The sequence below is a fragment of the Gloeocapsa sp. DLM2.Bin57 genome, from assembly GCA_007693955.1.
GTDB lineage: Bacteria > Cyanobacteriota > Cyanobacteriia > Cyanobacteriales > Gloeocapsaceae > Gloeocapsa.
Genome location: RECR01000055.1, coordinates 1 through 57,671, shown reverse-complemented (window position 1 = coordinate 57,671; position 57,671 = coordinate 1). Strand labels below are relative to the sequence as shown.

The 57,671-nt window shown below is 37.7% G+C and carries 52 protein-coding genes and 4 pseudogenes (1 of these 56 running past the window's edge); 23 read left to right on the top strand and 33 right to left on the bottom strand.

Annotated elements, in window-relative coordinates:
• The 5 genes in view from EA365_05450 to EA365_05430 are tightly spaced (at most 56 nt apart) and all read right to left on the bottom strand, a layout consistent with a single transcriptional unit that may run on beyond the window.
• Positions 1-1,262 carry the 5' portion of a hypothetical protein gene (locus tag EA365_05450; protein ID TVQ46448.1) on the bottom strand. It extends 463 nt beyond the left edge of the window, so 1,262 of the gene's 1,725 nt are visible here — the first part of the coding sequence; it begins with the start codon at positions 1,260-1,262; its stop codon lies off the left edge, out of view.
• 56 nt (positions 1,263-1,318) lie between these two features.
• Positions 1,319-2,725, bottom strand: a complete 1,407-nt coding sequence (locus EA365_05445) for a phosphoglucosamine mutase (GenBank protein ID TVQ46447.1) — start codon at positions 2,723-2,725, stop codon at positions 1,319-1,321.
• An 18-nt stretch (positions 2,726-2,743) separates the two neighbouring features.
• Positions 2,744-3,604, bottom strand: coding sequence for a cyanoexosortase B (gene crtB / locus EA365_05440; GenBank protein ID TVQ46446.1), 861 nt, complete (start codon positions 3,602-3,604; stop codon positions 2,744-2,746).
• Positions 3,594-4,727 (bottom strand): DegT/DnrJ/EryC1/StrS aminotransferase family protein, encoded by a 1,134-nt coding sequence (locus tag EA365_05435; protein TVQ46445.1) that lies wholly within the window; start codon positions 4,725-4,727, stop codon positions 3,594-3,596. The genes crtB and EA365_05435 overlap by 11 nt, the downstream gene beginning before the upstream one ends.
• Positions 4,724-5,590 carry an ABC transporter permease gene (locus EA365_05430; GenBank protein ID TVQ46444.1) on the bottom strand — a complete coding sequence of 289 codons (867 nt, stop codon included), beginning with the start codon at positions 5,588-5,590 and terminating at the stop codon, positions 4,724-4,726. The genes EA365_05435 and EA365_05430 overlap by 4 nt, the downstream gene beginning before the upstream one ends.
• Here EA365_05430 and dnaB point away from each other — a divergent pair.
• The 8 genes from dnaB (at position 5,573) to EA365_05390 (ending at position 11,886) form a co-directional block, all read left to right on the top strand.
• Complete coding sequence (dnaB, locus tag EA365_05425; GenBank protein TVQ46443.1) at positions 5,573-6,907, top strand: replicative DNA helicase; 1,335 nt, start codon at positions 5,573-5,575, stop codon at positions 6,905-6,907. The two genes, EA365_05430 and dnaB, sit on opposite strands and share 18 nt — an antisense overlap.
• A 304-nt stretch (positions 6,908-7,211) precedes the next feature.
• Entirely contained in the window at positions 7,212-8,351 is a 1,140-nt protein-coding gene (locus EA365_05420) for a hypothetical protein (GenBank protein TVQ46442.1), read from the top strand.
• 5 nt (positions 8,352-8,356) lie between these two features.
• On the top strand, positions 8,357-9,349 hold the full coding sequence (locus EA365_05415; protein ID TVQ46441.1) for a hypothetical protein: 993 nt from the start codon (positions 8,357-8,359) through the stop codon (positions 9,347-9,349).
• A 515-nt stretch (positions 9,350-9,864) separates the two neighbouring features.
• Entirely contained in the window at positions 9,865-10,200 is a 336-nt protein-coding gene (locus EA365_05410) for a hypothetical protein (GenBank protein TVQ46440.1), read from the top strand.
• Positions 10,201-10,283: 83 nt separating this feature from the next.
• Entirely contained in the window at positions 10,284-10,613 is a 330-nt protein-coding gene (locus EA365_05405; protein ID TVQ46439.1) for a hypothetical protein, read from the top strand.
• Positions 10,614-10,681: 68 nt separating this feature from the next.
• Entirely contained in the window at positions 10,682-11,044 is a 363-nt protein-coding gene (locus tag EA365_05400) for a hypothetical protein (GenBank protein ID TVQ46438.1), read from the top strand.
• 65 nt (positions 11,045-11,109) lie between these two features.
• On the top strand, positions 11,110-11,412 hold the full coding sequence (locus EA365_05395; protein TVQ46437.1) for a hypothetical protein: 303 nt from the start codon (positions 11,110-11,112) through the stop codon (positions 11,410-11,412).
• A 9-nt stretch (positions 11,413-11,421) separates the two neighbouring features.
• On the top strand, positions 11,422-11,886 hold the full coding sequence (locus EA365_05390; GenBank protein TVQ46436.1) for a hypothetical protein: 465 nt from the start codon (positions 11,422-11,424) through the stop codon (positions 11,884-11,886).
• A gap of 153 nt (positions 11,887-12,039) precedes the next feature.
• Here EA365_05390 and EA365_05385 read toward each other — a convergent pair whose 3' ends face one another.
• The 14 genes and pseudogenes from EA365_05385 to EA365_05320 form a co-directional block, all read right to left on the bottom strand.
• Positions 12,040-12,489, bottom strand: coding sequence for a hypothetical protein (locus EA365_05385; protein ID TVQ46435.1), 450 nt, complete (start codon positions 12,487-12,489; stop codon positions 12,040-12,042).
• Between the two features lie 50 nt (positions 12,490-12,539).
• On the bottom strand, positions 12,540-13,574 hold the full coding sequence (locus EA365_05380) for a pentapeptide repeat-containing protein (GenBank protein ID TVQ46434.1): 1,035 nt from the start codon (positions 13,572-13,574) through the stop codon (positions 12,540-12,542).
• Between the two features lie 15 nt (positions 13,575-13,589).
• A complete protein-coding gene (gene ureC, locus EA365_05375; protein ID TVQ46433.1) occupies positions 13,590-15,281 on the bottom strand; it encodes an urease subunit alpha in 1,692 nt (563 codons plus the stop codon).
• A 2-nt stretch (positions 15,282-15,283) separates the two neighbouring features.
• The gene (locus EA365_05370) at positions 15,284-15,598 is read right to left on the bottom strand and encodes an urease subunit beta (GenBank protein ID TVQ46455.1); all 315 of its coding nucleotides are present in this window, start codon (positions 15,596-15,598) and stop codon (positions 15,284-15,286) included.
• A gap of 33 nt (positions 15,599-15,631) precedes the next feature.
• Positions 15,632-15,885 (bottom strand): annotated as a pseudogene (locus tag EA365_05365) (Txe/YoeB family addiction module toxin).
• A 14-nt stretch (positions 15,886-15,899) separates the two neighbouring features.
• Positions 15,900-16,137 (bottom strand): annotated as a pseudogene (locus EA365_05360) (prevent-host-death protein).
• Between the two features lie 44 nt (positions 16,138-16,181).
• Positions 16,182-16,484 (bottom strand): urease subunit gamma, encoded by a 303-nt coding sequence (gene ureA, locus EA365_05355; protein TVQ46432.1) that lies wholly within the window; start codon positions 16,482-16,484, stop codon positions 16,182-16,184.
• Between the two features lie 10 nt (positions 16,485-16,494).
• Positions 16,495-17,301 carry an urease accessory protein UreD gene (locus EA365_05350; GenBank protein TVQ46431.1) on the bottom strand — a complete coding sequence of 269 codons (807 nt, stop codon included), beginning with the start codon at positions 17,299-17,301 and terminating at the stop codon, positions 16,495-16,497.
• A 12-nt stretch (positions 17,302-17,313) separates the two neighbouring features.
• Positions 17,314-17,904 carry a sulfite oxidase-like oxidoreductase gene (locus EA365_05345; protein TVQ46430.1) on the bottom strand — a complete coding sequence of 197 codons (591 nt, stop codon included), beginning with the start codon at positions 17,902-17,904 and terminating at the stop codon, positions 17,314-17,316.
• Positions 17,905-17,908: 4 nt separating this feature from the next.
• Positions 17,909-19,393, bottom strand: a complete 1,485-nt coding sequence (locus EA365_05340) for a glutamate synthase subunit beta (GenBank protein TVQ46429.1) — start codon at positions 19,391-19,393, stop codon at positions 17,909-17,911.
• A 165-nt stretch (positions 19,394-19,558) separates the two neighbouring features.
• Positions 19,559-24,139, bottom strand: a complete 4,581-nt coding sequence (locus EA365_05335) for a glutamate synthase large subunit (protein ID TVQ46428.1) — start codon at positions 24,137-24,139, stop codon at positions 19,559-19,561.
• A 329-nt stretch (positions 24,140-24,468) separates the two neighbouring features.
• Entirely contained in the window at positions 24,469-24,915 is a 447-nt protein-coding gene (locus tag EA365_05330) for an NUDIX hydrolase (protein ID TVQ46427.1), read from the bottom strand.
• A gap of 3 nt (positions 24,916-24,918) precedes the next feature.
• Positions 24,919-26,304 carry an argininosuccinate lyase gene (argH, locus tag EA365_05325; GenBank protein ID TVQ46426.1) on the bottom strand — a complete coding sequence of 462 codons (1,386 nt, stop codon included), beginning with the start codon at positions 26,302-26,304 and terminating at the stop codon, positions 24,919-24,921.
• A 5-nt stretch (positions 26,305-26,309) separates the two neighbouring features.
• Complete coding sequence (locus EA365_05320) at positions 26,310-26,489, bottom strand: hypothetical protein (protein TVQ46425.1); 180 nt, start codon at positions 26,487-26,489, stop codon at positions 26,310-26,312.
• A 142-nt stretch (positions 26,490-26,631) separates the two neighbouring features.
• On the opposite strand from EA365_05320, the gene EA365_05315 reads away from it, so the two are divergent.
• Positions 26,632-28,323: an AarF/ABC1/UbiB kinase family protein gene (locus EA365_05315; GenBank protein ID TVQ46424.1), complete on the top strand. Its 1,692-nt coding sequence runs from the start codon at positions 26,632-26,634 to the stop codon at positions 28,321-28,323.
• A 109-nt stretch (positions 28,324-28,432) separates the two neighbouring features.
• On the opposite strand, the pseudogene EA365_05310 reads toward EA365_05315, so the two are convergent.
• The 3 genes and pseudogenes from EA365_05310 to miaA form a co-directional block, all read right to left on the bottom strand.
• Positions 28,433-28,641 (bottom strand): annotated as a pseudogene (locus tag EA365_05310) (DUF86 domain-containing protein).
• Positions 28,628-28,924, bottom strand: a pseudogene (locus tag EA365_05305) (DNA polymerase subunit beta). The pseudogenes EA365_05310 and EA365_05305 overlap by 14 nt, the downstream one beginning before the upstream one ends.
• Positions 28,925-28,959: 35 nt before the next feature.
• Complete coding sequence (gene miaA, locus EA365_05300) at positions 28,960-29,859, bottom strand: tRNA (adenosine(37)-N6)-dimethylallyltransferase MiaA (protein TVQ46423.1); 900 nt, start codon at positions 29,857-29,859, stop codon at positions 28,960-28,962.
• 138 nt (positions 29,860-29,997) lie between these two features.
• Between miaA and gyrB the strand changes: the two genes are divergently transcribed.
• Positions 29,998-31,923, top strand: a complete 1,926-nt coding sequence (gene gyrB / locus EA365_05295) for a DNA topoisomerase (ATP-hydrolyzing) subunit B (protein ID TVQ46422.1) — start codon at positions 29,998-30,000, stop codon at positions 31,921-31,923.
• Here gyrB and EA365_05290 read toward each other — a convergent pair.
• The 4 genes from EA365_05290 to EA365_05275 all read right to left on the bottom strand — a co-directional run bounded on the left by EA365_05290 (position 31,920) and on the right by EA365_05275 (position 34,388).
• Positions 31,920-32,303, bottom strand: a complete 384-nt coding sequence (locus EA365_05290) for a cytochrome c (protein TVQ46421.1) — start codon at positions 32,301-32,303, stop codon at positions 31,920-31,922. The two genes, gyrB and EA365_05290, sit on opposite strands and share 4 nt — an antisense overlap.
• A gap of 81 nt (positions 32,304-32,384) precedes the next feature.
• A complete protein-coding gene (locus EA365_05285) occupies positions 32,385-33,452 on the bottom strand; it encodes an alpha/beta hydrolase (protein TVQ46420.1) in 1,068 nt (355 codons plus the stop codon).
• On the bottom strand, positions 33,452-34,048 hold the full coding sequence (locus tag EA365_05280) for an ImmA/IrrE family metallo-endopeptidase (GenBank protein TVQ46419.1): 597 nt from the start codon (positions 34,046-34,048) through the stop codon (positions 33,452-33,454). The genes EA365_05285 and EA365_05280 overlap by 1 nt, the downstream gene beginning before the upstream one ends.
• Position 34,049: 1 nt before the next feature.
• The gene (locus EA365_05275; protein TVQ46418.1) at positions 34,050-34,388 is read right to left on the bottom strand and encodes an XRE family transcriptional regulator; all 339 of its coding nucleotides are present in this window, start codon (positions 34,386-34,388) and stop codon (positions 34,050-34,052) included.
• Positions 34,389-34,488: 100 nt separating this feature from the next.
• Between EA365_05275 and EA365_05270 the strand changes: the two genes are divergently transcribed.
• Together EA365_05270 and EA365_05265 are read left to right on the top strand one after the other, a co-directional pair.
• Entirely contained in the window at positions 34,489-35,466 is a 978-nt protein-coding gene (locus EA365_05270; protein TVQ46417.1) for a hypothetical protein, read from the top strand.
• A gap of 18 nt (positions 35,467-35,484) precedes the next feature.
• Positions 35,485-36,534 carry a hypothetical protein gene (locus tag EA365_05265; GenBank protein TVQ46416.1) on the top strand — a complete coding sequence of 350 codons (1,050 nt, stop codon included), beginning with the start codon at positions 35,485-35,487 and terminating at the stop codon, positions 36,532-36,534.
• 102 nt (positions 36,535-36,636) lie between these two features.
• On the opposite strand, the gene EA365_05260 is transcribed toward EA365_05265, so the two are convergent.
• Both EA365_05260 and EA365_05255 read right to left on the bottom strand, forming a co-directional pair.
• On the bottom strand, positions 36,637-40,314 hold the full coding sequence (locus EA365_05260) for a helicase (protein ID TVQ46415.1): 3,678 nt from the start codon (positions 40,312-40,314) through the stop codon (positions 36,637-36,639).
• Positions 40,301-43,306 (bottom strand): hypothetical protein, encoded by a 3,006-nt coding sequence (locus EA365_05255; GenBank protein ID TVQ46414.1) that lies wholly within the window; start codon positions 43,304-43,306, stop codon positions 40,301-40,303. The genes EA365_05260 and EA365_05255 overlap by 14 nt, the downstream gene beginning before the upstream one ends.
• 39 nt (positions 43,307-43,345) lie before the next feature.
• On the opposite strand from EA365_05255, the gene EA365_05250 reads away from it, so the two are divergent.
• Positions 43,346-44,149, top strand: a complete 804-nt coding sequence (locus EA365_05250; protein ID TVQ46413.1) for a transglutaminase family protein — start codon at positions 43,346-43,348, stop codon at positions 44,147-44,149.
• Here the strand turns inward: EA365_05250 and EA365_05245 are convergent.
• A complete protein-coding gene (locus EA365_05245) occupies positions 44,136-44,723 on the bottom strand; it encodes a fibrillin (protein ID TVQ46412.1) in 588 nt (195 codons plus the stop codon). The two genes, EA365_05250 and EA365_05245, sit on opposite strands and share 14 nt — an antisense overlap.
• A 37-nt stretch (positions 44,724-44,760) precedes the next feature.
• Between EA365_05245 and crcB (EA365_05240) the strand changes: the two genes are divergently transcribed.
• The gene (gene crcB, locus EA365_05240) at positions 44,761-45,147 is read left to right on the top strand and encodes a fluoride efflux transporter CrcB (protein TVQ46454.1); all 387 of its coding nucleotides are present in this window, start codon (positions 44,761-44,763) and stop codon (positions 45,145-45,147) included.
• Here the strand turns inward: crcB (EA365_05240) and crcB (EA365_05235) are convergent.
• Entirely contained in the window at positions 45,127-45,507 is a 381-nt protein-coding gene (crcB, locus tag EA365_05235) for a fluoride efflux transporter CrcB (protein ID TVQ46411.1), read from the bottom strand. The two genes, crcB (EA365_05240) and crcB (EA365_05235), sit on opposite strands and share 21 nt — an antisense overlap.
• A complete protein-coding gene (locus tag EA365_05230) occupies positions 45,504-46,694 on the bottom strand; it encodes an FAD-dependent oxidoreductase (GenBank protein ID TVQ46410.1) in 1,191 nt (396 codons plus the stop codon). The genes crcB (EA365_05235) and EA365_05230 overlap by 4 nt, the downstream gene beginning before the upstream one ends.
• 321 nt (positions 46,695-47,015) lie before the next feature.
• Between EA365_05230 and EA365_05225 the strand changes: the two genes are divergently transcribed.
• Entirely contained in the window at positions 47,016-48,605 is a 1,590-nt protein-coding gene (locus EA365_05225) for a transcriptional regulator (protein ID TVQ46409.1), read from the top strand.
• 106 nt (positions 48,606-48,711) lie between these two features.
• On the opposite strand, the gene EA365_05220 is transcribed toward EA365_05225, so the two are convergent.
• Positions 48,712-49,011 carry a DUF4351 domain-containing protein gene (locus EA365_05220; GenBank protein TVQ46408.1) on the bottom strand — a complete coding sequence of 100 codons (300 nt, stop codon included), beginning with the start codon at positions 49,009-49,011 and terminating at the stop codon, positions 48,712-48,714.
• 80 nt (positions 49,012-49,091) lie between these two features.
• Here EA365_05220 and EA365_05215 point away from each other — a divergent pair, with 80 nt between their 5' ends.
• The 4 genes from EA365_05215 (at position 49,092) to EA365_05200 (ending at position 53,182) form a co-directional block, all read left to right on the top strand.
• Positions 49,092-49,241: a PEP-CTERM sorting domain-containing protein gene (locus tag EA365_05215; protein ID TVQ46453.1), complete on the top strand. Its 150-nt coding sequence runs from the start codon at positions 49,092-49,094 to the stop codon at positions 49,239-49,241.
• A gap of 586 nt (positions 49,242-49,827) precedes the next feature.
• Positions 49,828-51,687, top strand: coding sequence for a biosynthetic-type acetolactate synthase large subunit (gene ilvB / locus EA365_05210; GenBank protein ID TVQ46407.1), 1,860 nt, complete (start codon positions 49,828-49,830; stop codon positions 51,685-51,687).
• 90 nt (positions 51,688-51,777) lie between these two features.
• Positions 51,778-52,512: a DUF4079 domain-containing protein gene (locus EA365_05205; GenBank protein TVQ46406.1), complete on the top strand. Its 735-nt coding sequence runs from the start codon at positions 51,778-51,780 to the stop codon at positions 52,510-52,512.
• Complete coding sequence (locus tag EA365_05200) at positions 52,505-53,182, top strand: uracil-DNA glycosylase (protein TVQ46405.1); 678 nt, start codon at positions 52,505-52,507, stop codon at positions 53,180-53,182. The genes EA365_05205 and EA365_05200 overlap by 8 nt, the downstream gene beginning before the upstream one ends.
• Here EA365_05200 and EA365_05195 read toward each other — a convergent pair whose 3' ends face one another.
• On the bottom strand, positions 53,183-53,713 hold the full coding sequence (locus tag EA365_05195; protein ID TVQ46404.1) for a translation initiation factor IF-3: 531 nt from the start codon (positions 53,711-53,713) through the stop codon (positions 53,183-53,185).
• 133 nt (positions 53,714-53,846) lie between these two features.
• Here EA365_05195 and EA365_05190 point away from each other — a divergent pair, with 133 nt between their 5' ends.
• Genes EA365_05190 through EA365_05175 form a run of 4 tightly spaced genes read left to right on the top strand, consistent with a single transcriptional unit; the run spans position 53,847 to position 57,490 of the window.
• A complete protein-coding gene (locus EA365_05190) occupies positions 53,847-54,740 on the top strand; it encodes an alpha/beta fold hydrolase (GenBank protein ID TVQ46403.1) in 894 nt (297 codons plus the stop codon).
• 26 nt (positions 54,741-54,766) lie between these two features.
• Positions 54,767-55,282 carry an acetolactate synthase small subunit gene (gene ilvN / locus EA365_05185; GenBank protein ID TVQ46402.1) on the top strand — a complete coding sequence of 172 codons (516 nt, stop codon included), beginning with the start codon at positions 54,767-54,769 and terminating at the stop codon, positions 55,280-55,282.
• 41 nt (positions 55,283-55,323) lie between these two features.
• On the top strand, positions 55,324-56,943 hold the full coding sequence (locus EA365_05180; protein TVQ46401.1) for a metallophosphoesterase: 1,620 nt from the start codon (positions 55,324-55,326) through the stop codon (positions 56,941-56,943).
• The gene (locus EA365_05175; GenBank protein ID TVQ46400.1) at positions 56,921-57,490 is read left to right on the top strand and encodes a GNAT family N-acetyltransferase; all 570 of its coding nucleotides are present in this window, start codon (positions 56,921-56,923) and stop codon (positions 57,488-57,490) included. The genes EA365_05180 and EA365_05175 overlap by 23 nt, the downstream gene beginning before the upstream one ends.
• The last annotated feature ends 181 nt before the right edge of the window (positions 57,491-57,671 follow it).

Sequence of the window (57,671 nt, the reverse complement as noted above, 5' to 3'; positions counted from 1 at the left end):
TAGGGTGGAGCAGCATTCCAACGATCCACAAAACTATCTACCCTTTGTTGAAAAATCTCAGGATTACTAGTAGCTACAATGAATAATAATACAGTGAATCCTAACCCGATAGGTAGAAAAGCTCTGAGTTTAAAAATTTGTCCCGTTAAAATCAACATTACCAGAAAAAAGACAGGAACTAAAACTAGAGCAATTCTTTGACCAGAAATTATTGCATTTATAAATACTAGAGTCATTCCTCCTAACCCTGCTATGCGCCATTTCCAGGAAGGATCGCTAAAAGTTGTAGCAAAAGTAATACCCGCGTTAGCGATTAAAAACCATCCCCAGTGCCACGGTGATACAAATGTACCGGGTAATCGTATTACAGCATGGTTCGGATTAAAAGCTACTGCTCCTCCAACAAAACACCTCGCCTCTAATTGGGGTTTATAGATATCTACCGCTGTCATAAAACGAGTACCATCACAAGCACCTGAAGCTAATAAACGGTATTGATATAATCCTAATAAACAACAAATAATCGTTAAGACTAATAAAAGACGTCCTAAAAAAATGAGGTCTTTTTTCGTCTCAATTAAATGATAAGCACAAAAGATTAAAGGAATATACCCCAATAAAACTTTTAAACCCAAAAGTCCTTGTAAAGAGGTTAAACCTTGCTTACAGGGAGTAGCAATCACTAGACCTGTTCGAGGATTTAAAATATAAGCACCAGTTGCATCTCGTAAAAATCTATCTTCTTCACCTAAAGAATCACAATAGGGTAAAAATTCACTAGGCAAGTTTACAAATAAATAAGTCATTGCACAAAAAAAGAGCAACAATATCAATGTTACCCTTAGTTTAGGCTCAATAAATATGAGTTTATTCTTGCTTCTGCACTCTTGGATTAACCCAATTAATGCACCTAGATAAAAAATATCTTTAGCTAATTGAAAAGCAATATTACCACCACCAATACTATAAGTTATAGTTCCCGAAAATGGCATATAGATTAAAAACATCCATAAACCTGTCCGAGGATATTTATAGGAGCAAATAAATACTACTAAAGCTAAAGGAATACTTAACCCTATTTTGGGATTAATTAATAAACTTAAAGGAACACCAACAGCGAGAATAAATACTAAACTAGATATAATAATTAAAAAAGCATTTCTAAATTGTTCTCTTTGGCGTCTTTTTTGTGCCAAAGTTTCTTTGACAGAACTTCCTTCTGCTTTTGAGAGAGATTTTGATTTGCGTTTGACACCTGTCATCTTAAAAATTAGTTTTTTAGAGTGGGTAAACCTTTTATAGTTTACCCTAAATTTTGTTAAGCAACGCCTAACTCTTGTTGGACTACTGAAACTAAATGATTAGTCCAGTAACTAGCTATATCAGTGTTAGACGCTTCTACCATAACACGAATAACAGGTTCAGTTCCCGAAGCTCTAATTAATACTCTTCCCTCTTTTCCCATGGATGTTTCAGCTAGAGCGATCGCAGTCGTAATTTTTGAGCAATTTTGCCATTGACTGAGAGTTTCACGGTTATTTACCCGCACATTGCGTAAAAACTGAGGATAACTAGGGAAGCTGTCTTGTCTTAAATCTCGTAAACAAGTTCCCCAATTATCAATCAAAGCGCTCAAGTGTAAAGCTGTTTGTAACCCATCACCCGAGAAACTATGATGATGACAGAGAATATGTCCTGATTGCTCTCCACCCAACATAGCACCTGATTCCCACATTTGTGCTTGCACGTATTGATCTCCTACTGCGGTACGAATCATTTTACCCCCACAGTTACGCCAAGCCATCTCAAACCCCAGGTTAGCCATTACTGTAGCTACTATAAGGTTATCGGGTAATTTTTGTTGTTGCTGTAGATGTTTACCCCAAAAATAGAGGATATGATCACCATCGACGATATTTCCCAAAGAATCAATAGCGATGACTCTATCTGCGTCTCCATCAAAAGCAAAACCTAAATCTGCTTGATATTCTTTTACCGCTTCTCTAAGAGGATTAAGATGGGTAGAGCCACAGTTAACATTAATGCGATCGCCATTTGCTTGAGCATTGATACAGATTACCTCTGCACCTAAATTACGAAAAGCTTGAGGTGCTAACTCTACTGCAGCTCCCCAAGCTAAATCTAAGACTATGCGTAAACCACTAAAACTACTTTGGGGTGGTAATGAAGCTAAGACACTTTCTAAATAGTTTTGTACTAAATTATGACGAGATGCTTGTAAGGTAGTTATATCTTGCTTTACTATCTTATCTGAATGTAAACCTTTTTCTATCTCTTGAGTGAAGGTTTTGGCTAATTTCAGACCATTTCTATTAAAAATTTTGATACCATTATCTTCGGGAGGATTATGACTCGCTGACACCATTATTCCCCCGATCGCTTCAGTTTTATGAGTTAAATATGATACACAAGGAGTCGGACATAATCCTAAATGCCAAACTTCCCCACCAGCTGCATTAATTCCCGAAGCGATCGCACTTGCTAACATATCGCTAGAATTGCGCGAATCTTGTCCAATAATTACCACACCTTGTCTCTGTGTTTGTTGTTGCAATACTTGAGCTGTCCAAAAACCTATTGCTCGCGCTAAAGAAGGAGTCAATAACTCTCCAACTTTACCACGAATACCATCAGTACCAAATAAAGGAGTACTTAAACTCTGGGTTAAATTTAACATTAGACAATTTCTCCTCACACACCACATCTAAACTTTGGCTAAATCTTAACTTATTTCTAGTCTTTCTATCCCTTTAAGTAATAAAAAAATCAACACCAAGGTTAAACCAGAATAAATATCACCCCACCAACCCTCGTGTAATAAATCAAACAAGTCTTGTTGTTGGATACCAGAAAACATCGCTAACAGGGTATTGCGCACTATATTACCGATAAGATTAATCAGCACTGTTCCTGTTAACAGTAAGATAGTTATAGTTTTTGAGCTTAATTTATTTCTCCAGTACAGTAACAGCAAAGCTGCATAGATACTAGTAAATAACATTTTCAAACCCGCGCAATAGGGAGCAACTTCAATTATTTGTCCATTTATTGATACATAGATGGTTTGAACCTCAATATCAAAACCAAATAGATATAAAATAAACCCTATAGATATAGCAATAAATCTCTGTAAAGGAAAGGTATAAGGAGTCAATAAATAGGGAATAAAATTAGGTGTTCCCAACCACAATAACACCAGAGGGAAAGCTTGTAACCTTAATCCTGGTACACCTTTTAACCAGAGACAGATACCCGTCAACATCAAAGCAAAAGAAAAAGATACAAAATCTGGTACACCAGTACTATAAGACCAAGCAGCAATCAGTAAACAAACTCCACCCCAAGGGTTAATAGTATCAGGGAGTTGTTGCCATTGTTTACGCTTTTGCCAGACAATATAAGTAGCTAGGGGAAATCCTAGTAAAGCATGACTAAAATATTCGTGTTCAATTCCAATAGTTTTATTTAACCAACCATCAACCCAATGGAATAATATAGGTACGTATAAAACAGCGATTAAGCCTAGAATTAGATAGTTAATTAGACTAGTATTGAGTACTAAGGATTTAGATTTAACTTCCATGTTTATTAATAAAATCAGCTAAACGATCGCCAACTAGTTGAACTTGACTATCAGTTAAATTAGGGTACATTGGTAAAGAGAGGATTTTCTCTGCTAAAGCTTCTGTAACAGGAAAATCCCCATAACCATAACCTAAATGTTGATAACCTGGTTGTAAATGACAAGGTATAGGGTAATGTATCCCTGTTTGAATTCCTTGACTAGTTAGATAATGTTGTAACTCATTTCGTTTCGACGCGCAAGTAATCACGTAAAGATGATAGACATGACCATTATTACAGTGATTTTGCAAAGGTTGAAGCAAAGGTAAAGATTGTAAATATTGATTATAGAGTTGAGCTAGTTGATAACGAGATTGATTCCAAGCAGATAAATAGGGTAACTTAACACCGAGAATAGCAGCTTGGATAGTATCGAGACGACTATTTTTACCTATCTCACTGTGATAGTACTTTTCTTTTGCTCCATAATTGCGTAAAGTTTTGACACCAGTAGCGATCGCTTCTGAATTAGTTACCAACATTCCTCCATTACCAAAAGCTCCCAGATTTTTGCTAGGATAAAAACTAAAAGCACCAGCTATGCCGATTGTACCTGCTAGATAACCTTCTCTTTGGGCTAAATGAGCTTGAGCTGCATCTTCAAAAATTAGTAAATTATGACTTTGAGCAAAATCTAATAATTCTGATGGTGATACCATTTGACCATAGAGGTGTACTGCTACAATCGCTTTAGTTTGATTAGTAACAACCTTGTCAGCCACTTTCAAGTCAATTAAAGCTGTTTGAGCATCACAATCCACTAAAATAGGGGTTGCTCCTGTTTCTAAGATACCGATAATCGTAGCAATAAAAGTATTAGCAGGTACAATTACCTCATCTCCCTTACCAATACCACTAGCTTTTAAACCAAGAGCGATCGCATCTGTTCCCGATGCTACTCCTACAGCATAATTTACACCACAACTGTGAGCAAAAGCAGTCTCAAACTCCTCTAAAGCAGATCCTAAGACGAAATCACCACGACTAATTACCTGATCAATAGCTGCGGTAATTTCTTGACTTAAGGGTTGATGTTGACTCAATAAATCGACAAAAGGTACTCTAGTTATGGGTAAATTCATTTTTTCGGATCGAATAAATCACGTAAACCATTACCAATCGCATTAATACTTAACACCGTTAGAAATATAGCTAAACCAGGGAAAATAGCCAAATGGGGATAACTAGTTAAATAGTTTTGTGCTTCAAAAAGCATACGTCCCCAAGTTGGTAAATCAGGAGGAAATCCTAACCCTAAAAAACTTAAGGTAGATTCAATGATAATTCCATTACCCATCCCTAGGGTAGAAGCAACCAGAATCACTCCTAAAACATTCGGGAGGAGATGACGCCAAATAATTGCAGGTTGTGACGCTCCCATGGCGATCGCACCTTGGATAAATTCTCTCTCCTTCAGTTTCAGAAAATCTGCTCTTACTAATCGAGCTACGGACATCCAGTTTAATCCTCCAATGACTATAACTACTAAGATAAATATACCCAGATTTGGACCTGCGATCGCTCTCAACTTATCTCGAAATAAATACACAGTTAATAATAATAGGGGTAATTGAGGTAAAGATAAAAACAAATCCACCACCCGCATCAACAATAAATCCACCACACCACCATAAAAACCTGCGATTGCTCCTACTAATGTTCCTACAACCATAGCCACGGTTACTGAAGCTATAGCTACAGTTAGAGAGATTCTCCCACCTATTAATATTCTCGCTAATTGATCTTGACCTAAATCATTAGTCCCAAATAGATGAAATCCACTAGGTGGTAAATTAGCTTGAGTCAAATCAATGCGATCAAAGGGTACAGTATAGAAATAGGGCAATACTATAATACTAGTTACAATTATAAATAACACTAAAACACCAAAACACAACAGAACATCTCTACTGAGACTACGCCAAATATGACCCAAATTAATCATCAATCTCTTCCCCCTCAAAATCTTGACGCTGAAGAATCTATTCTCGGTGGTATTTTATTAGATCCTGATGCTATTGCTATGCTCACCGATACCCTTTCTCCTGAAGCCTTTTATTTATCTGCACATCGTGAGATTTATCGAGCTGCTCTTATTTTACATGAGCAGGGAAAACCTACAGACTTAATCACCGTTACCACCTGGTTAACCGACCAAGGATTATTAACTAAAATTGGGGGAACAGCTAAACTAGCTCAATTAGTCAATCGTACCGTTTCCGCGGTGAATATTGATCGCTACGCTGCTTTAGTTATGGATAAATACCTACGTCGTCAATTGATTGGTACAGGTCATCAGATTGTCGATTTAGGTTATGATACCAGTTTAGAATTAGATAAAGTACTCGATCAATCCCAACAACAAATCTTTAGTCTTACTCAAACTCGTAGTCAAAAAGGTTTAACCCCCCTAGCTGATACTTTAATTACTACCTTTAATACTATAGAAGATTTACATCAACAAACCGCTCTCCCGGGAATTACCACAGGTTTCTACGACTTAGACGCTATGACTAGTGGTTTTGCTCGTTCAGACTTGATTATTCTCGCGGGACGTCCTTCTATGGGTAAAACCGCGTTAGGCTTACAAATCGCCTATGAAATCGCTAAACAACATCAACTACCCGTGGCGATATTTAGTCTAGAAATGTCTCAAGAACAATTAGCCCAAAGACTTCTAGCTTCAGAAGCAGAAATAGAAAGTAATCGCCTACGTTCAGGACGTATAGCTCAAACAGATTTAGAGCCACTTAGTGAAGCAATGGCTAAACTTTCAGAATTACCTGTCTATATAGACGATAATGCTACCTTAACCGTGACTCAAATGCGATCGCAAGTTAGACGACTGCAAAGTGAACAAAGCCAAAAAATCGGTTTAGTCTTATTAGACTATTTACAACTTATGGAAGGAAGCGGTAGTGATAATCGAGTCCAAGAATTATCCCGCATCACCCGTAGTCTCAAAGCTTTAGCTAGAGAAACCAATGTACCAGTGCTCGCACTCTCTCAACTTAGTCGCGGTGTAGAAGCGCGTACCAATAAACGCCCGATGATGTCTGATTTACGTGAAAGCGGTTCAATCGAACAAGACGCAGATTTAGTTATTATGCTCTATCGAGACGAATATTATCACCCCGATACCGTTGACCGTGGTATTGCTGAAGTTATTATTACTAAACATCGTAATGGTCCAACAGGAACGATTAAACTGTTATTTAAAGCCGAATTTACTAAGTTTCTCAGTTTAGCTTCTAGCAAATAAAGTTAAAGATTTTTGTATTTTTTGGTAGAATAAAAACTCCCGAACCTGCGATTCCGAAGAGATCTGCTGCGCTGCACGCCCTAAATTGATCCCTATCCTTAATCTTTCTTTAAAAAATCAGCCAAGAACGTTAATTTAAGTCTAGATTTGGGAATATTCTATAGTAAAAGGTCTAAAATTTTTACAATGAAGATAGACTATAGCAGTACTTCGCGGTGTTTGACATTTTAAAGTTATGAAACCTAGTACTAATCTACTTTGGCATGAATGCCTTGCGCTATAAACCTCCAATCACTAAAAGCTTATGCAATTATCCTCAGAAGCAGTCAATCTACAATCAGTTGCCCAAAAACTACAGGGACATAAGCAATTGCAACGCTTAAAAAAACTAGTTTATTACACCTCTACAGGTAATTGGGAAAATGATGCCAATATCCTCAATGACTTAAGCTTAGAAAAACTTTTAGAGCAATTATACCAGAGTAATTCCTCTTTAGAAGAATTGAGTGAGGCTTTGTATCAATCCGTTGATACTCTCAATCGTCAAACCGTTTACTCAGAATTAGCTAACTTAGTCATTGCTAAAATCGGGGTTATGTATCAAGATTCTGCTGGCTCTACAGAAGTAATCATGATTAAACCATCGGTTAGAGACAATATTTCTGAAGATGTCATCGGTAAAATTGTTATTAAATTCAATAAGCATCCCGAAGTAGCTAGAATCAAAAAATTAATCTTTTACCTAGCTAAAGATCAATGGGAAAACGATGTTAATGTCATAGATAGCTATGGTTTAAAGGAATTAATCCTCAATATACGAGAATCATACCCCAATTTTGGTGATGTAGAACAAGCTTTTAGTGATTTGGTTGCTACTCTGAATCGACAACATATTTATTTAGCCGTTTCTGAAGCTATTACCCAAGAATTAATTAAACTCTATAAATCTGAGGAAGGAGAAACTAGTCTATTTAGTAATAAAACAGGTTTAGTCACTCAAGTTAAACCAAAAGAATCAGAAGACAAAATCACTACTATTCAAGAAAAAACTACAGAAATAATAGCTCGTCAAACAATTCTTCAGGAAAATATAACAGAAACATCCGCAAAAGAAGAGGAAGTAAAAGGTAAAGGTATGGTTACCTATACTCCCTTTGATTGGCGATTAGATATCATGCAATATACTAATCCCTTACGGGTAAAAATACTAATGTTTTGTTTACTATATCATCAATTTCAGAATAATGAAAAAGACTGGTCAAAACTAAAATCATGTACCCTAGAAGACTTATTAACTAAAGTGCTCAATCGTTATGATTCTGTCAATCAGGTAGAAAATAAACTTGAGACTATTTATAAACAATCAACCGAGCCTGAATTATACCAACAAACTGCAGCAGTACTTATTAAATCTTTAATGTCATTTTACGAAAATAAAATCTAACCAACATGGAACCATCAGAATTAATTAGTAAATACAAATCAGGAAAAATAGATTTTAGTGGCGTCAATCTCAGTAGTCTGAATCTAGAAAGCGCTGATTTAATTGGGATTATTCTCAAAGAAGCAGATTTACACAACTCTAATTTAGTTTTTGCTTATTTGAATCGCGCTGATTTTAGTGACGCTAATCTCAGGGAAGTCAATTTCAGCGGTGCTAATCTCAATCAAGCTGATTTGAGCAGATCCAATCTTCAAGGAGCTAATTTACATGGTACAATTCTCCAAAGAGCAATTCTTAAAGAGGCTAATCTTAGTTTAGCTAATCTCCTCGACGCTAACTTAATTATGGCAGATTTGCGCTCAGTAGATTTAAGCGGTGCTAATCTGATTGGAGCTTGTTTACGAGGTGCTAATTTACGTCGAGAAAAACGGAAACAATTTGTAACAATGCGCGGTGCTTCCCTATGTAAAGCTGATTTACAAGGTACAGATATGAATGGTGCAGATTTAGTCAAAGTTAACTTTAGTGGTGCTAATCTCAAAGAAACTAACTTGCAGGATGTAGATTTACGAGAAGCAGATTTAACTGAGGCTAATCTTGAAGGTGCAATATTAACCGAAGCTAACCTCATGGGTGCTAAATTAACAGGTGCTAACCTCATGGGTGCTAAATTTGCTCGTGCTAATGTAACTGAAGCTAATTTAAGCAAAGCTAATCTTGAAGGAGCTATTTTCCCTGATGCTAAGTTAATTCGCACTAATCTAGTGGGTGCTAATCTCAGTTATGCGCGGATGAGTCGGGTTGATTTGAGTCGAGCTGATTTAACGGAAGCCAATTTAACCGAAGCGATGTTGATTGAGGTATTTTGCGCTAGAACTAATTTTACTAGAGCTGATTTTAGTTATGCCAATCTCTTGAGAGCTGAAATAAGTAGCTCTAATATGTTTGAAGTTAATTGGCAAGGAGCAACTTTACCTGATGGTAAGGTACATAGTTAAATCGGAATAGGGAATAGGTTTTCACGCGAGACAAGGTTTTTGAGAATATGGTCAGGCTCTCCTGTATCTATGGTGCTAAGTAAAACAAGAGTGATTATAGAGAACAGGGAACAAAATATCACTTTTCAGTGTCTTTAAATTATCCAAAATATTAATTACACCTAGAGAAATATTTACAGGCAAGTTTTTGCTTGTAAATTTTCCTGTTTAATCTCCTTATTTAGAATCACATTCAAAGATTTTTTTGACTAGCGGGAACAAAAGATATCTTCTCACTGTCTTTAACTGCAACCTAACAATAAAATAGGTTTTTAATAAGGATTAATTATTAGATATAGCGCTACGCGCTCTTGCACTCTTTAGGCTAATACTAGGTTTCATGACTCAAAAATGTCAAACATTCCTGATGCGTACTGCTATCAATTTTTCTAAAATAAAACCTAAATAAAATAGGGAACAAAAAATATTTCCTGAATGTCTTTAATTATAACTAACAACAAAAAGAGGAAAAAACAATGAGAAATATCTTACTTGCTTCTGGTTTAGCTTTAATGACTACTTTTAATTTAGCAGCACCTAATGTGTTAGCACAATCAAGAGATAGCGGTACAGTAATTGATTCAGAAACTGTTTCTATTATTACTGGAAACGGGAACAGAGTTCAACAAAGTGTCAATATTACTAGCACCAGACAACGTTATTTTGATGCTCCAGGAAATGATGGTACAGTCATTCGTAGCTACGTTAATTGCGATATTCTTGGTGATGATAATACCTGCCAACAATACAAAGTTATTCGTACTCAAGAAATTCGCGTAGGCAATTCTAGACCTACCAGATATAGACGCTAAGAAATTACTAGGCAAGTTTTTGCCTAGTCTCTAACTACCTAATCATATTTTAGCAGCAATCATCAACAAAAAGAGGGAAAAAAATGAGAAATATCTTACTTGCTTCTGGTTTAGCTTTAATGACTACTTTTAATTTAGCAGCACCTAATGTGTTAGCACAATCAAGAGATAGCGGTACAGTAATTGATTCAGAAACTGTTTCTATTATTACTGGAAACGGGAACAGAGTTCAACAAAGTGTCAATATTACTAGCACCAGACAACGTTATTTTGATGCTCCAGGAAATGATGGTACAGTTATTCGTAGCTACGTTAATTGCGATATTCTCGGTGATGATAATACCTGCCAACAATACAAAGTTATACGTACTGAGGAAATCAGAAGAGGAGGAAGATCAGTAAGAAGACGTTAATTAAAAAAGAGAGAGAAAATAATGCTATGAAGGCAAAAAAGAGCGGTGGATTTCTAGGAATCCCTCTAATGATAATTAGCATCACTTCTTTATTTATTCCTCCAGCTTTAGCTAAACCTTTATCTCCAGGCAATATTATCATTACTCCTAGTATCTGTGTCAATACCACTGGAGGAACTTGTCGAACTGGTACAATTATTGTTGATGATGGAACGTGTAAAAGAAATGTAGTTGTACAACCTTCTTCTCTAGTAGTTACAGGAAATAGAAGAAGCAATGCTCAATCAACACAAGTTGTGACTATTGGTGATTGTATCCCTGATGGTATTAACTCTACAGCGACGGTGATTGTTAATCCCCAAATTATGGTAACACCAACTCCTCCAACTCGACCAATTCACGTTAACCCAGTAATTCCTAATTTTCCTTAATAACTATTGTAGTAGGTGCTTTTAATAAGTGCCTCTACTTCTATTCAATCATGGAGACAATAATCATGAAAATCATCCGAACAATCATTTTAACTAGTAGTTTAGTTGCTTTAATTTCTGTTAATATTAATAGTGCTTCAGCAGTTGATATCACTTTACAAGGCGATCGCCTCACTAATATCAGAAAAGATAATTTATTCGCTTCCCGACAAAATCGACAATCAAGAAATCATTCTCGCACTTCTATTAAGAGAAAACCCATATTGTTTAATCGTAATAGTGTTGTTTGCTCTCCTAATGCAGATACTATCAGAATTAGAGGATCTCATCGACGGGTAAGACGCAATACTTATTCTAACTGTAAATAGGTTAAAATTATGTTAGGCTATAAATTGCACACATTTAAATCTGTTGCTTTAGTGTCTTTAGGGTTAACCCTTTTGTCTGTCAATACTTTGATGACAAAAATAGGGGATAACCCCTTAATCACTCAAAATAATGTAACAGTGCAAATCCAAGAAGATTATCTTAATATTAGAGTAGTTGACTTAAATCAACCTCAGATTCTGACTATCAGTAAAATAAACAACTTTAATCAAGGTTATCTCAGAGGTGAAATTAAGGTCAATGGTGTCAAAATTCAAGATATCCAGAATAATATAACTAGTGTCAATTTATCTCCTCGATTAAATAGAGGAATGAATCGTATTGAGGTTGGGGGAGAATATCAACCCCTTAATTCTAATGTGAAAATTGACTTTGAGGGGGTTTCCACTTCTATTTCTCAAGTTATTAGCGGTAGTGGTAATATCAGCTATATATTAAGTATAATGGTTGAGTGAGGTAAGTCTGCCAAGTCAGGGGTTAGGGGTTAGGGGTTAGGTTGAACGGTATTAGGTGTTATGCGTTATTATTTCTATATAACATACTCCCCGTCTCCCCGTCTCCTCCCTCTCGGAAGTCTCCCTACTCCCCCCTTACCTCAAACAATAACTTTAGATATCACCCCTAATTTCTTCAACGATACCATCACGCATAACTAACTCTATATTCATTTTATTAACGAGATTATCGCCTTTTTCTACCCTAAAAAAGCTTTCTAATTGAGTTTGTTTAACTTCTGTATTTAACTCACACATTTGCGCTTGCTGCATTTGTTGGAGAATTTGGTTTTTCTTCTGGAGTATTTGATTTCTTTGTTCGTTGATTTGTGCTTGGAGATTTTGAAATTGAGGATTAGTTTGAGGATTAGTAACGGTAGGTAGTTGTTTTTGTAGTTCAACGAGTGCTTGTTTAGCTTTTGCTTCTAATTGTTGTAATTGAGCGTCTAACTGATTAACTTGTAATTGTAGTTGTTGTTGCATTTCCTCTTTCCAGCGAGGAGTTACAATAACGGTAAGAGTAACTGGTCTTCTTAAAACTAATCCTGATTGATTGTCGAACATAATTTAAATCCTGAATAACTCTAGTTATTTTAGCTGAAAGTAGGACAAGGTTAGTTTCGTAATACTGCTCCTTTTTCTTGTAGATACTGCTTAAGTTCTGAACTTAGTCCTAGATTATGTTGAAAAATTGCCCCATCGAGGGTAGCTCCACTAAAATTAGCTTGAGTGAGATTAGTTTCAGAGAGATTAGCGTAACTGAGATCTGCTCCAATAAGGTTAGCTAAAGCGAGACTAGCGCGGTGTAAATCAGCGTGTTGTAGATTAGCATTACCGAAATAAGCGCCACTGAGATCAGCACCTGCGAGATTAGCATAACTCAAGTCTGTTTCGCTTAAATCTGCGTCGGTTAAATCTGCTCCTCGCCAATTGGTTTGACTCAGATTAGCGCTATTAAGTTGTATTCCATTCATATTGGTAGCGAGAAAATTACCTCCTGCTAAATCAACTAAGGGGTTTAAGGTAATCATAGCCATTAACTCGGTAAAATTATCGGTTTGAGCGTTATAGACTTGGTTAATCACATCCTTTAATTGAGTTAGGATTTCTGGAGTGATGGTAGGTAGGTTGAATACTTGAGAAGGATTGGTTTTATTTACAGCATAAATTTGGTCAAAAAGTATCTGTTTATACAGACACAAAGCAAGTTGTCTGTCTAGGACAGCGTGTTTATTAGGACTCAAATCATGACGCCATAAACCCTCGATCGCCTTAAAAGAGATTCCCGCGGGTGTTGGGCTAAAAGTAGCCGTAGTCTGATAATCAGCTGTTGTAGTAGTAAAACTAGCGAGTAGAGATTTTGAGGGTGAAGAGGGTAGAGATTTGACCAACCAGACTAAATCTCCCGTAGATTCTGAAGCGATCAACTCCCAACCTGGTTGAGGTTGACTAATTACCTTGACTATTTGAGCATTATCTAGCCTAAGTCGCAAATTACCACCTTGGAGAGATAATTGTAAACGACCTGTACCCACAGGTTGCCATTGTGGGGTAAATTGAAGACTCAAATAGAGTTCAAATTGGTCGGAAGTAACAGGGATAATCTCTAACTCCATAGAGACGTATTGATGAGGTTGATAATCAGACATAAATATTTACCCTAATCAAAACAGAAAATAGCGCTGAGTCAGAGGTAAACTAACAGCAGGTTCACAGGTTAACAATTCCCCATCGGCGTAAACCGCGTAGGTTTCAGGATCTACTCGAATCTCTGGTAAAGCATCATTAAGTTTCATGTCTGCTTTACTGAGATGACGAGTATTAGCTACAGGGACGACTTGTTTAGCTAAATCTAATTGTCTCGCAATATTGTTATCTATGGCAGCTTGAGCAACAAAAGTTAAACTAGTTGAGGCGATCGCTTTCCCATAACTAGCGAACATAGGGCGCATATGTACAGGTTGGGGAGTAGGAATACTAGCATTAGCATCCCCCATTTGAGACCAGACGATCATTCCACCTTTGATAACTATTTCAGGTTTAACGCCGAAAAAAGCGGGTTTCCAGAGACACAAATCTGCTAACTTACCTACTTCTATTGAACCGACATAGTTAGCGATGCCATGGGTAATGGCTGGATTGATGGTATATTTAGCGATATAGCGTTTAGCGCGCAGGTTATCCTCTAATCCTCCCCTTTGCATCTTCATTTTATGGGCGGTTTGCCAAGTGCGTATAATGGTTTCTCCGACTCTTCCCATGGCTTGGGAGTCTGAAGCGATCATACTAAAAGCACCTAAATCATGCAGAATATCTTCAGCGGCGATAGTTTCTGGACGTATTCTCGATTCGGCGAAAGCTACATCTTCTGGTATGCTACGGTCAAGATGGTGACATACCATTAACATATCCAGGTGTTCTTCGAGGGTATTAACGGTATAGGGACGAGTAGGATTAGTAGAGGATGGTAAAACGTTAGCTTCACCACATACTCTAATGATATCAGGTGCGTGTCCTCCTCCTGCTCCTTCGGTATGGTAGGTGTGAATGACGCGGTTTTGAAAAGCATTGATGGTATTTTCCACAAAACCTGCTTCATTGAGGGTGTCGGTGTGAATAGCTACTTGTAGATCATATTCATCTGCTACCTTTAAACAAGTGTCGATGGTTGCGGGGGTTGTTCCCCAATCTTCGTGTAGTTTTAATCCCATTGCACCTGCGAGGATTTGTTCTACTAATCCGAATGGTTTAGCGCTGTTTCCTTTCCCTAAAAAACCCAGATTAATGGGAAAAGCTTCAGCTGCTTCTAACATTCTGTGGATATGCCACTTTCCAGGAGTACATGTTGTAGCGTTAGTTCCTGTAGCAGGTCCTGTACCTCCTCCTAACATAGTAGTAATTCCCGAGGCGATCGCTGTTTCGATTTGTTGGGGACAAATAAAGTGAATATGACTATCTATCCCCCCTGGAGTTAGAATCATTCCTTCTCCTGCGATCGCTTCTGTCCCAGGTCCGATGATAATATTAACGTTATCTTGGGTATAGGGGTTACCTGCTTTCCCTATTTCTACTATTTTGCCGTTTTTAATCCCGATATCTGCTTTAACTATTCCCCACCAATCCAGTATCAAAGCGTTAGTAATCACTACATCTACCGCACCATTGGCGCGTGTAATCGGTGATTGTCCCATTCCGTCTCTGATTGTTTTTCCGCCACCGAATTTTACTTCTTCGCCGTAGGTTGTGTAATCTTGTTCTACTGTGATCAATAATTCTGTATCCGCAAGACGAACGCGATCGCCTACTGTTGGTCCATAGGTATCTGCGTAGGTTCGACGATCCATTCTATAACTCATTATTATTCCTCTAATAACCCATTTACTAGCCCATTAAACCCATAAATCGCTCTTGTTCCGCCGATTTTTACTAATTCTACTTCTTTTTCGTCTCCTGGTTCAAAGCGTATAGCTGTCCCGGAGGGTATATTTAAGCGCATTCCTTTAGTTGCTTCTCGTTCAAAACTTAACGCTGAATTGACTTCAAAGAAATGGAAGTGTGACCCAACTTGTATAGGGCGATCGCCTGTATTAGCTACCGTTAGTTTAATAGTCGGGCGATTTTGATTGATTTCGATTTCACCTGGAAGGGTAATTATTTCTCCTGGAATCATTATCTTTACCTTATTTGACTTATAGTTCAAGTATATTTAATAATCATATCTACACTGAGCAATTAAAATGGCATTATTTTCTACAGTATAAACAAGCCTATGTTCTTTATTAATTCGGCGTGACCAGAAACCTGACCAATTGTATTTAAGAGGTTCAGGATCACCTATTCCTGTCAAAGGTTACGAGAAATATCTTTAATCAACTCGTTAATTCTTTTGAGAATTTTCTTATCCATATTTTGCCAATACAAGTAATCTTCCCATACAGTTTCAGCAAATATTATTTTCACTCTTGGATTAATTCTTATTCTGTACCTCCACCTGTGCGTAATTCTTCGATCGCTGTATTTAATCTTTCTACATTAGTTTTACTTGATAGTAAATAGAAAGTAGCTTCATCTGCTTTAAAATCATCCAATGTCATCACTACTACGGGTGATCCTTTTTGACGAGTAACCCTCATGGGGTGTTGAATTTTCATTAATTTTAGCCAACAACGGTGCTAATTTTTTTCTAAATTCTGAGTAAGTTACTGTATCCATATAACTATGCCTAGATTCTTGTTGTACCTATCATTGTACAATATTTAGTTAATGGGATTATGTACCGTTACTAACTTTGTACCATCGGGGAAGGTGGCTTCTACTTGAACTTCTAGAATCATTTCTGCTACTCCTTCCATCAGATCATCTTTAGTCAGAATAGTTTTACCATAACTCATCAATTCAGCTACGCTACGTCCTTCCCTTGCTCCTTCTAGTATTGCTGCTGTAATATATGCTACTGACTCAGGGTAGTTTAGTTTAATACCTTTGGCTTTACGTCTTTCGGCGAGTAAAGCTGCGGTAAAGATTAATAGTTTATCTTTTTCTTGGGGGGATAATTGCATGTCAATTGCTCTAAACAGTTGATTTATGTAAACATTTTATTCTATCACCAATCTGTTTAAACCAAGTTTTTACTTCTGTAGTTGTCTGTCCACGATAACGACAAATTAACCCATCTGTTAAGGTAGTAATACCTGTTTCTCCTGCTAGATTTTCTCCTAGATACCTCATTTCTGTGAGCAGTTCTCTCCTGATTTTTGAACCTAGCCAAGTTAATGTTCCTACTACTGGTTGATTAGCCAAACCATTGGCACTACTATAGAGATTTTGCTCTCCCCATAAACCTTGTCTATCTATCCATAATGGTTGTCCTTGACGCCATATTTCTGTAGCTGATAACCATGTACCTGTCTCAAATTTTTCTCCTCTAGCAGTCCGTCCAAATCTATTAATTTCCCAACCTAGATATTGAGCATTTTCGGCTAATTCTATAGTCAAACTTTGGTAGTAATTTGCTCCAGCAAAAATAATATTTTCTAAGGGAATATATTCTAAATAAGCACCTGATTCTAGATTAATATTAATATGTTGTTGAGCTTGTGTCGTCTCGCTGCGATAGACTTTACCCGCTGAAGCTGTAGTAATTAATACTTGCGATTGTTGGTGAAGATGTATCTGTTGAGATAGGCGATCGTTGGCGACTATTCCACCTGCTGTATTCAAAATAAAGGTATGACAAATATGCTCACCTTCGGGATAAAATGGTCTTTGTACCTTTAGGGGAGCAGAATTATAAACCTTAACTAGATTAGTTTTAGGGTGTTGATATTGATATTCTAAATTAAGTTTACCTAACAAGATTACTGCTATTGTCCTAATTAAAGTGAGGGATTAGCTATACCTTTGCTCTTGCCAAGGTTCGCCCCGAGAATGATAACCATTAACTTCCCAAAAGCCTAGTTTTTCCTCGGTTAGAAATTCAATCCCATTGAGCCATTTTGCGCTTTTCCAAGCGTAGAGGTGAGGAACAACTAGACGTACGGGACCTCCTCTTTCTTGGGGTAAAGGTTCAGCAAATAACTGATGGGCGAGGAAATTATCTTCTCTGGCAAAATCTGACCAAGTTAGATTAGTGGTATAACCACCGTAACAATGCAATAAAACGTGTTGGGGTTGAGTAGTAAGTTCAACTTGAGTTAGAAAATCAGTAACTTTAACTCCTGTCCACTGTACATCTAATTTTGACCAACGGGTAACGCAGTGAAAATCAGCGGTAAACTGAGATTGAGGTAAACTAATCAAATCAGACCAAGAAAAAGATTTAGGAGTAGCTAACCCCGAGACTCGTAATTGCCAATCTTCAATAGAGATTAGAGGGGTTTCTCCATAGGTTAAGACGGGGAAACCCTTAGCCACACGTTGACCAGGGGGAACGCGATCGCTCAAGGAGGGATCAGGTTTACTAAAAAATTTGCCTTCCATGATTTTAAGGTAATTTAGTACTGCCCATAAGATAGCGATCGCATTCTCTGGCTGCTTCGCGACCTTCATTAAAAGCCCAGACTACCAAACTTTGACCACGGCGACAATCTCCCGCGGCGAAGACACCACTGATACTAGTCTGATACTTACCGTAGGGAGCGTTAACGTTACTACGTTGGTCTCTTTCGATACCTAAACTTTGTAGTAAATAATCTTCAGGACCTAAAAATCCCATAGCTAGTAGGACTAATTGAGCGGGTAAAACTTTTGCAGTACCTGGTATAGGTTGAGGAATAAAGCGACCTTGGTCATTTTTTTGCCATGCTACTTGAACGATTTCTACGCCTTCTACTCTACCTTGTGCATCAGAGATAAATTTAGTAGCAGTAGTCAGGAAGAGACGGGGATCATGACCAAATTTAGCGGCGGCTTCTTCTTGACCATAATCTACTTTATAGGTTTTGGGCCATTCGGGCCAAGGATTATCAGAAGCGCGTTGTAGGGGAGGTTTCGCCATAATCTCCAATTGGGTAACGCTATTACAACCCTGACGTAGAGAAGTTCCCACGCAGTCTGTACCTGTATCACCGCCACCAATAATCACTACATCCTTACCTTGAGCAGAGATATAGTTGCTATTAGGTTTTCCGTCTAAAATCGCCTGAGTATTAGCGGTGAGGAAATCCATAGCAAAGTAAATACCCTGGAGTTGACGATTTTCTATGTTGAGATCTCTAGGTTTAGTCGCACCGATACAAAGGATAGTAGAGTCAAATTGATCAAGTAGAGTTTGCGCGGGTAAATCCTTACCTACTTCCACGTTACATTTAAAGGTTACTCCTTCTTGTTCGAGTACTTCGAGACGACGTAGGAGAACTTTTTCCTTATCTAGCTTCATATTGGGAATACCGTACATTAACAGTCCCCCGGGGCGATCGGCTCGTTCAAATACCGTTACGGTGTGACCTGCTTGATTCAATTGAGCAGCTGCACAGAGTCCCGCAGGACCTGATCCTACGATCGCCACTTTTTTACCTGTGCGTTGAGTAGGGGAGTGGGGAGTAATCCAACCTTCATCCCATCCTTTATCAATGATAGAGAGTTCGATATTTTTTATAGTCACAGGTGGGTTATGAATTCCTAAGACACAAGAACCCTCACAAGGTGCGGGACAGACTCTCCCTGTAAATTCGGGGAAATTATTAGTTTTGTGGAGACGGTCTAAGGCTTCACGCCAAAGACCGCGATAAACTAGGTCATTCCACTCAGGTATTAGGTTATTAATGGGACAACCACTAGCCATCCCTTTTATTATAGTGCCTGTATGACAAAAAGGAGTCCCACAGTCCATACAACGAGCACTTTGTGTTTTGAGTTTTTCTTCGGTTAATGTAAGATGAAATTCTTCCCAGTCTTTGATTCTAGTTTCAGCAGAGCGATCATCTGGTAACTCTCGTACGTATTCAATAAAACCTGTGGGTTTACCCATATTATTGTCTCCTCTTGTTGGTAATTTTGATTGAAGTTATAGCGCTACGTGCAAGGAAAAAGGGAAAAGGGAAAAGGGGGAGATGAAGAATGTAGAATGAGCGAATGCGCGAAAAAATTCTTAATTCTTAATTTGGAATAACACCTAACCCCTAACCCCTAATACCTAACTTCCTGCGATTCTGGCTACATCGCGGGCGTTTTCTTCAAAAGCTGCGATCATCGCTTCATCTTGAGTCATTCCTGCGTCTAGAGCTTTATTCAGTGCCTGAATGACACGTTTATAGTCTCTTGGCATTACTTTGACGAATTTTGGTACTAAAGTTTCCCAGTTATCTAATACTCTTTGAGCTTGTTGACTCTGAGTATAGTTAATATGTTGTTGGATGATTTGATAGAGTTCGTCGATTTCTGCTGAATTAGAGAGGGTTTCTAACTCTACCATTTCCTGATTGCATTTACTAGCAAAAGTGTTGTCTTCATCTAGTATATAGGCAACACCGCCACTCATGCCAGCCGCAAAGTTACGACCAGTAGCTCCAAGTACTATTACTTGACCACCAGTCATGTACTCACAACCGTGATCCCCTACTCCTTCCACTACTGCGGTTACTCCAGAGTTACGTACAGCGAAGCGTTCACCTGCTTTACCTCTGATATAGATTTCTCCAGAAGTAGCGCCATAAAGTGCGACGTTACCGATGATGATATTTTCTTCAGGGATAAAGGTAGATTCTTGAGATGGGTAGATGATGATTTTAGCACCGCTTAAACCTTTACCAACATAATCGTTAGCGTCTCCTTCTAATTCTAGGGTTACTCCTGTTGGCACAAAAGCACCAAAACTTTGACCAGCGCTACCTTGAAAGTGTAAATGTATGGTATCTTCGGGTAGCCCTTCCCAATAGCGTTTACTAATTTCATTGCCGAGAATTGTTCCCACAGCGCGATTAGTATTTTTAATGGGTAGAGTAGCTTTGATGGGTGTTTTGTTTAAGAGAGTATCTTGACACAAATCTAGTAAGACGGTGAGGTCTAGGGATTTTTCTAAACCGTGGTCTTGAGGTATTTGACAGTAACGTCCTACACTTTCATCTACTTCTGGTTGATGCAAGATAGGGGTAAGGTCGATATTTTTAGCTTTCCAATGGTCGATCGCCCCTTTAGCCTCCAATACATCTGTGCGTCCAATCATTTCGTTAAAGGTGCGGAAACCGAGTTGAGCCATTAATTCTCTGACTTCTTGAGCAATAAAGGTCATAAAATTAACTACGTGAGCTGGATCTCCTGTAAAACTTTCCCGTAGATAGGGATCTTGGGTAGCGATTCCCGCGGGACAGGTATTGAGGTGACAGACACGCATCATGATACAACCTAGGCTAACTAAGGGTGCGGTGGAGAAGCCAAATTCTTCTGCTCCTAATAAAGCTGCTACCACGATGTCTCGTCCTGTTTTCATCTGTCCATCGGTTTCCACCACGATACGAGAGCGCAGTTTATTTAAAACTAGGGTTTGGTGGGTTTCGGCTAAGCCTAATTCCCAGGGTAAGCCCGCGTGTTTAATCGAGGTTTGGGGTGATGCTCCTGTACCACCGTCAAAACCTGAGATTAAGACTACGTCTGCGTGGGCTTTGGCTACTCCTGCGGCGATCGTCCCTACGCCTACTTCTGAGACGAGTTTAACGTTAATCCGTGCTTCGCGGTTAGCGTTTTTGAGGTCGTGGATTAATTCGGCGAGGTCTTCGATAGAGTAGATATCGTGGTGAGGTGGGGGTGAAATCAAGCCTACACCTGGGGTGGAGTAGCGCACTTTAGCGATCCAGGGATAGACTTTACGTCCTGGTAATTGTCCTCCTTCTCCTGGTTTTGCTCCTTGAGCCATTTTAATTTGAATTTCTTGAGCTTGGGAGAGGTAGAGACTGGTCACCCCAAAACGTCCTGATGCTACTTGTTTGATGGCGCTATTTTTGGAGTCTCCCTGTTCGTTTGTCCAGGTATAGCGATCGGGATCTTCTCCTCCTTCTCCTGTGTTGGATTTACCCCCGATGCGATTCATGGCTATAGCTAGGGCTTCGTGCGCTTCTTTGGAGATTGAGCCGTAACTCATTGCCCCTGTTTTAAAGCGTCTGGTAATAGCTTCGATGGGTTCTACTTCTGCGATGGGTACTGGTTCTCTGGCTTTGAATTCCAGTAGGTTACGTAAAGTAAAGTATTGTCGGTTGTGTTCGTTGATTAGGGCTGAATATTGTTTATAGGCTGCGTAGTCTCCTGTTCTGACGGCTTTTTGCAGGGTGTGGATGGTTTCTGGCGAGAGTAGGTGGGCTTCACCGTCTTTACGCCATTGGTATTCTCCTCCTACATCTAGGGTATGATCGATGGTTTCGCGATCGCCATAGGCGCGATTATGGGTAAGTATTGCTTCAGAGGCGATTACGGCTAAGTCTGCTCCTTGAATTCGAGATGCTGTACCTGTAAAGTATTTTTGGATGAGGCTTTGATTTAAGCCGATCGCCTCAAAGATTTGCGCTCCACGATAACTTTGGAGGGTAGAGATGCCAATTTTCGAGGCTACCTTGATTACTCCTTTGGTGGCTGCTTTGATGTAGTTTTTCTCGGCGGTTGGATAATCTACACCTGTGAGACTTCCTTCGTTGATTAAGGCTTGAATACTTCCTAAAGCTAGATAGGGGTTAATGGCGCAACAACCGTAACCTAGTAAGACTGCGTAGTGATGTACTTCTCGGGGATCTCCTGATTCTAGGACTAATCCTACTTTGGTTCTTGTTCCTTGTCTAATCAGATGGTGGTGTAATCCTGCTACGGCTAGGAGTGAGGGGATAGCGGTTTTATCTGCGGCGATACCGCGATCGCTGAGGATAATAATGGCTACTCCAGAAGCAATGGCTGCATCTGCTCGTTTAAATATCTCTTCTAAGGCTGTTTCTAAGCCTTGTACGCCTTGTTTGGGGTCAAAGAGTATGGGGATAGTGGTGGAGAGAAAATCTCCTTGGAGGTGTTTGAGTTTAGCTAATTCTGCGTTATTGAGAATGGGGGTTTTCAGGTTAATGAGATGACAACTTTCTGGTAGGGGTTTAAGTAGATTTCCTTCACTACCGATGGTTGTTGCTGCTGAGGTGATAATCTCTTCTCGGATAGAGTCTATGGGGGGGTTAGTTACTTGAGCGAAGAGTTGTTTAAAGTAGTCAAACAGACGTTTAGGATAATCTGATAATACTGCTAGAGGTGTATCTGTACCCATTGACCCTATTGCTTCTACCCCATTTTTAGCCATGGGTGTTATCAGTAACCGCAATTGTTCAAAGGTATAACCAAAGGCTATTTGTTGGTTTCTGAGGTTTTCTGGGTCTTCTTCTGTAATTGGGGTAGCTGGGGGTAAGTCGGCTAAATCAACCAGATTTCCTTTAACCCAATCTTGATAGGGTTGAGCTTTGGCTATTTGCTCTTTTAGTTCTTCATCGGCGATAATTCGACCTTCCTGCATATCTACTAGGAACATTTTACCTGGCTCTAGTCTCCCTTTATGGGCTACTCTACTAGGTTCAATGGGGACAACTCCTGCTTCTGATGCCATAATTACCAGGTCATCTTTAGTGACGTAGTAACGGGAGGGTCGTAAACCGTTGCGATCTAAGATTGCTCCAATCATTTTACCATCGGTAAAGGCGATCGACGCAGGTCCATCCCAGGGTTCCATTAAACAGGAATGATATTGATAAAAGGCTTTTTTCTCGGCACTCATGAATTGATTACCCGTCCAAGGTTCAGGTATCATCATCATGATGCTATGGGGAAGTGATCGCCCTCCTTGGTGCAGTAATTCTAAAACGTTATCAAAAATGGTGGCGTCACTACCGTTAATATCAACTATTGGTTTGATTTTTTCTAGATCTGCGCCGAATAATTCTGATTCTAAGAGAGATTGTCTGGCTTGCATCCAGTTGATATTTCCCCGCAGGGTATTTATTTCTCCATTATGAGCTATATAACGGTAGGGGTGGGCTCTTTCCCAACTTGGAAAGGTATTAGTGCTAAAGCGTGAGTGGACTAATCCTAAAGCTGATTCTAAATCTTGATCTTGTAAATCCAGATAATATTCGGGTAATTGTCCTGGGGTGAGCATCCCTTTATATACCAAAGTCCTACAGGATAGACTAGGGCAATACCACCAAGAATTAATCCCACTTTGGCGAATTGCTTCGTAAGCGCGTTTACGGATTATGTATAGTTTGCGTTCAAAGGCTGCATCATCTTGGAGAGCTGGATTTTTAGCGATAAACATTTGCTGCATTCTTGGCTCGCTCGATTGAGCGGTATATCCCAAGGATGAGTTATTGGTGGGTACTTCGCGCCACCCTAAAACTTGTTGTCCTTCTTCACTGACTATGCGGTTAAATATTTCTTGACTTTGTTTACTTGTAGGGTCTAGGGGTGAAGTATAAACCATCCCAACGCCGTAATTTCCTGGCTCTGGGAGTTCTATTTGGTTTTCTTGAGCTATTTTTTGGCAAAATTTGTGGGGTATTTGGATGAGAATCCCTGCTCCATCTCCTGTATTAGCTTCACACCCACAAGCGCCACGGTGATCAAGATTTAATAAAATCGTTAAGGCTTGTTCTACAATCTCGTGGGATTGTTTCCCCTTCATGTTGACTATAAATCCAACACCACACGAGTCGTGCTCGAACTGAGGATCGTATAAACCTTGTTTCCCTTGCTGATTGTTCATATTTTAATTTAGGGGATTATGACTGCTATTATCTTCATTGTGCGATCGACCTAATTTATCTAGCCTAGTTCTTAAGGAAATTATAAGATTCTCATTGACCCTCCCCTGGTTTATCTTCTTGGTCGGCGTTCCCTAGCTTGATAAGATTCCGCCGGCAAAACCGATTCCTCCTTCAGGAGAGGGTTTTAGACCCATTTTTTTGATAAAAAAAACAGGGAGAGCGCTATTACATTATAACCCTAGCGCTTCAACCTGCCGATCTTTGAGAGGAGAACACAATATCTACTATAAGCTTAATGATAAAAATTGTCAAGTAATTAAGAAAAAAATTAAGCTAATCTGGTCAAGCCTTGAAAATAATCACGGATTTGCTCAGCATGGTCATGACTAAGATTCTCAATTGGGATGGAATCGGGAGTAAAATAAGCCACTTCGGTAATTTCTCCATGATCTTGTACTTGTAAGTCACCTTTAATCTCGGCTTCTACAAGAATAGCGATGGAGTGCATCCGAGGATCGCGATTTATATTAGAATAAACACCCACTAAACGGCGGATTTGCACTAGCTCTAAACCTGTTTCTTCCTTTAATTCCCTAGTAGCGGTAGTGGTTAAATCTTCTCCCCAATCCACTAACCCCCCTGGTAAACTCCATGTACCAGTATCACGACGTCGCACCAAAACGATACGACCATCAGTAGCCACGGGAATCATAGTAACTCCAGGGAGAGGATGACGCAGAATAATCCCTAAGACGGTTTTAGCAAAACGTAGCATAGGTTAAGATTCTAGGAGAGTTTGAGCTTTTTTGAGACTCTCGCGTACTTGGGTAAAACCAGTACCACCGTAACTATTGCGAGCTGCGACTACTTGTTTGGGGGCGATCGCCTCGAAGATATCCTCAGCGAACATAGGGTGTAAGCTTTGCCATTCTGCTAGGGTTAAATCCTTGAGTAGCTTACCTTCAGCTAAACTAGTTTTAACCACTTTACCGACTATATTATAAGCTTCCCGAAAAGGTACTCCACGAGCTGCTAAATAGTCTGCTACGTCTGTTGCGTTAGAAAAGTCTTCGGTTACAGTAGTAGCTAATCGTTCCACATTAAAAACGATACCCTCACTCAATAGTATAGTCATAGCCTGTAAACAAGCTTTAGTGGTTTTTACCGTATCAAAAATAGCCTCTTTATCCTCTTGTAAATCCTTGTTATAAGCTAGGGGTAAACCCTTCATTAAGACTAATAAAGCTTGTAAATGACCAAAAACACGACCTGATTTACCGCGAACTAATTCGGGTACATCGGGGTTTTTCTTTTGAGGCATTATACTCGAGCCTGTAGCACAACTATCTGTAAGAGTAATAAAGCCGAATTCTTGGGAGGACCAAAGAATCATTTCTTCACTCAAGCGACTTAAATGTACCATAATCAGACTAGCGCTACAAAGGAATTCAATAGCAAAATCGCGATCGCTGACTGCGTCTAAACTATTAGGATAAACCTGGTCAAAATCTAGTAAAGAAGCGCTATAGTGTCTATCAATGGGGAAAGTTGTACCTGCTAAAGCACCTGCACCGAGAGGAGAGATATTAGTTCTCACTCTGATTTCCCCTAATCTTTCCCAATCTCGTTGAGCCATGTAAAAATAAGCCAATAGATGATGAGCTAGACTCAGCGGTTGTGCTCTTTGCAGATGGGTATAACCTGGAATAATCGTCTCAACATGATTTGTAGCGTGCTCTAACAGTGCTGTTTGAAAAGCGCGTAGGTGAGTGCGAATTTGCTTAATTTCTTCTCTCAGATAGAGTCTAATATCAGTACCCACTTGGTCATTACGGGAACGAGCAGTGTGTAATTTTTTACCTACATCTCCCGTGATTTCCGTAAGACGTCGTTCTACAGCAAAGTGTACGTCTTCGGCGTCGATTCCAGGGTTAAATTCACCTTGGCGATATTCTTGACGAATTTGTTCTAAACCTGTTACTAATTGCTCAGCTTCACTTTCACTAATAATGCCACAGTGAGCGAGCATTTTAGCGTGAGCGATTGAACCTGTTAAGTCGTATTCTAATAATTCGAGATCAAAGCTAATACTAGCATTGAATTCAGCGATAAAGGGATGAAGAGCGGTTTCAAAGCGATCGCTCCAAGTTTTTTTGATAGTCACGATATTTAGCCAGTAAAACTACGAAAGAGATAACCAAGGAAAAAGCCGATACCTAAAGCCCAAACTTGACCTGATTGAATAAAATAGTCAAAGTTTTCTTTGATTTGATCTAATACCTGGGGATCTTCTACTCTTTGAGCGAAGATACTAGGAAAGTGTGCAAATAAGCCATGAATCAAGTCCATAACTAGTTTAAAGTTAATTTTGTGAGTACTCTAGGGTTTATCTTAATCTAAATCAGTTTTTTTGCGACAGTTTGGCGAAAATTTTGTAAAATTATGTAAATAGAGATACATTCAATTCTCATTAAAGAGGCAGAAAAAATTGGTGAATACAGATTTAGTTGTTTTTAACCAAGCCCGAACAGAATATGACCCAAAAGCGATCGCCCGCTATTATAGTCGGAGACCTTGGCAAGTAATCTGGAGAGGTTTGAGGATTACCACAGGTTTTGTTACTTTTGTTTTAAGTCTATATTGGGATGGTTGGACTAACCAAGAGGAAAAAAATAAGCAAAAAAGAGCAACCACTTTAAGAAAATTATTAACTAATTTAGGACCAACCTTTATTAAAATTGGTCAAGCTTTATCCACTAGACCAGATTTAGTCCGTAAAGATTTTTTAGAAGAATTAATTAAACTCCAAGATCAATTACCCCCCTTTGATAATCAAACAGCCTTTACAATCATCGAAACAGATTTACAAGCTAGCATCAAACAGGTATATCAAGAAATTTCCCCCAATCCCATCGCAGCAGCTAGTCTAGGACAAGTTTACCGCGCTAAACTATATACAGGAGAAGAAGTAGCTGTCAAAGTTCAACGACCTAATTTACGACCTGTTATTTCTCTCGATTTACATCTGTTACGCTTAATCGTTAGTTGGTTAAAACCTTTATTACCAGTAAATATAGGACACGATTTAACCCTGATTGTTGATGAATTCGGGGTTAAATTATTTGAAGAAATAGACTATCAAAACGAAGGTAGAAACGCGGAAAAATTTGCCACTAATTTCCGTAATGATCGTGATATCAAAGTTCCTAAAATCTACTGGAAATATAGCAGCTATCGCATTTTAACTTTAGAATGGATCGACGGTTTTAAACTCACCGATACCGCTAAAATAGCTTCTGCGGGGTTAGATTTAAACGAACTGATTAAAATTGGGGTTACTTCTGGTTTACGTCAACTTCTAGAACACGGTTTCTTTCACGCAGATCCTCACCCAGGTAACCTGTTTGCTACTCCTGATGGTCGCATGGCTTATATCGATTTTGGGATGATGGATCAACTAGAGGAAGAAACTAAAGAAACCATCGCTAGCGCTGTAGTACAACTCATTAATAAAGATTATCAAGCTCTAGCTGATGATTTTGTTAGGCTAGGATTTTTAACAGCAGATACGGATTTAACTCCGATTATCCCTGCTTTAGAAGAAGTGTTGGGGACTGCGGTTGGTGAAAGCGTTAAAGATTTTAACTTTAAAACCGTTACGGATCATTTCTCAGAATTGATGTATGAGTATCCCTTTAGGATACCGTCTAAATTCGCTTTAATTATTCGTTCGATTATCACTCAAGAAGGTTTAGCTTTAACCCTTAATCCAGATTTTAAAATAGTAGAGGTTTCCTATCCCTACGTATCTAAACGCTTGCTTACGGGAGAATCCCCCCAATTACGCAGACGTCTGATTGATATCCTCTTTAAAGATGGTAAATTCCAATGGCAAAGGTTAGAAAATATGCTGGCGATCGCTCAAAGTGATCAACAATTTGACCTTATTCCTACCGCGAGACTTGGTTTAACCTTCTTACTCTCAGAGGAAGGTAAATACTTCCGTCAACAGTTATTAATCGCTTTAACCGAAGACGATCGCCTGCACACTGAAGAAGTACAAAGAATCTGGAGTCTAGTTAAAGATGAATTAAAACCACAAAGACTCTTTGACGTTGCTTTAACTGCTTTGAGAGAAATTTCTACGGAAAGATTAGCCGCGGTTATTTCTGCTTCTGATTAAGTTTTCTCTATTTCTTCTAGGGTTGAAATTTTCCCTAGGAGAATTGCTATTTGTCTAAAAGAGGTTCAAGATATTGCCAAAGTTTGGGGATATCATTCTGAACAACATCTCAAAGAGTAGAGAAATTAATTCGCTCATATTGATGTACAACTATATCTCGCATTCCTGCAATATCTTTCCAAGGAATATGAGGGTGAATAAACGTTTAGTAGCTTCGCTAATCATAATGACCTGATAGAGAATAGCTGATTATTTTTCTTCATTAACCATTAAAACAGATTGCTCAATATCCTTAGTAAATACTTTATCTCTTTGCATAAATCAACTGCATTGTTTGGAGAATTTCTTGACGACGTAGCCAATTTTCACTGTTTTCTATAGATTGTTTCAGGACAATGTATATTTAACGTAATGTTTTAGCTTCTAGTTCATTTTTTATTCTAGCAAGAGTTAATAATCCTTGGGCTGCATTAGGACTAAAATTAAGCAGTAAATCTAGATCACTATTATTGTGAAAGCGATTTGTTAAAATTGAACCAAAAACATATAATTCTCGTATATTCCAACCCTGACAAAATTTGCTAATCTCTTCTTGGTTCATATGTCAACGTTTTTCTAATTGAAAATTTAAATTAATTAACGTTTATTTTCTTTTTGTAATAATTTTATTAGCTCTAAACTTTGTTCCACTAGATGAGGAGAATCAGCGTCTAACCAGATAATCTCAGGAATAGCTTTAAACCAGGTACGTTGTCTTTTGGCAAATTGACGAGTATGTAGAATAGTTAAATTTTTCGCTGCTGATAAGGTGATTTTTCCTGTGAGATAATCCTTGATTTCTTGGTAGCCAAGGGTCTTAAATAAATGTAAATCAGGGTCATATTTTCCTAAGAGATATTTTACCTCTTCTACTAAACCCATGGTCAGCATTTTTTCTGTGCGTTGAGTAAGGCGATCGCTTAAAGAATCACTGAGACAATCTAAACCAATCTGGATAATTTTATAGGGGGGGGGATTTTCTCCCTGTTGTTGAGAAATAGGGATACCAGTTACATAATATACTTCTAGTGCTCTTAAAGTACGTACTTGGTCATTAGGGTGAATCTTGCTAGCGGCGATCGCGTCTAATTGAGTTAATTGTTGATATAATTCTGTTTGAGAGAGAGTCAGGAGTTGCGATCGCAATTCAGGTTGAGGAGAAACAGGAGGGATGAGGAGACCTTTAACGATAGACTTAATATATAAACCAGTTCCCCCCACCAAGAAGACGGGTTGAGATAACGAGTTGATAATTTGTGTAGCAAGTTGTTGATATTGAGCTAAAGTAAACACTTGGGTTGGGTGACAAACATCAATAAGATAATGAGTCACCTGTTGTTGTTCTTGAGCCGATGGTTTAGCCGTACCGATGTTAAAATCTTGATAGACTTGGCGAGAATCAGCACTAATAATCACCCCATCCACAGCCTTAGCCAATTGTAAAGCTAAATTAGACTTACCAGTAGCCGTAGCACCACAAATAACGATTAAGAGCATTTTACCTGATATGTATCCCTAAATAAATTTCCCTTCAAACACCATTTAAATCATTTTTAACGCTTTTGTGTTAGAATTTTGACAGATTTTGTCATAAAGTAGCCAAAACAAGGCTCTAAGCTCTTAAAGGAGAAATACATGACTAGTAGTAGTTACAGTGCTGAGCAAATTCAAGTACTAGAAGGTCTTGATCCAGTACGCAAAAGACCAGGAATGTATATTGGGACAACAGGACCTAGAGGACTACATCACCTGGTCTATGAAGTAGTAGATAATTCCATCGATGAAGCATTAGCTGGTCATTGTACACATATTGAGATTGAAATTACAGAAGACGGCTCATGTTCAGTTACCGATAACGGTAGAGGAATACCTACTGATACCCATCCTACCACAGGAAAATCAGCTTTAGAAACCGTAATGACGGTTTTACACGCAGGGGGAAAATTTGGTGGTGGCGGTTATAAAGTTTCGGGAGGACTTCACGGTGTAGGTATTTCCGTAGTTAATGCTCTTTCAGAATGGGTAGAAGTAACGGTATGGAGAGACAAAAAAATCCACACACAACGTTATGAGAGAGGAGTACCTGTTACTGAGTTAATCTCTAAACCATATCAAGGAAACCAACAGGGAACTCAGGTACACTTTCTCCCCGACGAACAGATTTTTAGTGAAACTAGAGACTTTGACTATAATACCCTAGGGGGACGTTTAAGAGAATTGGCTTATCTCAACGCGGGAGTTAAAATAACTTTTACCGATAAACGTCAAACCCCTCCACGAGAAGATATCTATTGTTATGAGGGAGGTATTCGCGAATACGTTACCTATATGAATCGGGAAAAAGATCCCCTCCATCAGGATATTATTTATGTCTCAGGGGAACGGAATAACGTACAAGTAGAAGTAGCTTTACAATGGTCTGTAGATGCTTATAACGATAATTTACTCGGTTTTGCTAACAATATTCGCACTATCGACGGTGGAACTCATTTAGAAGGACTCAAAGCGGTTTTAACGCGAACTATCAATAATATTGCGCGTAAACGTAACAAAATCAAGGAAAATGAGTCTAATCTAGGGGGAGAAAACGTTAGAGAAGGTTTAACAGCGGTTATCTCCGTTAAAGTACCCGATCCTGAATTTGAAGGTCAAACTAAAACTAAATTAGGTAATACTGAAGTGCGGGGTATCGTTGACTCTTTGGTTGGAGAGGTCTTAAATGAATACCTAGAGTTTAATCCCCAAATAGCAGATACCATCCTTGATAAAGCTATTCAAGCTTTTAAAGCAGCTGAAGCTGCGCGTCACGCGAGGGAATTAGTCAGACGTAAATCAGTCTTAGAGTCTTCACCCCTACCAGGTAAATTGGCTGATTGTAGTTCTCGCGATCCGAGTGAGTCAGAAATTTTTTTAGTGGAAGGAGATAGCGCGGGAGGATCAGCTAAACAAGGACGTGATCGCCGTTTTCAAGCCATTTTACCCCTACGCGGTAAGATTCTCAATATCGAAAAAACCGACGACTCCAAAATCTATAAAAATAACGAGATACAAGCTTTAATTACCGCTTTGGGTTTAGGGATTAAAGGGGAGGAATTTGACTCTTCAGCTTTACGTTATCATCGCATTATTATTATGACTGACGCTGATGTAGATGGTTCTCACATTCGGACTCTGTTATTAACCTTCTTTTATCGCTATCAACGTCAATTGGTGGATCAAGGTTATATCTATATCGCTTGTCCTCCTCTGTATAAAATAGAAAGAGGACGTAACCACTATTATTGTTATAGCGATCGCGAATTGCAACAACGCATCAGAGAGTTTCCCGATAATGCTAACTATACCATCCAACGCTTTAAAGGTCTTGGGGAGATGATGCCACAACAACTCTGGGATACTACGATGAACCCTGAATCTCGTACCCTCAAACGTATAGAAATCGAGGACGCAGCGGAAGCTGATCGCGTTTTTACCGTTTTAATGGGCGATCGCGTAGCCCCCCGGCGAGAGTTCATCGAAACTCATGGATCTCGTCTCAATCTCTTAGATTTAGATATCTAATCTCTAGAGATTGACTCTAAATAACTCAATAAATCAGCCATTTCTTGTGTATTTGGCTGAAATTTGGGCATTGGGGGGGTTTCTCCACTAATTACTTGGTGAATGATACTCGCTTTTGACCTTCTTTTGGATACGGTATGTAAACTCGGTCCTACGTTACCATCTGCTTCTATACCGTGACAACCGGCGCAGTTAATCTTAAAAATAGCGTGACCATTACTAATATCTCCTTTTGCTGCTAATACTTCTTGAATATAAGGATCTGCTAAAGGGCTAAGATAGATACTCAGCACCATTAATAACAAAGTTAAAGCGATGGCGATCGCCCCTAAAACTATTCCTTGATTGGTTAATTTGATTTGGACAAGTTGATTATCCACTTTTACGCTCAGTATTTTGTATGATATCTTTACATTTTGCAATCTTTTTTCAACTTAAAGCTAGATATTTTGACAAATTTTTCAGATTTTGAGCAATGAAACTAAAAAAGCTTCAGTATAATACAAAACGAGACGGTTACTTAAACCCCTGAAAACCTCATCAAAAGCGTGCTCAGACCAAGGAATATCTAAAAATACTACTTGATTACCTCTGGCTTTGAGTTTTTCGTATAACTCTCGTGCATATTTAGCTTGGACTAAATGATCTTGGCTAGGATATACTAATAAAGTAGGGACAAAAGGAATATCAGTATAACTAATCGGTGAAGCTTGTTGATATAATTCTGGTCTAGTTTCTGGTGTTCCCCCTAAAAAATCTTTAAGTATCTCACGAGTATTAATCGGATCTGGTCTAGGTGGATTAAAATAAGCTTCGGTGAGATTAATTGGACCATAATAATTAATTAAAGCCTTAAAAGCGATCGCCCCTGGTTGAAGAGTGGCTAAAGTGGCTAAATGTCCACCCGCGGATCTTCCCATGATTGCTACTCTCTCTAAATCTACTCCTAAAGTCTCAGGGTGATCATGAATATAAGATAAGGCTAATTGTATATCATTTAGTTGTACGGGAAAGGTATATTTGGGTGCGTGACGATAGTCGATAGAGATGACTGTATAACCTCTTTTCGCTAAATAACGGCTAAAAACTTGGTTATTATTGGGATTACCACTACGCCAAGCACCACCATAAATCATAATCAGAGTAGGATATTTACCCTCTCTTTGGGGACGATACACATTGAACGTTAATTTAACCCCATCGAGATGAGCAAATTCTCTATCTGTTTCGACGACAATTTCTTGAGGAATAACCCCAGAGATTAGAGTCAGATATTTTGTCCCGATAACTTCTTCTATTGCTTGTTTACATCTTTCTCTAGTTGAAGGAAATTGAATTAAAGGGATTAAACTAATTATTAAAGCTAATAAACTTAACCATTTATTGCTACTTATAAATAGACTAAATAGATTAAATAATACTAAAATTGGGCTGATTTCTATGGCGATTATTCTTAATGGTAATAACCCCATATTTGCTGGGGGTAAAACTATCCAAATACTAGCTATAATTGCAATTAAAGACAACATTAATTTACAGGTAAAATCTTTCGAGAATCAGAATTTAACTCAAGCCAACCTAGATCCTGGAGACGATGTACTAAATTAGAAATTGTTACCCCTAATTCAGCAGCGATCGCGTATAAATCAGACCATTTATAGATATTTTTACCTTTACTTACCCTTTTTAATTCTTTTTTGGGCATTAATAAACAACTAGCAAAATATTGGGCTTGCCATTCTCTACCTTTAAGATGTTGTTGATTATGACAGACTATTTTTTGTTCTTTATAACTAGCTATTTCTTGATGATTAATATGTAAAACCCAATGTCCTATTTCATGGGCTATGGTTGATTCTGTTAAACCTAATCCCCATTGAGTTAAGTTTTCGTTGATTTCAATTAATCTTTGTACAGGTAAAATTCTCGCGGCTATTTCTCCTTCTGCATCGGGAGGGATAAAATCCCAGACTAGATCTAATCCCAAAAACTCAGCTACACGACTAGCGTCGAGAGGAAATTTAGGGTAATAGTTTCTAGTTTGGGACATTTCCTCGATAATTTGGTTAGCTATTCTCTCTATCTCGACTTTAGATATAAAGCGAAATTCTTTGATTAAACTCATTTTACTCTACTTTGAACGCTTGTTGAAACACTTGACGGGCAAATTCGGGATTTTCTCGCATTCGCCGAAATAAAGTGGGCAATTCTTGGTAATGTTGTTTAAGTAAGTCTTCTTCTTTCTGAGGGATACGCCCCGCTAAAAAGACTAATTCTTCTTCGTTTAAATCTAGATGATGGGCTATTTTCCTAATTATCTCCTCTTTGGGGGGATATTCGGCGCGATCGTTTTCTAATTTAGATAAGTAGGTAAAGTCTAAACCCACTAGCTCCCCTAACTCTCTCTGACTATACCCTTTATTTTTTCTCGATGCACGAATTAATCTACTAAAACTCTCAGTCATACTAGTGATTTGGCTATTTATTTTATTCTAAATAATCTTGACTAAAAAATCAACATGATTTAGACTAGAGTTGTTGACTAAAAAATCAAGGCTAAGGCTGATGACTCAACCAACACCACAAGACAGTAAACAACAGATTCTCCAAGACTTCGCTAAACTACTAACAGATTATCAAAGCAGTGATTCTAAAGTAGCTACCAAAGAAGAAGAAGCCGAAAAAGCCAAAAATCAAGAATTATTAACTACAGTTGCCGAATATACCTTAGATAATATCGTCAATGGTATGGCGTCGTTACAGTTAGATTTTGGTAACATTATCAACTCATTATCACAACGTCTTAACAACGAATCAACAAAATTAGAACAATTACAAAAAGCGATCCAAGTTGAAACCGAAAACCTCGCTAAATTGCGACAAGTTAGATTGGTAGCGGATGCTTTACACATTCTCAGACAAGAACATCAAGAAAGACTCAGACATTTAGAAAATCAAATTAATCAACAACGGGAAGCAATAACCCTTGAACAAGAGCAAACTCATAAAGTTTGGACTAAAGAACAACTAGAATTTACTGCTAGAATCAACGAAGAAAGAGAACTACTTTTACAAACTAGAGAACGTACCAAAGCTGATATAACTTATGAGATAGAAAGACAACGCAAAATAGAGATGGACGAATACGAAGAAGTAAAACGTTTACAAGAGAGAGAATTAACAGAAACTAATCAACGTCAAGAGAAACTCTGGAGTGAAAGAGAGAAATATTTAACAGATAATCAAGCTGATTTTGCAGCCAAACAAAAACAAGTAGAAGGTTTCCCCGCAGCGTTACAAAAAGCTTATGAAGAAGCTAGGGTAGAAGGAATCAAAGAAGCAGAAAGAGACAGTAAAGTCAAGTCAGATTTAATCGAGAAAGAATGGGAAGCTACTAAACAAGGATACGAATTAAAATTACAATCTCTAGAAGCTACTGTAGCTAAACAAACAGAACAAATTAACGAAATCATCGCCCAATTACAAGTAGCCAATACTCAAGCTCAAAGTTTAGCAGCTAGAGCATTTCAAGGTCAAGTTTAGTAAAGGAGAAATAAAGATATGACTATTAACTCTAAAAGTACTAAAGCACAAATCCTAGAAGCTTTTGAGGAATTAAAACAAGAAAAACAAGGGATAGAAAAACAACTCAAACAGTTACAACAACAACCTAAAGTCTCTCCTCCTCAACCATCTCAACCTCCTGAAACTATGACTACTAATCTCAATGACACTTTAGCCAATTTAGAACAACTGAAACTCAGTTTTGGTGGTACAGTTAGTAATTTATCAGAACAGTTGATTACTGAAGCAACTAGTTTAGGTAAGTTACAAACAGCTTTAACACAGGAAAAAGCACAACTAACGGAATTATACGAACTAGAAGAAATTACCGAAGATACCCTCGACGAGTTAATTATTGAGTATCAAAATAGCGCTAAAGCTTTTGAACTTGAATTGAGGGAACAAAGCGAGACTTTATTACAAGAGATTCAAGATTTACGTTTAGCTTGGTCAAAAGAAAAAGAAACTCATAATAGAGAAGTTAAAGGTAGAAACGAAGACTACGAAAAAGAGAAAAGACGGGAAGCAGAAGAATACAATTACAACCTAGAGTTAGAATTAACTTTGAGTCAAGAAGAATATGAGCAAACTAAAAACGCTTTATATCAAGAATTAGCCGACATTCGTCAACAACAAGAAAAAGCATGGCAAGAAAGAGAAAAAGCGATCGCCGAATCGGAAGCTAAATATACAGAAGTTAAACAACAAGTAGAAGCTTTTCCTGCTGAATTAGAAGCTAAAAAGAAAAAAGGTCAAGAAGAAGGTAAGGGAATTGGAACTTATCAAGCTAAAGTTAAAACTGATTTACGTCAAAAAGAAATCGAGGGAGAAAAACAGAATTATCAATTACGCATTCAAGCTTTAGAAGAGAGTATCACTAATCAACAAACACGTCTAGAAAGTCTGACTAAACAGCTAGAATTAGCCCAAAAACAAGTACAGGATTTAGCCGTTAAAGCGATTGAAGGTACGTCTAATCGTAATTCTTTTGAAGCTATGAAAGAAATCGCTTTAGAACAAGCCAAAACCCAACAGAAGAATAAATAAAGTTCTGAGTTAAGGTTTAGGTATTAGGTTTAAGTATTATTATTAACATATAATATACTTAAAAGCTCCCTTCTCCCTTCTCCCGTCTCTCCCCCTACTCCCCTATTCTTGAGATTGAATTAAATTAACAATATTTAGCTCAGTGGAATTAAATAAATAGTTTTGAGTAAATAATTGCTGACGCATTTTTTCAAGACTATAACTCCTAAACAAAATAAAAGGGAAATCTTGATATTTATAACCAATAGGTAAAATATCATAAACATTGTGCAGAGATTTAATATAGATTAACAAGACTCGCTTAAAACTAGTTTCCTCATCGTCTTCTGTTTCTAAATATTCAGACAAAATCTCCAGACTTAGGAGAGTAAATAAAGGGAAAGCGTAATATTGATCCAAATAATTACTAGTTTCTTGTAAATTTTGACTATTGTTCATCTCTGTTTGAATTTCTTCGATTAAATGAATAGCATCTTGAGTCGCGTAACGAAGATTAATATTATATTGTTCCTGATTCAGCTTAATAGCTTGGAGAGACTTTAATAATTGACTAGAATTGGTTTGGATAATTTTAGCTAACCGTAGATGATATTGTTTAGCTAAGGGTTTTTCTTTAGTTGGGACAATAATTAAACCACCAACGATATAACTTTTTTCCAGATTGCCAAAACTTAATAACTCCGCGAAGTTATCATTAATTGCACTAGTAAAGTTATCCGAGAAAGTTCCTAGAGAACCTAAATAGGAATTAGCCTCTTGGGGAGGACTTAGAGAAAAATGGGTTTTACTCAATAATTCTTGTAATTGTTGATGGGTTTCCTTCAAAATCTTATGACTAGGATTAAGTCGATATTCTTGGTATAGTAAATCCAGAAGATTATTAATCTTACTAGAAAAAGTTGCTCCAGCAGCGACAGTGGATTTACCCCCAATGGGAATCAAGACTATTGCTTGTTTACCTAAATTTCCCGCACCTTTGATTCTCGTCATCATAGCGACTTTAATAATTAACAAGGTATTGAGGATATTAAGTAGGGTTTCTTGACGGGCTAATTCTTCATCGGTATCGGGGTAATAGATAGCTTTTTCAGCGAGATAAAAAATGATTTGCTTATCTTGTTTATCTATTTCTTCTTTTCCTCTACCACGATAAATCACCTGGAGAATCTCCATGATATTTTGTTCTACTTGAAAGGTGGGAATAACTACGAGGATGTGTTTAACATAGGGAAAAGAAAGACCTCTACTTCCCGCTGAAGTCATGAAAATTAATTTGATTTTTTGATCTTCTTTATATTGATGTAATTCTTTTTTCTCTCTTTCACTAAGGTTAGACCTAACTTCGAGATAGTCTTTATTTTTCTCTAGGGGTTTACTTCTAACCGCGTTTAACTTATCTAGGATAGTTTGCAGTTTTTGCTTGTCTTGGATATAGATTAAAATTTGACCATCTTCTTCCGAAAGGGAGTGAATATCTTGTAGAATACTGCTTTCTAATTCATGGAGTAATTTACCATCATCTCGTTTTAAGTCTTGTTTTTCAGCATCAAACTCTTTCGCTTCCACAAAGACTCTATAGGTTAAGTCTAGGTTATTAGCGGGATAGGAATTGGCGTTAATAATTATCGCTGGTTTTTTCTGAAAGCAGAAATTATTGATGGTTAAAGCTTGGGGGGTAGTAGTCGCTTTCCTAAAAAAGATTTTATCAGGTTCAGGATTAATAGTACTTAAATGCTGATTGATAACACTTTGTTCTACTATAGAAGCATCAGCGACGATGATTTTAGTATTGAATCCATATTCAGGGTTGCATAATTGATATCTCTTAGTAAAATCGCTAATACCTTTAAGAAAAGCTGCGCCATTTTCACTCCCTGTGATTTCATCAATCATAATAAATATGTGTTTAATGCGTCGGGAGATTTGACGCATATTTTGGGGAATCACACAGTTTTGACTAGAGTTATAAGCACTTTGAAAAATAAGGTTTAAATGTTCCAGAGTTGTTTTACCGTTATAAGTTTCTCGTAAAGATTGTAGAGAAGTAGTAGCGACGATTTGGTTAGATATTTCTTCATCGATTAGGGTATAAATTGCATTGGCAATACTAGCTAATACTCCTGGTTTACCTTGATTAACTACTCTGAGGGTATTTTCATTCTGACGTTTAATCTTAGAAGAGGAATTAATAGGAGAGTCTTCTTGAGTAAAGTTAAGAAATTGTACAGATTTTCTGCTAAAGTTTTCGGGATATTTTTCGGCTATATAGTTAACGATATGTTGATATCGTAATGCACCATAATTATTGATTAATTGGCTATGGCTACTCAGACAGAAAAGGCGATCGTCATAAAGTTTACCTGATTCTTTGTCCTTAAATTTCTCAATGATATCTTTATTGACTTGGATACGCGGACTTATGTATAAAAAGAGAAAGCCTTCAGGGATATGTTCTTTGAGAAACTTAACTACTGCTGTTGTTTTGCCTATACCAGGATTTCCCGTGAGAAATAAATAATTAGCCTCACTTGTTAGGGATTGGGTAATTAATTCTGCATGAGCATTTCTAAGGGATAAACTAGAGTTATCTCCAAGGGATAAACTTTGGGCTAACTCAAAAGATATATTAGCTGCAGTATTAGCAAAATTGCTTAATCTTTCTTGGTGGGAAAAAGCAGCGGTTTGTCTTGGGGAGATTGACAATAATTGATTAACGAATGTTTTACCTTGGTCAAAGCTTTTGTTGATTTGCAGTCTAATTAGATTAAAAACTCTTTCTCTAGCTTCTTGGATTTCTACCTTAGAGTAATCTTGTTTATAAATCTCATGACAGTTTTTCAGTATATCTATATTCTCTGGAGTAACTACCAAAGAACTAATGCCGCGATCGCTATAACCAATCGCTGTCATAATTATTCTACTTTCCTTCTCGATTATCTGTTGTTTAAGTAAAAATTGATAGAAGCTATAAGCATAACTTCCCGCTTGAATTAATTTGATACTTTCTTTGTTTTTATTTTCAACCTTAAAAGCCCTAAAGTAATCTTTCATCTTCGGAGTAAACGCATAACTCAAATCTTCCCTCTCTCCCGTATCGATACTTAAACGATTAAAAATGCTTTTGGATCTGATATAACCCATTTCTCTCATTAATTTTTTTTTGGTTAATTCGATGAATTCAGGGTTAGTTAAATCTTGAGTCGCGTCTAAAGAAAATAAAGAAGCATCCACAACTAATAAGCGATACTCTTTTCTATAACGCCATAAAATTAGGGTATCTGCTTTTAAGAATTCCCCCTTTTCTAGATACCTATTTATATCTACTTCCTCTAAATTTTTAGCCAAGTTCTTGACATTTTGGCTGAACTCGTTTAAAATCGAAGATGATAAGCTATAATCGCCCTTACTATGTGTGTTTAAGCTATTATCGTCACAAAAGCTACACTGAAAGTATAGCACCTCTATTAGCTCAAACCTATTCCAGCTTTGGGATTCGAGATATTCCCTGACAAAACTCAAACCTCCCAAAAATCCTCGTAACAGAATTAGCTGACTCCACCTCGTGATAATTTTTTTATTGACTGTGCTAATGGTTTGACTACGCTCAATCAATTTGTTGACTAACTTGGTAAGTTGCAGTTGTTCTAAATCAGGGCGATAGAAATCAACCCAAGGGGTTTTAATTTGTTGTTGGTGGAGATAAGCGAGGATACCGCTATTAAAGCCAACCTCAAATAATCTACCTTGGTCATCTCGTAATTGTGATTTAATTTGATTCATGGTTTTCGGGTTGTGGGGTAACGGTTAAAACGCGACGGACTTCGGTTAAAAAAGCCAGAAGATTAAAATCAGTCTTATTTTGGGGATGTTTAAACAAAGAGAGTTTGGAGACGGATTGGTCGCTGACGATATCTTGATAGGGGTTAAGTTTGAGACTATGTGGACTCTTTTGACTAGAACTTTTTTCGTAGCGCGAGAAATGTAATAAAGTCAGATATTGCAATAAATCATTTTTTTGCCCTTCGTTATAAACCAGGTTTTGACGGATAGCTTGGTCATCGAGAAGATCTTTATAGACACCTACGAGAGTAGAATAAGAAATAACGCCATTATAGAAAGAATCCTCCTTAACAGTAATGCCATTAAACAGGTTAAAAAAGATAACCCCTTTCTGAGTAGGATCATTAAATAAGTCTTGCAGTTGACGACTATCTTGTAAAGAAAGAGATTGGGTTAAATCCCCCTTAACTTTACGTACATAATATTGTTCAAAAAAGACGGGATAGAGATACAAGTCTTGATAGTCTTGATAGATATATTTAATTAAATCCCGAGACAGGAAAAAGAGGTTATCGTTATTATCTGATTTAGTTAGATGGAGATTGCTGGTATAAGGAGTTTTAGCCACATAGAAAATATGACGATAACCTTGGTGATAGAGATTAGTAACGGTGTCTAGAATAATTGTGGGTTGACGATACATAATCTCATTGACATAATTAGCGCTTAAACTCTTCAAGGTTTTAACTTGTACTTTACCCGAAGGGAGTAAATCCATAGTAATTACTTCCCCAATCAGATTACTAAGACGATTGTCTCGACTAGCTTGTTTACTCCCATCGCATTCATGACTACTAACGATGATTAAAGCTACTTTATCTAAAGTTGGTGTGTATTGAGTAGAGGGAAAGGAGAAGTTTTTAGGGATAACTGAGTAGAGAGAATTTAAAGCATTTTTGGTTTTAAATTTATTACCTTTCTTAATATCGATACCTTGGGAATTAGCGAGATGATCCATACTCAATAAATGGGCGAGTACTTTAGAATAGTCTCTCATCTCACTTTCGGGATTATGAGTATCTGCATTATTATCTTTTCCCTGAAGGTGTAGTCTGAGTATGGGTAAGAATAACTTGAGCTTAATCTCGTCGGTGATAATTTTTAAACAGATATAAGTAAGGAGAGAGAAGGTAAAATAGTATCTAAACTGTTGGGTTGAGTTATAAGTTTTGATATCTAAGCTATAGGGAAAGTTGACTAGTTTCTGGTTAGAGAAGCTTTGATACTTCTCTCTGACGATTTCATGTTTAGGAGAAAAAAGTATCGGGAGAGTCTGGATACCTTCTAAATCATATTCCATGTTAAAGAGTTGTTTTTCTCCCTGAAGATGATAACGAATATCTTCAATAGTCAATTTAGCTTCTATTTGACAAAACGCAGAGGGATTGATTGCAGCTTCACTAACAACAACTTGACTAAGATCTTTTTTAGGTTGGCGTTTATTTTTAAGTAAAGTTTGATTGGTGATGATATCTTCACACTCTGACTCTAAAATACCTCTTTGAATCTCGATATGTACAGGATATTCTTGGGGTTTAAGGATTGTACCTTGGGTAAGAAATTCTTTGAGGAGTTTAGCTAGTTTAGCTAACTTATGTTCTATTTTAAATCTACTATCTTTTAAACCTTTATTAAAGTTAATCAGTAAGTCCTTTTTGGCTTGATCATCACTTCCTTTCAGAATCCCAAAACATTTACTATTAAAACTCTCCACAGGATCATAATTTAATTCATCCGCTTGGTGATAGTTCTTGCTATCGGGTTGACAACGAGAAGTTAAGACAAAGAAATAGACGCAGAAACGCTGAAAAACTTTTGTATAGAATCTTTCTTTCTTAGTTGCTTTGGCTAACTCTTCCTTATATAGTTGACTGTTAGGATTAATGAAGTCTAGGTGATAAGCTAAAGCAGATTTACTCTTAGTTTTTTCGACCGGACTATTTAACTTCAGCTTTAAGCCAAACACAAACTCAGGATTGTCTTGATTATCTCCGCTAATCTCCCCCAAGTTACCAGTAACTATAGGAATAATCGGTAAACAGTCAAAAGCGTAAGATTGGGCTAAAGCAGTTTTCAAGTCAATTTCTTGACCTTCATAACTGATTTTATAATAGTTATCAGCATGATCTTGATTAAAAAATTCTTTGAGAAGTTTTAACCGTCTAATCAAGTCTTTTAAATAAAAAATGTCGTGATTATACTCGGAGATATTCTCAGCGATATACTCAAGATATTTAAGACAAGCTTCCTTTTTTAATTGTCCTAGGGTTTCCTGGTTAACAAACTCTCTAAGGTAATCAATATCTTTTCCTTCTGCTAAAATAGCTTGGATATCTTCTAACTCCTCTTCATCATCGGTTAAGTCTTCTACATAATTCTCTAATCCCTGTCTTAAACTATTGGTAAACCGTTGTAAGTTTTTAACCTGAATAGTTAGTTTGTGCAGTTTTAAAGCGGAAGTACTTCCCGTAGCTTCAGGATTAATTACTAATGATTGTTGGGCAATATTATTTAAAGGTGCAAAAGGATAGAGAAAATTTAACTCAGGTTGGTTAGCCTTATATTGGGAGAGATTGGTTACTAATTCTGTCAGAGAAAAATTTTCTGTAGCTAGATAATCTTTTAAAAGAGAAGAGAGGGTATCTTTAATATCGGTGATGTAGGTATTAAATTTAGGGGCAAATTCGGGACTAAAGTTAATAGTAGCTGTACGTGTTAATTCTTCTCGTCCTAAAATAGGACTAGAGATATTCAGAATAGCGATCGCTTTAGCAATGGTATCAATTTGTACAATTAAACGACGTTTATCACCAGAAAGCTTAAATAACTCCCCTGTCTTGTTTAATTCTGCTAAAATAGTTTTCAACAAATCCTCGTAATTTAAAAGAAGGTGATCATCACGAGAGTTATCTTCTACTAGTTGATTAGTCATAATTTATCTATCTGCATCGCTTCTATCATCAAGTGTAACATGAAGGCAAATAATCACCAACAATTTAATTGTGGTTGCGAACTAGAATATTATGTTTACGAAGAGAGTACCTTTATCTTTAACATAGCCGTTGCTAGTACAGACAATCAAACTATCCTCACCGAAAACCTAGTTTTAACCCCTAACTTACCCCATGAAGAGTATATAGAACCTATTCTGCACAATCGCTTCTTACGCGTCAATGTACCTCCAGGAAAATTTAACCTTTATTATCAAGCAGATGTTGAGTTAAGTTACCCCCAAATCAACCCTGAACAAAAAATTTTAGCTAAACCCCCTAGCTTTTTACCTCTAGATATGCTAAGGTACGTTTATCCTTCCCGTTATTGTGAGTCAGATCAGTTATTTGAATTAACCTTTCAAAGATTTGCCCAGATAGAGGCAGGTTATGAACAAGTAAAAGTAGTCTGCGATTGGATTCACAACAATATCACCTACGTTTTAGGAAGCAGTGATAATGAGACTACCGCTTTAGAGACTGTCAAGGGTAGGGCTGGAGTTTGTCGAGATTTTGCTCATTTAGCTATAGCTATGTGTCGCGCGTTAAATATTCCCGCGCGTTTTGTGACAGGTTATGCTTATAAATTAGATCCTCCTGATTTTCATGCCTACTTTGAAGTTTATCTAGATAACGCTTGGTATCTTTTTGACGCAACTAAATTAGTACCTCTAGAGGGTTTAATCCGTATTGGTACAGGGAGAGACGCTGCTGATGTTTCTTTTGCAACTATCTTTGGAGAAATAGAGTTAAATAGGATGAATTTATGGACTAATTTACTTTAGCTAAAACAAAAACATTACCTTCGTTTCCTCTACCAATCCGAATATCTTGATCAAGATAAGTAATTTCTAGCCATCCCTTTTGATCGCGATTAGTGATGTTAAAATCAAGGGGAGGGTATTTTTTGCCCTTCTCGATATCTTCAATAAATTGTAAGGGCGATCGATAAGTAATTACTCGTTGTAATGCTATAATCGAGCGCTCAAAAATCACATTAACCCTACTTTCAGAAACCGCCTCAAACCGCGCCCTAACGCTTACTAAGCCCTCTAAAAAAGGAATTCCGACAATTTCGGCAACATTGTATAAAATAGCGTCTTGAGGGTTAATATACTGATAGATCTGTCCTAACTGCAACAGGGGAAAACGATTTAAACCCAAAATACCCCGACTAGTTGTATATAATAGTCTCCAATTACCCTCAAGAAGGGTTGCAGCTTCTAGGGGATGAGGGTTAGGGTTTTCATCTTCTAGTTGTTGAATTAAAGAGAGAATGCGGACTTTATCGTTTTCAGTAGTTAGTAACCCGCGATTTTGACCAGCGATCGCTTCTAGTAAGGTTGTCTTGGTACTCATTTTTGGCTATAATCAATGTGACTATTTTAAAATAAACATCTTGATTGTAACAGCGATCGTCCTCGGTGGAATAATCGGTGCTCTCCTGCGCTATTATGTTATTTTGCTAGCAACCAGATATTTTAATTATAGAGTTTTTTATGGTACCTTATTTGTTAACATAACAGGAACGTTTTTAATTGGTTGTTCAGCTACTTGGCTATATCAAAAAGAGTTTGTATTTTTTCCTTGGGATAAGTTAATTTTAGTAGGTTTTTTAGGTGCATATACCACCTTTTCTTCTTATATTCTCGATACCATGAATTTATGGCGATCGCAACAATATCAACTAGCGGTAAAATATTCTTTAAGTACCTTAATTCTCGGTTTTCTTGCTGCTGAATCAGGAATCTTGCTGTTTAGACTAATCGAATCTTTTCGCTAAAATTGTCCCCAAACTAAAACTAATAATCCCCATTAAAGGAGTACCAATCCAATATAAACCCTCCTTAATCCAATTACTTTCTAGTAAGATTTTAACAGAGTCTAATTCATAGGTAGAAAAACTGGTATAAGATCCCAAAAAACCAGTAGTCAACAATAAGCGAATTTCTTCATTGATACTCCAACGTTCTAACATTAAACTAGAAATAAATCCCATCAACAAACAACCAGAGACATTAACGAAAAAAGTACCAAAAGGATAAAGATTACCTAAATTAGGATCGTTTAACCATGTAAATAATAAATATCTGCTTAAAACTCCTGGAATTGCTCCTAAAATAATAGCTAAAAAAGGTCTCATACAGCAATCTGACTATGTTTAATCATTCCCTCTACAATCATTTCGCTAGCTTTTCTTCCTCCTGCTAAATTACGCGCAACAGGTCCAACTTGTAACCCTGCTAATGCACCCATAAAGTAAAATTCACTTTTAGGTAAGCGTAGATATTGATCAATCACGGGTAAACCTTGAATAATATCCGTAGGATAAGCTTCTAAAACTTCTGTTAACAAGGGATTATTTTTGACATTAAATGTTGTTCCTGTTGCTAACCAAATACGCTCAAATTCTTTCTCTATACCATTGCTACAAATTACCCTCCATTTATGCTCTTCCCATTGTACTTCCTTTACTTGACAATTTTCCCAAAATTCCACATTTTTACTTCTTCTTAATTCCCAACTTATTTTAGGAGTTATTGAACCACCATTGCGCGCTTGTTGAATCATTTCCCAGCGTCGATACCAGTTTAACTCAGCATTAAACCCTTTGAGATATTTTGGTCCTAACCAACCTGGATCAGCGTCAAAGAGTTTTATCTGTAAGTCTCTTCTCGTCATCAAAGTTATTTTAGCTCCTCTATTGACTCCTCCTATGGCTAAATGACCACTGGTTAAACCTCCTCCGATAATTAATATGTGTTCATCTTTTAGTTGTAAGTTAGCTAAGTTAACTTGTTGAGAGTGTAATAATCTATCTTGAGGATATTTCGTCTTAATTTGATTCACCCAAGCAGGTATTTGAATCTCACCTTGATTAGTAGCTAATACGACTCTACGAACATTAATTATCTCTCCATCGGTTAAACATAGCTGAAAATTACCCCTACATGGTACAATCTTAATTACTTTACCTCGGTAAACTCTATTTTCTAATCCCCAACTTTTGACTACCTCGGTGCAAAAATCTTCAAACAGTTTTGTACCTGGTAAGTCATAGGGGTTAAATAATTCATCAGGTCGATTCTCCGCAAAACCTCTTAAAGCATAGGGATGAGGATCAGGGTGATGGACTACAGGAGACCTTAAATGGGGGATTTCTAAAGCTGCAAATTGCTGATACCATTGCCTTAACCAATCTCCATGAGGATCAATCACTATTAAGCGATCGCGCCATTGTTTTCTCTTCTGTAATAAATGTGTAACTAATGTTAAAGCTTGTGGACCTGCTCCAATAATCCCTATAGAGACTGTAGATAAGTTTTTCATAGTTAGTGTTTTGACTATATATTAAAATGATAATCATTTCTATAGGAAAAAGCAAATAGAGGAATTATTAACAGCTAATCCGACAAATATTAAATTTTCCTTAAGAATAAGCTCAAATGGTTAGTATGAACAAACTGTTATAAAACTTTGTGGAATGATAGATTTTATTAAATTAAGAAATCCGTGATTAACTGAATTTGCCCTTAGAGTAAAAGTTAAGAAAATCTGACATCTAAAATGTACGGAACTTAAACTTTTTCAAGAAAATTTAACAAAGGGAAATTTGGTAGTCATTCTGTTCTGATCTAGTAGGTAAATATCATGTCTTATACCATTAATAATGACACTTGTTTTGCTTGTGGCAATTGTTATCCCCAGTGCCCAACAGGAGCAATTCAAGTGGATAACGGAGAATACTCAATAGACCCAGAACTCTGTAACTACTGTGAAGGTTATTATCCAGAACCACAGTGTATAACTGTTTGCAATACGAACAGTCCTGCACCTGAACAAGCCAAAAAAGGACGTTATAAAATACCAGAATTTATAGCTACTAGTCCTGATTTATTTGCTAATGGAACTAGTAACCCCTTTGCTTCAGCCATGGTGATATGGGAAGGGTGTAAACTACTCACCAACGCAACAGTTTTACCCTGGCAAAAAGAACCCAATAAAACCCTCTATTATCAAAGAAAAGTCAAACAAGGTAATGGAGCAATCACTTTAAGACTCACAGAAAATAGCGAATCAAGTGAATATATAGCTAGTACCAGACAACTAGAAAGTATCGATATTCGCTCAGCAACCCTACATCTAATCTATGCAGCTTATGCAGCAAGTTTAGATAAACCCTGGGAAGAAGAGTTTATGATCAGCGATCGCCAAATCGAAAAATACTTAGGTTTAGACAAAAGAAAAGACCTTAGTAAAGCAACGAAACTAAGCCTAATCAAGACGTTAGTACAACAACCCTGTCAGATTATGGCAGAAATTCACTGGCCCAGACAAGGACGAGTAAACTCTTTTCAAGTTGCCGAAGACAGAATCTGGCATCTGCTCGAAATCAAACACTTCTTCCAAACAGACGAACAAGGCTGTAAGCATCTTACTGGATTAGCCTTTAGAATCAAAGCTGGACTTTGGTCTAAATACTTTCTCAATAAACATAATTATAGACAACAAACCGCATTTTATCAATACGGTACATTACCCTATTTCATGCTCAAAGCGGTTACCAGCATTTGGCAACAACATCAAGGAGCAGTCAGAATGATGCTATGGTTATTGTTTAAGCTGAAGATGGGCAATAAACAATGTATCACAGTACCAACCTTGATGCGCATAGCCTACGGTGAAGAGAAGCTAAATCAAGCCAATCTCAAGCGTGAACAACGCAAAAGACTAATCAAAACCTTTGAAGGTGATTTAGAAGTACTCAATCACTATGGAATTAAACCAATTTTTGATACCCTCACCTATCCCGATAACTTACAACCAATGTGGGCAAAACTTGGAGAAATTCCCGATGATCCAGAAGAAGCACTATTATTTTGGCTTAATGATGGTAGTCAAAATAACTCCTTAACCGATATCAGTCCGCGTGGTAAATGGCAACTATTAATGAAAGCCAAAATAGCTAGCTTTGAACTACCCTTAGAATGGCAAGAAAAACTAACTAAATTAGAGAAGAAAAAACAACAGAAACAAACTAGAAAAACTAGCTCTAAACGTGCAGTAGTACTTTCGCCAGAACAGATACTTGAAGCTAGACATAATCAAGGACTAAGTCAAAGAAAACTAGCTGAATTACTTAAAAAAAGTCAAAGTTGGGTCAGAGATTTAGAACAAGGTCGTTTTAAAGCTAAAACAGAAGACCAGAAGTTGTTACGACAATTACTAGGTTTAAGTTAAATAAGCCCTCAGTTCTTTTGGTATCAGGGAATAGTCTCAAAAGTTAGAGTTTTTTCTATTATTTAGGGCACTTTTCATGAGCGCCTTTATCTATTCCCTATAACCATTAAGAGCTCATATTTCTCAACCAATTCTCTAAATCTGCTTGACTAGTAAAATCCATTAAATCTTCGGCTAATGTCTCTAAAGATTCTAAATTTAATTGAGAAATTGTTGTTATTAAATCAGGGTTAATATTTCCTAATTTTTTAGTTAATAATCGCTGAATTAGACTTAAAGCTTCTGCAGTTTTTCCTTCTTGTCTTGCTCTGGCTTTATCTTCTTGATATAATGGTGCTAGTCTCATGATTAACTCACTCTCTTCTGTATCTATGGTTTTTCGATTAACTTCTAAATTCTTTTGCAAGGTATAGAGTATCTCTAAGATAATGATTCCTAATGTACGGGATGGGGAATCGGTAGAGTTTTCAGGATCTATAAAGAGATATTATATTAAGAGCAAATTTCTCTGCAGGTCCTGATACATCAATCACCTATTTAGTACCAGTTCCAGAACCCGTAACTATTTTAGGTTCTCTAACTGTGTTAGGATTTGGTATTTTAATGAAACGCCAAACAGTTATTTTTATTGTTTAGATGAGCTCACTTTCCGCAGTTCAAACAGTAGTATGAAGAGGAGTCAGAATTGCAGCAATTCAGAAGTGCTGAATATTTTTTTAAATACATAGTTTTTTCCTGTTTTTTCAGTAGAAGTACTTAAAATTTTTTCTAAACTCTATATTGATTGCCAAATGAATTAAAGTGTAATTAAAGCACACTAAGTATTAATTACTACCCCTCCTGACTACTTTCTCGCTTATTACAATTAGACGTGCGGAATGTAGGATGAGTATTATAGCGCTACTTGACAAGGGAAAAGGGAAGAGGAAAATGAGTAGCGCAAAGCGCAGCACCGATAGTAGAAGGAGGAATTAAGAATTAAGAATGAGGCAAGAGATGTAAGAGAAGGCACTCATGGACAAGGCATTGATCAAGTATAATGTCTAGCAATAATAGCACCTACAACCGAAAACCCAGTCTTAACCAGCTTGTCCCGTCTTAAGTTGATAGCCGTTTTACTTATCACCATAGATACGGAACAGCCGTCAAGATAAATCTATAGCGCTTAAACAGAGACTATGTCAAGATAGATAATAACAAAGTCGAAGGAAGATCAAAGAGAATGGTTTCCACTAGAATACCTGAACATAATATAGCTTCAGATGTAGCGCCTGTGCTGAGAACGGGTGCTTTTGCATTGATGGATAGTCTCAAGCGTCACGGAGTCAAACATATTTTTGGTTATCCAGGAGGAGCAATTCTCCCCATTTATGATGAGTTATATCGTGCCGAAGCCAGGGGAGATGTTAAACATATCCTGGTTAGACACGAACAAGGTGCGGCTCACGCAGCAGACGGGTACGCACGAGCTACAGGACAAGTTGGGGTGTGTTTTGCTACCTCCGGTCCTGGAGCAACTAATCTAGTAACGGGTATCGCTACGGCTCATCTAGATTCTATACCCATGGTGGTAATTACAGGACAAGTTCCTAGACCCGCTATTGGTACAGACGCTTTCCAGGAAACTGATATATTTGGCATTACCCTACCTATTGTGAAACATTCCTATGTGGTAAGAGAAGCTAAAGATATGGCAAGAATTATAGCTGAAGCTTTTCATATCGCTAGTACAGGTCGTCCTGGTCCTGTGTTAGTAGATATACCCAAAGACGTAGGTACAGAAGAATGTGAGTATATCCCCGTCAATCCTGGTTCTTTGAAATTACCTGGGTATCGTCCTACGGTTAAAGGGAATATTCGTCAAATTAATGCAGCTTTAGAATATATTGACTCATCCAATCGCCCCTTACTCTACGTCGGTGGCGGTGCAATTAGTGCTAATGCTCACGCTCAAATTCAGCAACTAGCTGAACTCTTTCAAATACCCGTGACTACCACTTTAATGGGTATTGGTGCTTTTGACGAAAACCATCGCCTCTCTGTAGGGATGTTGGGAATGCACGGTACTGCTTATGCTAACTTTGCTGTTACTGATTGTGATTTGTTAATCGCAGTAGGTGCAAGATTTGATGATCGTGTCACTGGTAAGTTGGATGAGTTTGCCTGTCATGCTAAAGTTATTCATATTGATATTGATCCTGCAGAAGTAGGCAAAAATCGCGCCCCCGAAGTCCCCATCGTGGGAGATGTACGCTACGTACTCGAACAACTCCTAGAAAGAGCCAGAGAACTAGGTTTACCCGCTAATAATGAAAAAACCCAAGCTTGGCTCAAACAAGTCTCTAGATGGCGTGAACAATATCCTTTGGTTGTTCCTAAACACCCTGATAGCATCTCCCCTCAAGAGGTAATCGTTGAATTAGCCCGTCAAGCTCCCCAAGCATACTATACAACTGACGTAGGACAGCATCAGATGTGGGCAGCCCAATTTCTCAATAATGGACCTCGTCGCTGGATTTCTAGCGCAGGTTTGGGCACAATGGGTTATGGTTTACCCGCAGCTATGGGGGCGAAAGTAGCTTTACCCGATGAGCAGGTTATTTGTATCAGCGGTGATGCTAGTTTCCAAATGAATCTGCAAGAGTTGGCAACTTTAGCTCAATATGATATTCAAGCCAAAATCGTGATTATTAATAACGGTTGGCAAGGTATGGTACGTCAATGGCAAGAAACTTTCTATGGTGAGCGCTACTCTTCTTCTAATATGGAAGTAGGAATGCCAGATTTTGAACTCCTCGCTCAAGCCTATGGAATCAAAGGTATGGTTATCCGCGATCGCTTACAACTAACCGAGGCGATCGCCGAAATGCTCGCTCATGACGGTCCTGTTTTAGTTGATGCTCAAGTGACTAAAAACGAAAACTGTTACCCCATGGTAGCACCAGGTAAGAGCAACGCTCAAATGATTGGTATTCCTATCCCTGTAACTCCTAGAAGTCAGGCTACCTTAGTTTGTAGCTTCTGTGGCTATCATAACACCTACGAGCATAAATTCTGTTCAGAATGCGGCTCTAAACTTTAAGGGTAACTCAGCAAAAATTTAGGAAAAACTCAGGCAACATTCAGGATGGCTTTGTTAAGATAGGGGCAAACAATCAGCTATCCTAGTACCATGAATACCGTAGATATCCTTTCTCTAGTGCATCCTGCTCTAGCAGTTGCTTGGGTTTTTCCTATTATAGGTATTGTTAGTTATTATGCTTGGCTAACTCGTCAAAGACGATTACAAACTAAACAGGGAGACAAGAGTAAAATACCTCCAGTAGTAGGTAAAGAACACGTACAGATTGGACGCTGGTTATCTGGTAGCGTCGTAATTGTATCTCTGATTGGTTTAGCTCATCCTATTTTTGACCACATTATTAGTAGAAAAGTTTGGGAAGAAAACTTATTTCAGGTTATCTTTATTGTGTTGGTTTTTCTGTTTACCCTAGCTTCTCTCATTCTCTTATATCGGGGAAGACAAGTTATGTGGCGCGCTATTTTTGCTACCCTGACGGGAATGGGAATAGTGATTCTGGGTTGTCAAGATGGAGTATTTCGCCGAACCAATGAATGGTATATGTCTCATTACTATTATGGTGTAGCTGTTGCTTTGTTAATGGTTTTCTCTTTAGCAATCATTGAAGATATCTATCAAGATCGCTCTCAAAAATGGCGCTATGTCCATATTATCCTCAACTGTTTTGCCCTTTTATTATTCGTTGGACAAGGAATTACAGGAGCAAGAGATTTATTGGAAATACCCTTAAGTTGGCAAAAACCAGTTATCTATCGCTGCGATTTTCAAAACAAAACCTGTCCTCAATCTTTTCTACCAAGGGAATCTTTTACTGATTATGTCTAATTTGGAAACTTTATTAACTAGTATTCAACAAGAAGCTAAAAAAACTAGTTTTCCCATAGATATACCAGTTTATACTAGTGTGGGCAAAGAGCCCACCTATCCCATTCTCTCTAAAGGTAATCTTAACAGTTCTATTTGCTTTTTAGGACGTGATTTAGGTAAAGATGAAGTGTTAGCTAATCAACCCTTATACGGAGCTTCAGGTACTCTTGTACGTCAAGGTTTATATCAGGCTATTTATGGTCATGCAGCAGCTAATAAACAAGAATTAGAGATAGTTTGTCAACGGGTTTTATTAACTAATACTGTGCCCTATAAACCACCAGGAAATAAAGCCTATACTCAAAAAGTTAAAGAACGTTTTCGACCTTTTTTAGAGCGATTATTGTTATTATATTGGCAAGGAAATCAAATTATTACCCTAGGAAATGAAGCCTTTAAATGGTTTTCTCCCTATGGTAAACCTGGTGAAATTAATCAGTTTTTTAGTCAAAGCGATCGCTATCAACAACAATTAAAAATCTACTTAACCGCTACCGACGAAGAAGGAAGGAAACAGCAAAGACAAATTACTTTACTTCCCCTTCCTCATCCCTCTCCCCTGAATCAGAGATATTATGCTCAATTCCCTAGATTACTGCAAGAGAGACTCAATCAGTGTGAATTTTAATTATTTTTTCGGTGATAGCATCATCATCATATTGCGCCCCTCTTTTTTCGGGGCTTGTTGTATTTCTGCTACTTCTTGTAAATCTGTTGCCATACGATTGAGTAATTCTTCTGCTAAATGTGCGTGTTGAATTTCTCTACCTTTAAAAGTTATCGTAGCTTTAACCTTATCTCCTGATTTGAGAAAACGTTCAGCACTTCTAACCCTGACTTGATAATCATGCTCATCAATTTTATAGCGCATTTTTACTTCTTTAACATCAGAAGTATGTTGTTTTTTCTTAGCTTCTCTAGCTTTTTTCTCCTGCTCGAATTTATACTTACCATGATCCATAATCCTACAGACAGGAGGATCAGCGGTATCACTGACTAAGACTAAATCTAAGCCTTTTTCGTCGGCTAAATCTAAGGCTTCATCTCGGGAAATAATCCCTACTTGTTCTCCCTCTGAATCAATAACACGTAATTTAGGAAAGCGGATATTGGCGTTAATTTGCGGCAAATCACGCTGCAAGCGTTTTTTTTCTGTCACAGGCTTATATTATGTTCTTGGATGGTTTTACTCAAATTGATTTATTTACTATTCTACTAGTGAGTACACTATCGCTATTTATTATAACTTTTCGCTAAGATAAAGAGAAATAAATGTAAAGTTTTATAAAGGCGTGGAGCACGATTGGTATCAAAGAATAGGTCAACAAAGAGACTGGGTTTGGCGAGGTTGGCAAATCCGTTATAGTTATTTTAGAGCCAAACAGCCAGAAGAGGTTGAACTTGCACCCCTGATTTTTCTGCATGGATTTGGCGCGGCGATCGAACATTGGCGCTACAATCTACCCGTATTAAGTGAAAAACGTCGAGTTTACGCTCTAGATTTATTAGGGTTTGGAGCATCCAGAAAAGCTCGTACTAACTATAGTATCGATTTATGGGTAGAACAATTACACGATTTTTGGGCGGAGGTTATTAATCAACCAGTTATTCTCATCGGTAACTCTATTGGTTCTCTGGTATGCTTAATGGCAGTAGCCAAATATCCTGAAATGGCGCAAAGATTGGTCATGCTAACCCTACCTGATATCTCTTTGCGTCAAGAAGTCATTCCAGGTTGGTTATTACCGATTATCACAGGAATAGAAAATCTAGTCGCTTCTCCACCCCTATTAACCGCTGTATTTAACATCGTCAGACGTAAAGTAGTCATTAAACGTTGGTTAGGTTTAGCTTATTATAATCAAGAGAGAATCACAGATGAATTAGTGGAAATTATCGCTAATCCTCCTTACGATGAAAATGCTAGTCAAGCCTTTTTAAGTTTATTTAAATCCTTGCGACAACCGCAATTTGGTCAACCAGTAGCACCAATACTCACCTCGTTGACTATTCCTACTTTATTAATTTGGGGTAAACAAGATCGGATCATACCTCCTAGTCTGGCTAAATTATTTGCTGAGTTGAACCCTAGTATCGATTTAATAGAGTTAGAAAATGTTGGACATTGTCCTCATGATGAATGTCCCGAAAAATTTAATCAAATTATCGTAAATTGGTTAAAATAGAGGAATAATTTGGTAATTAATTGAGGATGAAACACACATTATCTGTTCTGGTAGAAGATGAAGCTGGGGTTTTAACCAGAATCGCTGGATTATTTGCACGTAGAGGTTTTAATATCGAAAGTTTAGCCGTAGGATCAGCCGAACAATCAGGAGTCTCTAGAATAACGATGATAGTACCTGGAGATGAGCAAATCATCGAACAGTTGACTAAACAACTCTATAAATTAGTTAACGTTCTCAAGGTTCAAGATATCACAGAAACTCCTTGTGTAGAGAGAGAATTGATGTTAGTCAAGGTTAACGCTAATTCTAACAATAGAGGAGAAGTCATCGAGTTAGCTCAAGTATTCCGCGCACGTATTGTAGATATCTCAGAAGATACTCTGACGATCGAAGTAGCAGGAGATCCTGGTAAAATGGTAGCGATTATTAAAATGTTAGAAAAATTTGGCATCAGAGAAATCGCTAGAACAGGCAAAATTGCTTTAGTGAGAGAATCAGGAGTAAATACAGAATATTTAAAAGTCAGACTCGTCAGTTAATAACTATTCTACTGGTAGTTGTTTTTCTCGCTAAACTAGCTATGGCAACTCTACCAGAATTAGTCATGCTTAGCGATCCTTTTCTACAACTTCCTACTAGCAATACTGTAAATGTAGTCTGGTTTACAGAATTTGTTGGTGTTGAGCACTATGTTCTCTATGGAAACAATTTAGAACACAAGGTTCAAGCAACCACAACTAAATTGAGTAAGGTTGCTGAAGATAGTAAATCCCATTGGACTCAAAACTATGCTCAAGTTACCCCTAGAAATATTTGGCGTCATGAAGCTGTCGTGACAGGGTTAACCTCAGGTAAACGCTTACCTTATCAAGTAGTGAGTAAAGATTCAACCTCTGAGGTAACTAGTAAGATATTTAGTTTAACCGCTAAACCCTCAGAGGATAGTAATATTAAAATTCTGTTAACCTCAGATCATCAACTAATGCCCATGACAGCTGCTAATCTAGAAAAGGTAGCAAAAACAGTAACAGATTTAGACGGTATTTTCTTAGCAGGGGATTTAGTAAATATACCCGATCGCGCTTCAGAATGGTTTGATGATCAGCGTGGTGGCGCTTTTTTCCCCTGTTTACAAGGAAAAGCCAATTATAAACTCAAAGGTCATATTTATCACGGTGGAGAGTTAATCCAACATATCCCCATCTTTACCGCAGTTGGTAACCATGAAGTGATGGGAAGATTTGCTGCAGAAATGAACCTTAATGAACAGTTTAAAGCTTCTTTCCCTCGTAAGCAAGCAACAAGAATCTATCCCGAGATGAATTCAACTGAGTTAAAAAACTTTACCTATAATACTGATACCTATGAAGAGATTTTTAGTTTACCAGAAGGACAAAAATATTATAGCTTGAGTTTCGGTAACCTTTGGTTAGGAGTATTGTCTGTAACTAATATGTGGCGATCGCCAATTAGATCAGCAGAAGTAACAGGAAGATATCAAGAAAAAATCGCTGATTTAGATAACCCTGAGTCTTGGGGATATGGTCAACATATTTTTGGCGCAATAGAAACAGGAAGCGAACAATATCGCTGGTTAGAAACCGAATTAAACAGCACAGCTTTTCAACAAGCTAAGTATAAAATAGTCATGTTTCATCATCCCCCCCATAGTTTAGGAGGTAACGTTGTTCCCCCTTATACAACTCCCATACAGCACAAACAATATAACAGTGAAGGTCAACTAGAAGCAATCACTTACAGCTATCCCCAAGAAAATGATTATATTATTCGTGATTTAATCCCTCTATTAACCTCCGCGGGAGTAGATTTAGTTTATTACGGTCATTCTCATCTCTGGAATCGCTTTTATGACTCCAACAGTAAACTACATTTCTTAGAATCGTCTAATGTAGGTAATAGTTATGGTGCCCATTGGGGTAATAATCCTAGACGTCAACCCCGAGATTATCTCTCTGAGTCAGCAGCGTTAGGTAATCCCAACGGGTTAGAGCCTATAGTACCAACTATTGCACCCTTAACCGATGAATCAGGTACACCTCTACCCTATATCGCCAGTAATGAGATAACCGTCTTTAGTATCCTTGATACTAGTACAGGTAACCTCAGTAGTTATCGTTTTGACACCACTAATCCAGATCATCCCGTAATTAAGTTTGATGAATTTAATATTGGCAAATAACTTGAACAGCAAATCTTCTGTCATTGTACGTAAAGCAACTATTAAAGACCTTCACGGGATAGTTGACGTACTTACTAGCAGTTTTTATCCTCCTCATGGTTTATTATTTTGGTTTTATCCCCTATTTAAATTAGGTATATACGAAGATTTGCGCAATCGTCTGGAAGCAAATCGCCCCTATTACCTCTGTTTAGTCGCCACTCTTCCTGACGAGACGATTATCGCCACTGTAGAGGTTGCTTTACGTTCTAGTTCTGGTTTTAGCTTAATTGGGGCAAAATACCCTTATATCTCCAATTTAGCCGTTAAACAAGCCTATAGACGTCAAGGAATCGCTCGTAAATTACTGATTAGATGTGAACAAATGGCTTGGGAATGGGGTTATGAACAATTATCTTTACACGTCTTAGCTGATAATCATCAAGCTCAACAACTTTATTTTAGTAGGGGTTATCACATTGAAAAGGCAGATTTAAGTCTAGAAGATTGGTTTTTTAATCGTCCTAAAAAATTATTATTGGTTAAAGCACCTGATAAGAAGGGATAAAATCAAAGGGTTATGTCCTAGTGTTCCACTAAAGATTATCTTAAATTTTACTACAAAAAAGAATATTTAACAAGACAATGAATTGGTTTAAACCGACATTCCGCACTTCTAATTGTAATCTGAAAAAAAGTAGTCAGGAGTCAGGAGTCGGGAGTCAGGAGGGGTAGTAATTAATACTTAG

Coding starts and splice junctions, on each gene's coding strand:
- EA365_05445 (TVQ46447.1), bottom strand. CDS start 2,725: ATGTGGTGTGTGAGGAGAAATTGTCTAATGTTAAATTTAACCCAGAGT.
- crtB (TVQ46446.1), bottom strand. CDS start 3,604: ATGGAAGTTAAATCTAAATCCTTAGTACTCAATACTAGTCTAATTAAC.
- EA365_05435 (TVQ46445.1), bottom strand. CDS start 4,727: ATGAATTTACCCATAACTAGAGTACCTTTTGTCGATTTATTGAGTCAA.
- dnaB (TVQ46443.1), top strand. CDS start 5,573: ATGACCCAAATTAATCATCAATCTCTTCCCCCTCAAAATCTTGACGCT.
- EA365_05430 (TVQ46444.1), bottom strand. CDS start 5,590: ATGATTAATTTGGGTCATATTTGGCGTAGTCTCAGTAGAGATGTTCTG.
- EA365_05420 (TVQ46442.1), top strand. CDS start 7,212: ATGCAATTATCCTCAGAAGCAGTCAATCTACAATCAGTTGCCCAAAAA.
- EA365_05415 (TVQ46441.1), top strand. CDS start 8,357: ATGGAACCATCAGAATTAATTAGTAAATACAAATCAGGAAAAATAGAT.
- EA365_05410 (TVQ46440.1), top strand. CDS start 9,865: ATGAGAAATATCTTACTTGCTTCTGGTTTAGCTTTAATGACTACTTTT.
- EA365_05405 (TVQ46439.1), top strand. CDS start 10,284: ATGAGAAATATCTTACTTGCTTCTGGTTTAGCTTTAATGACTACTTTT.
- EA365_05400 (TVQ46438.1), top strand. CDS start 10,682: ATGATAATTAGCATCACTTCTTTATTTATTCCTCCAGCTTTAGCTAAA.
- EA365_05395 (TVQ46437.1), top strand. CDS start 11,110: ATGAAAATCATCCGAACAATCATTTTAACTAGTAGTTTAGTTGCTTTA.
- EA365_05390 (TVQ46436.1), top strand. CDS start 11,422: ATGTTAGGCTATAAATTGCACACATTTAAATCTGTTGCTTTAGTGTCT.
- EA365_05385 (TVQ46435.1), bottom strand. CDS start 12,489: ATGTTCGACAATCAATCAGGATTAGTTTTAAGAAGACCAGTTACTCTT.
- EA365_05380 (TVQ46434.1), bottom strand. CDS start 13,574: ATGTCTGATTATCAACCTCATCAATACGTCTCTATGGAGTTAGAGATT.
- ureC (TVQ46433.1), bottom strand. CDS start 15,281: ATGAGTTATAGAATGGATCGTCGAACCTACGCAGATACCTATGGACCA.
- ureA (TVQ46432.1), bottom strand. CDS start 16,484: ATGCAATTATCCCCCCAAGAAAAAGATAAACTATTAATCTTTACCGCA.
- EA365_05345 (TVQ46430.1), bottom strand. CDS start 17,904: ATGGAAGGCAAATTTTTTAGTAAACCTGATCCCTCCTTGAGCGATCGC.
- EA365_05340 (TVQ46429.1), bottom strand. CDS start 19,393: ATGGGTAAACCCACAGGTTTTATTGAATACGTACGAGAGTTACCAGAT.
- EA365_05335 (TVQ46428.1), bottom strand. CDS start 24,139: ATGAACAATCAGCAAGGGAAACAAGGTTTATACGATCCTCAGTTCGAG.
- EA365_05330 (TVQ46427.1), bottom strand. CDS start 24,915: ATGCTACGTTTTGCTAAAACCGTCTTAGGGATTATTCTGCGTCATCCT.
- EA365_05320 (TVQ46425.1), bottom strand. CDS start 26,489: ATGGACTTGATTCATGGCTTATTTGCACACTTTCCTAGTATCTTCGCT.
- miaA (TVQ46423.1), bottom strand. CDS start 29,859: ATGCTCTTAATCGTTATTTGTGGTGCTACGGCTACTGGTAAGTCTAAT.
- gyrB (TVQ46422.1), top strand. CDS start 29,998: ATGACTAGTAGTAGTTACAGTGCTGAGCAAATTCAAGTACTAGAAGGT.
- EA365_05285 (TVQ46420.1), bottom strand. CDS start 33,452: ATGTTGTCTTTAATTGCAATTATAGCTAGTATTTGGATAGTTTTACCC.
- EA365_05280 (TVQ46419.1), bottom strand. CDS start 34,048: ATGAGTTTAATCAAAGAATTTCGCTTTATATCTAAAGTCGAGATAGAG.
- EA365_05275 (TVQ46418.1), bottom strand. CDS start 34,388: ATGACTGAGAGTTTTAGTAGATTAATTCGTGCATCGAGAAAAAATAAA.
- EA365_05270 (TVQ46417.1), top strand. CDS start 34,489: ATGACTCAACCAACACCACAAGACAGTAAACAACAGATTCTCCAAGAC.
- EA365_05265 (TVQ46416.1), top strand. CDS start 35,485: ATGACTATTAACTCTAAAAGTACTAAAGCACAAATCCTAGAAGCTTTT.
- EA365_05260 (TVQ46415.1), bottom strand. CDS start 40,314: ATGAATCAAATTAAATCACAATTACGAGATGACCAAGGTAGATTATTT.
- EA365_05255 (TVQ46414.1), bottom strand. CDS start 43,306: ATGACTAATCAACTAGTAGAAGATAACTCTCGTGATGATCACCTTCTT.
- EA365_05250 (TVQ46413.1), top strand. CDS start 43,346: ATGAAGGCAAATAATCACCAACAATTTAATTGTGGTTGCGAACTAGAA.
- EA365_05245 (TVQ46412.1), bottom strand. CDS start 44,723: ATGAGTACCAAGACAACCTTACTAGAAGCGATCGCTGGTCAAAATCGC.
- crcB (TVQ46411.1), bottom strand. CDS start 45,507: ATGAGACCTTTTTTAGCTATTATTTTAGGAGCAATTCCAGGAGTTTTA.
- EA365_05230 (TVQ46410.1), bottom strand. CDS start 46,694: ATGAAAAACTTATCTACAGTCTCTATAGGGATTATTGGAGCAGGTCCA.
- EA365_05225 (TVQ46409.1), top strand. CDS start 47,016: ATGTCTTATACCATTAATAATGACACTTGTTTTGCTTGTGGCAATTGT.
- ilvB (TVQ46407.1), top strand. CDS start 49,828: ATGGTTTCCACTAGAATACCTGAACATAATATAGCTTCAGATGTAGCG.
- EA365_05205 (TVQ46406.1), top strand. CDS start 51,778: ATGAATACCGTAGATATCCTTTCTCTAGTGCATCCTGCTCTAGCAGTT.
- EA365_05200 (TVQ46405.1), top strand. CDS start 52,505: ATGTCTAATTTGGAAACTTTATTAACTAGTATTCAACAAGAAGCTAAA.
- ilvN (TVQ46402.1), top strand. CDS start 54,767: ATGAAACACACATTATCTGTTCTGGTAGAAGATGAAGCTGGGGTTTTA.
- EA365_05180 (TVQ46401.1), top strand. CDS start 55,324: ATGGCAACTCTACCAGAATTAGTCATGCTTAGCGATCCTTTTCTACAA.
- EA365_05175 (TVQ46400.1), top strand. CDS start 56,921: ATGAATTTAATATTGGCAAATAACTTGAACAGCAAATCTTCTGTCATT.